Origin of the sequence: Endozoicomonas montiporae CL-33 (assembly GCF_001583435.1) — a bacterium.
GTDB lineage: Bacteria > Pseudomonadota > Gammaproteobacteria > Pseudomonadales > Endozoicomonadaceae > Endozoicomonas_A > Endozoicomonas_A montiporae.
The window spans coordinates 5,333,215-5,388,214 of record NZ_CP013251.1; the positions used below are offsets into that span (position 1 = coordinate 5,333,215).

Genomic DNA, 55,000 nt, shown 5'->3' on the forward strand with positions numbered 1-55,000 from the left:
GTAATTAGGAATTAATCACGTCCAGGTGAAGAGTCCTTCCTATATATAAAGTAGGAAAGACTCTTCACCCTATCAGGCTCGATGAAAGTCGAATGAAATCACATCAGCAATCGCTTTTTTCCCAAGCATCAGCATTAAAAGTCGATCAATGCCTATCGCAACCCCTGCACAATCCGGAAGCCCATGTTCAAGAGCCGTCACCAGGTTCTGATCGAAAGGGTAAACAGGGTAATTCTGAGCCAATCGCTTCTCCTGTTCTTTTATAAAGCGCTCTTTCTGTTCCGTAGCATCAGTCAGCTCATGATAACCATTCGCCAGTTCAACACCATTTACAAAGAGCTCAAACCGGGCAGCTACCTTATACCCTTCTTTATTTGTGTGGACTCGGGCTAACGCTGACATACTGGCTGGGTAGTCATAAACGTATACGCCTGCGAGGGTTTCAGAAGACTCTTTACCGAGATCAGGCTCGATGACAGAAGAAAACAGAAGATCCAGGCAGTCGTTTCTGTCCAGTTTATCTAAATGAGCATCTACATACTGATGCACAAGCCTGTTCAGGTCGCTCAATGTTGCAGTATGAGGGTTTATATCAAGGTATTGCTGAAATACTTTCCCATAACTGATGCGGCTGACTTCTACGAATGACGAGACAGAACCCAATAACGCTGTCATATCATCCATCAGACCCTGTTGATCCATCCCAACCCGATAATATTCCAGCATCGTGAATTCCGGGTTGTGTCGCCCACCAGCTTCACCGTTACGAAATACCCGTCCCAAAGAGTAAATGTTACCACTGCCTGCAGCTAATAGCCGCTTCATGGCAAATTCTGGTGAAGTATGCAGATAACACTTTCTTGGTAAGCCTTCTCCCAAAGGCTGGTACTGAACCTGAAAGCTATCAATAAACACATCAACAGTCGCGGCTCCAGAGAGCATGGGAGTCTCAACTTCCAGAACGGCCTGTTCGTCAAAGTACTGTCGGATACCTTTAAGAAGTGTTGCTCTCTTGCGCAGCGTCATTAAAGAAGCTGAAGGTTGCCAGTTATCACCGGTCATCAACTTTCTGCTCCCGTTTTGAAATCGTTCATAGAGTTCATTTCTATACTGAAAAGGCAATTGATTGTAACAAGGAAGTTAATATGAAGTTGTTTAAAGCACTATCTGCCGGTTTGGCAATCTGTTTGATGTCTGGGCCAGCCATTGCCAGGCCCACTCCAGCACCAGCGTGCTCAATTCCAGACGGAGTTTATGAATTAAACGGTTCACTGCCTTCAGCCTCAAATTATACTGTGCTGATTTTTATACAAAACGCATCCACCAGAATGCTGTTCAAAGATAAAATTGGTAATAATGATTACATTGTGGCCCCAAAGGGCAGAGTTCATGGCAAAAAAGGCATGAGACGAGGTCATGGGAAAGGTAAAAAGGGTCATCATCGCAAGCATCGACATGGAAGGCCGGTCTTGTGCCAAGGACACCAAATAAAGGTTAATTTTGGCCCTCAATCCAGAAAAGCAATGGTATCACCAGCACAATTATCTGGGAGTATTGAGCTCACACATACGAATAGCCAGTTGTCCGGATCAGTTACTCTTAACGGCAATTTGAATGGTGTAAACGCTATCCAGCTAAACAGACAGAATCGTTGATTCTATTTTAAATACCCCTGTCCTGACATAAGCTCGCTGATATTAAGCCTATCCCAGGGCAGGGCTACACAGTGTTACTTCACTCGACCCACATACTCGCCAGTACGGGTATCAATCTTCAGCACTTCACCTTCAACAATAAACAGTGGCACTTTAACGGTTGCACCGGTAGACAGCTTGGCAGGCTTGGAGCCGCCCTGAGCCGTATCACCTTTCAGACCAGGGTCGGTTTCTACCACTTCCAGCTCAACGAAGTTAGGTGCAGAGACAGACAATGGTGAGCCATTGTAAAGCGTTACACTGTATACTTCCTGCTCTTTCAGCCAGTCGATGGTATCACCCACTGCAGCCTGACTGGCAGCGTGCTGTTCGTAAGAACCATCGGTCATCATGAAGTGCCAGAACTCACCGTCGGTGTAGAGGTACTCCATGTCGTAGTCCATTACGTCAGCCGCTTCGATGCTTTCGCCAGACTTGAAGGTACGTTCCCATACCCGGTTAGTCATCAGGTTACGGAACTTAACGCGGTTAAAGGCCTGACCTTTACCGGGTTTCACAAACTCGTTCTCGATCATGACACATGGGTCACCTTCGAGCATTACTTTAAGACCTGAACGAAACTCGTTGGTACTATAACTAGCCATCAGTCGCTACCAGTGAATGCAAAAACCTCTATGATAACCCGTTCCGCACCCGGTGTGCATACCGGCAACCAACAGACTCGTTCTGAAAGCTGGCAAATGCAGTTAGCGAACTGTGTTACCCGGCCAGAAGCGCTGCTGGAAATTCTGGGTCTGGCACCAACCCTGTTACCTGCAGCCCTTGATGCCAGCAAGACCTTCGCCATGCGGATTCCCCGTTCATTTATAGCACGTATGGAATACGGCAACCCGAACGATCCATTGTTAAGACAGGTTCTGCCCGTGGGGCAGGAACTCACTGATGTCGCAGGTTTTGGTCTTGACCCTCTTGGCGAGAAGGATAAAAACCCGACTGAAGGCATCATTCATAAGTACCGTGGGCGTTTACTGCTGATCACCAGCGGTGCCTGTGCTGTGAATTGTCGATTTTGCTTCCGCCGTCATTTTCCGTATCAGGATAACCAGCTAAGTGGCCAGCATCTTCAAAGAGCCCTGGACTATATAAAAAGTGACAGTTCTATTCGGGAAGTGATTCTATCCGGTGGCGATCCACTGGCAGCCAGCGACCGCCGTCTGCAGCAACTAACATCCGATCTGGCTGGTATTTCCCATGTAAAAACACTGCGAATACATTCCCGCCTGCCGGTTGTCCTGCCTGACCGGGTCTCTGATGATATGTTGCACTGGCTCCGTTCGACGCGATTAAAAACCGTCGTTGTACTGCACTGTAACCATGCCAACGAAATTGATGACAGTGTAAAAGCCGCTATTAATCGCCTGAAAATGGCTGGAGCAACCCTTCTGAATCAGGCTGTTTTATTAAAAGGTATCAACGATAGTGTTGATGCTCAGGTTACGCTGAGCGAAAAGCTCTTTGATGCGGGAGTATTACCCTACTATTTGCATGTGCTTGATAAAGTGCAGGGCGCTGCCCATTTCGACATTTCCGAGGAAAGCGCCCAAATTCTGATACGTGGCATGATGGAGGAATGCGCTGGCTACCTTGTCCCAAAGCTGGTTCGGGATATCCCCGGAAAAGCCAGCAAGACGATCATCCCGGTGAGTTGATAAAGCAACGACCTTAAATATCAACGACTATCTGGATATCGTTGATTCAGTGGCTATTAATGTGCCAGTGCCACTTTTATTGACCTTACTATCAGCAAAGGTGACGAAAATTGCATTACCGGCTGTTGCCTGTTTATGATGAATAAATACCTGAAAGAATTCAGGCCGAAAATATCAGGATCATTGTCATGGACACGCAGATTGAAGGGACTCAGCTGCAGGTACCTGAACGCAACCTGAAGGCACTGACTTTTTGTAGTGCGGACGCACAATCATTAAATCAATGGCTTCAGGCATTGCCGAAAACCAACCTGCCCGATTGTGCCAAAAAGCTGGGTTTTGCCCTCAAAGAGCTTGCAAAACTCAATATGCCGTCAAAAGAGCTGTACAAGCTGGTCGAACTGGTCAGGCCCGTAATTTATTTCATCTCTCAGCAGATAAATCGCAATGAACTGACTGAAGGCATTGTTCACACCGAGCAACAGCTCTCCCTGCTGGGAAAGTGCCAACAACTGCATGTATTGCTGTTCACCTGTTATAAAGCAGTCGTCGATATCCATCTCAAAAGAGACGAAGATACTGCACTGATGGCCGCCCCCCTTCACAGGGCGGTTGCAGAAAGTCACAGTCTATTGCTGCTAACACAGGAACATTACCGGAGTGTGCCCGAAACGGTCTGGCTGGATACTCACAAGTTAATCTATATTGCCGAACATCACGAATTGCTGGAGTGCAGTATTGATGATGCTCTGACAGCCAAAGCTCGTGAACTAACCATTATTGATCAGTACAAGCGGATGTTATTGCTTAGCCACTGTCGTTCAAACCAACTGCATCAGGCAGAAATCCGACAAGTGAATAAAGCTCTCTGTTTATGGGCCCCTCACGGTAAGCTTATTGATCAGCCTGACCAGAACTGCTGGTTTATGGTCAATACACTGTCCGATGAAGGTTTACACCCAACATTAACCGAGACCAGTAATGAGCACCCTGGACTGAAAGGGCTGGATACTCGAATCCTGAGTGCTCATCTGAAAAAAATCGCCCGCTCCATTGAGGAAAATAAACCCACGTCACTATCTAAAAAGCTGGTTCAGCACCTTGCTTCAGCCTGGGGAGCCCCCATACAAAGGCAGCATATACGCCACGAAGGATCAGAAAACTGTTCGTTTGCTTACGGCAGCACGGCTTCACACTACTATTTGTCGGGCAAGCAGCCGTTTGATGACCTGGTCAAAAAACATTCCGACTCTCACAAAGCGGGCAAGAGTGGTTTTATGCCGGATAAAGGCGATGTCTGGGAAGACGCACATGACGTTGAGCAGGACAACAAGCCTTCTGAAGATAAGGGATCTCTTGACTTTAAGGCGGCACCTGTCAGTGGGCCGCTTTACCCTTCTTTTTCTGGAAAAATAATGAATACCAGTGCAGGAGGCTACTGCCTGCAGGTAAGAGCCAATACTGAGTTAACACTGGTTCCCGGTGAGCTCATTGCCGTACAGGAAGGAAAACAGGCAAACTGGATACTGGCAAGTGCTCGCTGGGTTCATGCCATAAACGACAATAGCATTATGCTTGGCGCCCAGCTATTAAGCGCTAATACGAAGCCCTGCGCCATTACACCGCTCAAGAAAACCCGTGATGCCAGCCACTACCAAAGGGCTTTCCTGCTGCCAGCTATTCCTGCCCTTAACAACCAACCGACCCTGATCACCCCGAGAATTCCTTTTACAGCAGGAATGAAGTTTATACTTCTGGAGGGAGGTAAAATCAGAAAAGGTCAATTACAAGAGTGCGTAGAATCTACACCAAGCTATAGTCAGTATCAGTTTCGATTTCTGGAAAGTTCGCTGTAAGGTGAAAGAGTGTTCAGGCAGTCTCTATTGTTTAAATTAACCTGTCTTTTGTTTGCAGCAATAAGTGCTGGCTGCAGTACCACTGAAAAAGTAATGGACTCATGGCGTGGGCATCATATTGAAGAGGTCGTTGCAAACTGGGGAGCCCCGAGTTCAAGCCTGAAACTGACTGATGGAAGAAGTATCTACAGCTGGGTCTCTAACTGGGGTTCAGCCTACCTGCTCAATACCTGCCGACAGTCTTTTACAACCGATCGCAATAATATCATTCAGAACTGGCGCTTTACCGGCTGCCCACAATGGCAGACGCTTTCTGTGAAAGATGTCTCGGAATTTTTCCCGCAAAAGAACTAGAACTGTGTAAGCATTGCCCATTATTATTGGCTAAAAACAGCTCCAGAATAAAAACAATGCCGCACCCGAGCCAAGAAATAAGCACATTTTCCCTGATCACTTTGCATGACAGCCCCGAAAAAACCGAACACTGGGTAAAAAAATTTCGAAACCACGGAATGGCGGTGCGAGCATGCAATATTCAGACACCTGAAGAACTTGAAGAGGCACTCAAACAGGATAGCTGGTCACTCTGCCTGACAGAAGAGTCCGTATCATCGCTGACCGCTGAGCAATTACTGCAAACCTTGTCGAGGCATCACACAGATCTACCCGTCATTGTCCTTCTACCAGAGCAAGCCAAAAAAAGTGCCGACGACTGGCTAAAGCTCGGAGCTAAAGACGCTATCTCCTACTGTTCACCAGAGCATGTCGTACAGGCAGCGATTCGTGAACTCAAAGCACTGGCTGACAGAGGCGCATTGAGAACTCATCAACAAACTCTTAAAGAAACCGAACAAAGGTGTGAACAGTTACTGAAACATACCAGTCTTGCCATTGCCTACGTTCACGAAGGAGCCCACGTTCATGCCAATGAAGCGTATCTGAACATTTTTGGGTATTCGAATAACGACGATCTGGCAGGAGAGTTTCTCATTGACCTGATATCAGAAGTGGAAAAAGACGACATTAAAATTGCATTAAAAAAACTCAAGCTGCCTGAAGCGGATACGAGCTTACAAAGTACCTTTCAAGGAAGGTTGAAACGCAGTAACGGTGAAACGTTTGAAGCGAACATGGTGCTTTCCAATGCCATCTTTGATGACGAGTCCTGCCTTCAGGTCATTATACACCCGGTCCAATCAGGCAAGACTCGAGAAACTCAGGTCATTAGTCAGACTGATATGTTGCAACGGCTTTCAGAACAGCCAAAAGGGCATTCACTGGTAAAGCTTCACCTCGATAACTATGATGATATTCGTGCCGAATTCCATGCAGCCGGAGCATTAGCAGTACAAAAAGAAATGACCGAGCTCATCGCAAAACATTTGCCAGACAGTCAGGTAGCGCACTACGCCGACGAAGTATTTTTAGCAACCAGTAGCGCAAACTCTTCAGAATCTTTTCAGCAACTCTGCAAAACAATCAACAGCCACCTGGTCAGTGCCGGTGAGCAAAGCCTTCATACCTCTGTCAGCATTGGCTATTCCATAAACAGGCAGGAAGTGTCAGCCAGCCAGTGGTTTAAAGAGGCTGAAACAGCCTGCAGCATAAGCCGTCAGGAAGGAGGCAACCGGGCAACACGATATTCCAGGCAATCTGTCATCAAAGCCCGAGCCAACAAGGGAGATAAAGAAGCTATCATCCGTCAGGCTCTTGCCAAGGATTATTTCAAGCTAATGTATCAACCGATTGTTAGCTTGACGGGAGACGGTGCTGAAAGCTACGAAGTATTGATTCGGCTAAAAAATCCGGACGGTGAGGATATACCAGCAGCAGAATTTATAACCACAGCGGAAGAGTGCGGCTTGACCAGAGACATCGATCTCTGGGTTCTTCAACATGCATTGCAAGCTCTGGCAGAAAACCATCAGTTTGGTGCAGATACCCGATTAATGATCCACATCAGCGCAGCTTCTGTCTGTAATAACAGTTTTTCGGAGCAACTGTCTGGCCTCGTCAAACAAGCCGGCATAAAGGGAGAATCGCTGATATTACAGATAGCCGAACAGGAAGCTCACCAATACCTTTTGCAGATACAGGCTATGAAAAAACAGCTTCAGCCTGTGGGCTGCAAACTGTGCATTGCCCGTTACACAGGTGATAACAAAACACTAAAGGCTTTGAAATATCTGAAACCTGACATGGTAAAACTGGACGGGCAATTTGCACGACAGCTGGAGCGTAACAGGCAGGAAAAGCTAATTGAAACCATTACCCCCCTGAGTCCGCTTGTCTCCGGAATTATTATGCCCCAGGTAGAAAGCTCAAAATCACTGGCGCAGCTATGGCACCTGGGGGTGCATTATATTCAAGGTAATTACTTACATTCACCAATGAGTGAAATGACCTTTGAATTTAATGCTTAATACTCAAATAGTTGGAAGTTGCTATCGGTTGAGAGACTCCAGATCTTTTTCACTAAAGCCCAGCAGATAAAGAATGCTGTCCAGTCCCAAGGTAGAAATTGACTGTCGTGCATTCTTCTGTACCAGAGGCTTGGCACGAAAAGCAATGCCCAGACCCGCTACACTGAGCATTGGCAGATCATTGGCCCCGTCGCCGACAGCAATGACCTGTTCCAACTCAACACCTTCTTTTACCGCGATATGCTTTAACAGACTGGCTTTTCGTTCACCGTTTACAATCTCGCCTTTCACCTCGCCAGTCACTTTTCCATCTTTAATGTCCAGCTCATTGGCATACACATAGTCGATGCCAAGCTGCTCCTGCAGATACCGGGCAAAGTAAGTAAAACCACCGGATAATATCGCCGTTCGGTAACCCAGAGCTTTCAGACTGCTCATCAGTCTCTCGGCACCTTCGGTCATGGGCAGCTGTTCGGCAATACTCTTCAGCACCGATTCATCCAGCCCTTTCAGCATAGCCAGACGTTCATGAAAGCTGGCATTGAAATCAAGCTCTCCCCGCATCGCCCGCTCTGTAATTTCTGCCACTTTCTCTCCGGCTCCGGCAGCTTCTGCCAGCAGGTCAATCACTTCTGCTTCAATCAGGGTAGAGTCCATATCAAACACAACCAGGCGCCGGTTGCGACGAAAGACATTGTCTTCCTGAAAAGCAACATCCACATCCAGCTCCGATGAAATATGCAAAAAGTCTGAACGTAGCTTTGCCAGATCCGGTGACGTACCCCGAACAGAAAACTGAAGGCAGGAGGACAGGCTGCCCTGCTCTTCCTGTTTGAGTGAGCGGCGCCCTGAAAGCCGACGAATGTCGTCAATGTTCAAACCGTGATCTGCGGTAATGCTGGACACTCTGGCAATCTGTTCTGCAGATAAATGCCGGGCCAGTAAGGTCAGAATATACCGCTTCTTTCCCTGCTCACTCACCCAGTGTTCATAATCATCACCAGAAACAGGCTGATAGTTGAACTGCAGGCTGTGCTCATGAAAGTGGAACATCAATTCCTTGATGACCGGCGCAGATGCCTTTCCCTCAGGCAGGCGAACCAGAATCCCCCAGGTTAATGTGTCATGAATCACCGATTGGCCAATATCCAGAATTTCCAGACCATACTCAGCCATGATGGATGTAATGGACGATGTCAGTCCGGGCTTATCCTGCCCTGTGACATTGATCAGCAGTATTTCGCTCACTTTTTATCCGGCTATTTTAATTCTCAGGCCGCTATTGTAACCCACTCAGCGCCAACCCGATAAGTTCAAGTCTTTCAGTTAGCGACCGGTGTGTATCAACAGAATTCCTGCCCGTTGGCCGGTAAATTGAAATTCATCACTTTATTCTTACTGATAGCCTGTCATCATAAGAAGCATATCCGTCTTTATTCTCAGGAGATTCGGCTTTGCGCTCGCCGATAGTATTCATTAAACGCATGACTGATCGACTGTATTCACTGTCGATACGGAACCAGCTACTGTGCATTTTCAGCCTGTTTTTTATTGCTGTGGTTGGTACCAGTGGCTTGATTATCCGCTCTGAAATGCACTCTGCCAGCCAGCATCAGTCAGACACCATAGGCGTATTGTTAAGCCAGCAAACAGCCAGTGCTGCTACCGACATGCTGGTCACCGGCGATCGTTTGAGTCTTAGTGTGCTTCTCAATCAACTGGTACAAACGCCTTATGTTGCCAGAGCAGCCATTTACAGTATTGATAATCGAAAAATCGCCAGTTCCGAAAGTGAAGACTCAACCGTCGTTTCCGGACAAACCTACTCATCCCCTATCCACTACCAGGATGTTATTGCCGGTTATGTCCGTCTACAACTGGATGAAGCTCTGCTCACCAAAAATGCTCGCGATGCTTTAGTTGTGATCACCGCTGTGAGTCTTATTCTGCTGGTTGCCGCGCTGATCTTCCTGCAAATATATGCCACAACGCTGAGCACTAAGCTTGAGCTGGTTCTGCGACAGTTAAGAGGTTTGCTGCAAACGCCACTGGTCAACACTGGCAAATCCGGTAATGAGCTGACGCTGCTGACACACTTCGTAGAGCAACAGCTCACAGAAAAGTTGGCCAGCAAAGAGCATGAAGACCAGGAGTCCGAAGAAGAACAGGATGAAACGTCCGTCGTCGTCTGTATACGTAATAAAAACCTGCCCCGATTGCGTCAGCTCATCTCCCATCAGGATATGATGGACATACTGCACACTCACACCGATGCTATAGAGCAGGCGGCCAGCATTTATAATGGCGAAATCAGCTATACCCCGGAAGGCAATACTTATCTGCGCTTTTCCAGCCTTGAAAGCCGCAACTTTGCCCAGGACGCTCTTAACTGCAGCTTGCTTATAGAATCGGTCAGTCGGGTCATTGCCGAAAATGCCATCGCTAAAATTCAGATGGGCATCGGGCTGTGCGTCAGCGACGACATTCCAGACTTTCCCGGTGATGAATCACCCAATGAAGTGGACAGTGCCGCCGGAAACGCACTAATGCTCGCCAGCCTGCCGGGACAGGATGGTTTGCATATGCTGAAAGAGCAGTTAAGCTGGTTGCCGACCGAACTGGCAGAGTTCAGTGTCTCTGAGCATGCAGAAGACATTGTTCAGATAACTGATGTTGCAGAAGCCCAGAGAAATCAGATTAACCAACAGGCTTACAACCTGAGCAGGGAATTGGAAAGAGAATAAGAATGAACCGATCCGTTATCGAGTTATTGCAGTCGCATCGTTCAATTCGCAAATTTACCGACCAGCCAATTGAAGACTCATTATTAAGGCAACTGATTGCTGTAGGACAAAGTGCAGCGACGTCCAGCAACCTTCAGGGAGTCAGCGTTGTCCGCGTCCGCAACCCTCAAACCCGTACCATCATGGCAGAACTGGCAGGCGGCCAGCCCTATGTAGCCTCCGCTGCCGAGTTTCTGGTGTTCTGCGCTGACCTCAATCGCTCAGCCGTCTGTTGTGAAAAAGAAGGTAAGCAATTGGCAGATGGCATGACTGAACACTTCATGATCGCCACTATTGATGTTGCTTTGTTTGCCCAGAACGTTGTGGTCGCTGCCGAATCTGAAGGTTTGGGAATCTGCTACATTGGCGGTATCCGCAACAATCCTGAAAAGATCAGTGAACTGATCAATCTGCCTGATAACGTTTATCCTGTCTTTGGTCTGTGCCTGGGCTATCCGGATCAAGATCCGGAGCTGAAGCCGCGCCTACCCGTGGATATGGTGCTTATGGAAGAAGAGTATCAGCCTGTGGATGAACAGTTATTAGCGCAATACGATGAAGTCATGCGGGATTATTACCACCAGCGCACCAAAGGTAAGCTGGATCGGGTATGGAGTCAGGACATGTCGGCACTGCTCGGAAAAGAGTCCCGGCCGCATATGAAAGCCTTTCTTGCCAGCAAAGGTTTTAAACTGCGCTAGGAGGCTGACCGAGAATAGCGCCCGTAGCGAGGATGGCAGAAAATTGAGGATGAAAAAGCGGTTTTGTAAGGAGAATAGCGAGCTATTTGACGAACAAAAGCGATTTTTCAGACCAATTTGCTGTCACCGCAGTAGGGCAGTCTATTCTCGGTCGGCCTCCTAGAGCACTCGTCACTGATAGCTCTCATAGGTGGCATGCCCATGAGAGCTATAAACGACTTTGCTTGCTAAAGCCTCATCTCAATACCACGATCTGCCATATAAAGCTTGGCTTCGGGGATAGAATACTCACCAAAATGAAAAATACTCGCCGCCAGTACCGCATCGGCCTTTCCTTTCTGAATACCGTCCACCAGATGATCCAGGTTGCCAGCTCCGCCTGAAGCAATCACCGGAATAGACAAGGCTTCGGAAATAGCCCGGGTAACCCCCAGATCATAACCGTTCTTTACACCGTCCTGATCCATACTGGTCAGAAGGATTTCACCCGCTCCCAACCGCTCCATATTGACCGCCCACTCAACAGCATCCAGCCCTGTTGGCTTACGACCACCGTGAGTAAAAATTTCCCATCGATCCGTTTCGCCGGAAAGGCTGACTTTTTTGGCATCAATCGCTACCACAATACACTGTGAACCAAAGCGATCCGCTGCCTCCTGAACAAAGTCAGGATTAAAGACAGCTGCCGTATTAATACTCACTTTATCTGCGCCGGCGTTCAGCATGGTGCGAATATCTTCCACCTTGCGAATACCACCTCCGACAGTCAGGGGAATAAACACTTCACTGGCCATCCGTTCAACCGTGTGAACCGTAGTATCACGATCTTCATGGCTGGCAGTAATGTCCAGAAAAGTAATTTCATCAGCGCCTTCGTCATTGTAACGGCGAGCCACTTCCACCGGGTCTCCGGCATCCCGGATATCCACAAACTGGACGCCTTTCACCACACGACCATTTTCAACATCAAGACAGGGAATTATTCTTTTTGCTAAACCCATACACAGCCTTCAGTTTTAATTCACAAACCGTACACAGAACGGATATTGGTAATAATTCCCGCCACTGGCTTTAAGACCAGCGCGAATCATCAGTATCAACGCAAGAATGACAACAACGGGGACAAGGGGAAGGAAAAACAAACCCACCAGCATCATTTGCAGGGCAAACCATATTGCAGCGAGCAACGTCAGGGAAATCTGGAAGTTGAGGGCTTCTCTGGCATGATGATCAATATAGACAGACTCATTGCGTTTGGTCAGCCAGATCAGCAACGGCACCACGATATTCATGCCCGGAATCAGAAAACCCAGCAAGGGTAAAAGGTGCGCGAGCATGGCTATATTTTTTTCATCACGACCCGGAGGCGGGTCCTGGTCCCTCATGGGAGGCCACTCATCCATTACTTAACTCTTATCGCTTAACGTCTGTTTCACCGTTCAATGTGTTGCCCGATCGCTTCTTCAGGGAGACCACTGCAAAAAGTTTTCCAGCAATCTGAGCCCGTTAGCCGCGCTTTTTTCTGGATGAAACTGCACAGCAAAAACAGTGCCTTTTGCCAGAGCCACGTCGAAATTAACACCATAATCACAACGACCAACAGCCACCTCATCATCAACCGCATGGGCGTGATAGCTGTGGACAAAATAAAACCGGGCATTTTTCTCAATGCCCTGCCACAACGCATGGGGCTGATGCTGATCCACCATGCTCCAACCCATATGGGGCACTTTCAGTTTATTACCGGCAGCATCTTTCAAGTTGCGCCCAAAGAACTTCACATTCCCTGACATCAACCCGAGGCACTCAACGCCGCCATTTTCTTCACTGTGGTTCAGCATGACCTGCATACCCACACAAATACCCAACAATGGTCGTTCAGAGGCCACCACCTGCCTGACTACATCATCAACGCCTCTGCGTCTGATTTCAGCCATACAATCCCTGATGGCACCTACGCCGGGCAAGACAACGCGATCAGCCTGCAGAATGGTTTCAGGATCACAGGTAACAACGACCCGGGTGTTGCGATCTGCAACATGCTCCAGAGCCTTACTGGCGGAATGAAGGTTGCCCATTCCATAATCAATGACAGCCACTGTTTTCATAGTTTACAGCGAGCCCTTGGTCGAAGGCATCTGACCGGTCATGCGCGGATCAAATTCCAGTGCCATGCGCAGGGCACGACCAAATGCTTTGAATACCGTTTCAATCTGGTGGTGCGCATTACGGCCACGAAGGTTGTCGATGTGAAGCGTCACATTGGCGTGATTCACAAAGCCCTGAAAGAACTCATAGAACAGATCAACATCAAACTGACCGATGCGGGCCCGGGTAAAATCAACATTGAACTCAAGACCGGGACGACCGGAAAAATCGATAACCACTCTGGACAAAGCTTCATCCAGCGGCACATAAGAATGCCCGTAGCGGGTAATACCTTTTTTATCACCTATCGCTTTGCTGAATGCCTGACCAAGGGTAATGCCTACATCTTCAACCGTGTGGTGATCGTCGATGTGGTTATCACCTGCAGCTTTTATATCAAGATCGATCAGGCCATGACGGGCAATCTGATCCATCATGTGTTCCAGAAAAGAGACACCTGTATCAAACTGACCTTTGCCGGTTCCATCAAGATTGATATCAACCCTGATCTTGGTTTCCAGCGTATTGCGCTCTACACTGGCTTTGCGCTCTGACATTAAAAACTCCGGTTCCTGTTATTTATTGCTTATGTATTTTTGCAGGGCTGAACGTTGTTATTTTTCTATGACTTATTTAAATAAGCTGTTACAGACTCCTCGCGGAGGAGAGGCCATTATAGGCATTAACCCCTTCACCGAAAACAGGTAGCCAAGACTATCTTGACCGGATTATCACTCGCTTCTCACATTTTCATACAAACCGCCCTTCAGTTTGCTCAACAGGTCATCCACTTTGCTACGTTTCACCTGAACCAGCCTGCCAGTCAACGGACGCTCGCGATCATTGGTCCAGTGTCTGGACCAGAAATCGGTGGTATCAATACACTGCTCGGGAAAATTTGTCAGATTGAACTGCTTTGCCTGTTCAATGCAACCGGTTAAAAACTCATCCACTTCTGACATAAGAATTGGAAACATGCCTGCTGGCTGGTGTCTGGAGGCTTTTTGAGTGATATAGATCCAGAATTCACCTTTTGTCGGTATCATCTGCCCCGTCATTGAGGAAATCGCTTTACGATCAACACGGGTTCGACACATTCTATGTTCGGTTCTGTCGTAGCTGTTAATTAACCCCGGCCCCGCTTCCACCAGAATGCCGTTCAGCAGTTTACCGGCTTCAGGTGCAGCACCTATTGTCGTGTATTTGCCTTCTTCTTTTATACGGGTCATCCAGCCACGCTGATAACCACTGACCCATACAGGAAGCTGACTGTCGTACTTCTTTTTCATATTTTTTTCCCGGATGTTTTCGTGCATATTTCGCCCGTAAACCACCACATACTGGGGCTGCTTTTCATCCAGTACAGGAAAACAGTCGGTATCCAGAGCTTTCGTCTCAGGAGTAAATAAAAAACTTCCAGCCACCAGCAAGCTGACCAGCATAGTAGTGACAGTCGCGCCCGGAACCTTCCTGAGAGCCCTCATGATAAAATCCTCACTAAAGAACCTTAGACATAATAGCTGTTTAAATTGCGGCCATGAGGTGTTGGCCTTTCATAAAGTGAGGCTCGTTTTTCGGAAGCGGTACTTCTGAAAGTATTCACTACATCTTGTGTGTTATAAATAATTCACACACAACTCTTGCATTAACCATACAAATCTGTTCTGTTAAGAGTAATGAATCAGAAGGATCTGGCTCATGTCCGGTCGAGTGCTGTTTACCTGTAAACCACTCAGCCTTTCTGTCGTGGCTGCGCTTGCTACTTTCTCTGCTTCTTTGGCAGACGCACTTCTATTGCCTCCGAAACCTCTCGCCCTGAGTTCTTCCTGGGACTGCAAATCGAATGTGAACAATGACTGGCTGTGTCGGAGAGATGCTTCCAGCGAATATAATCAGCCCCTTGAAAAAGTGTCCAGACAGAGAACTTATCAGCCAACACAGGCTCGTGGTTATTCTGAGCCCGAACCCTCCGGCAGCCTTTATCCTCCTCGTCAGGAATACAATCCGGCTTTCCCTTCTTCACCTGACGACAGTTTCCGTAATACGCCTCAGCAGACGCCTTATCCATCGGCACCGGTTTATCCTGAGTCTTCGCCCGAACCATTCCGTGAGCCTTCTATCAACAGGCAGCCACCAGAGCAACGTCTTCCCTCAACGCGCGCTCAGCCTGTAAACGTTGTAACTACAGAGCATCAAAGCTTTAAGCGTCTGCTGAATGCTCCCCATGGCAGCTTTGTACTGCAATGGCTGGCAGCGCACACAGCAAAACCTCTCAGGGAGCTACAGAATTACTATCCGGTTCTGCAAGATGCCGCCATTGTTCAATACCGTCGAAATGGTAAAGTCTGGTATGTTCTTCTGGATGGCCCTTTCACGGATCGAAATACCGCCAATCGAGCGCTTAAGGCAGCCCCACGTTCCGGCATGATTAAAGAGCTGTACCCGTGGACCCGCTCTGTCGCGAGTATTCAGAAACTGGACCTTGTGCGTCCGGACATTCATCAACCGGTTAAAGAGCAACCCGTGGTTGCGGATCAGTTCAGCATGCCTGTGGGTTCGCCCCAGCCTGCAGAAACCATGTTTGCCAGCATTGCGCCAGCCTATCCAAACATGGAACAAGGCAGGAAAGAGCCTTATAGCTATCAGGATTATAATTCGGTGACCGCTCCTGAGCCTTTCGATTACAACACCCACTCATTCCAGCAGCTGATGCAGAAGCCTGACTCACCGAAAGGCTACAAACACCAGACGCCAAATCCGCATTCCGGACGAATGACCCGACAACAAAGCGTGCCAGAAAAAGTGTTGGATGCCCCGCCCGGGAGTTATACCATTCAGTGGCTGGCCAGTAGCAGAAAAGAAACTCTCGAACGCGCCAGACAGCGTTATGCCTATCTTGAAGATGCCCAGGTCATACAATATCGAAAGCGTGGTCGAAACTGGTATATTCTTGCCAGCCCCGCCTATGACAATCCGACACTGGCAAAACGTGCACTCGAACAACCGGCTTATGCCCGAATAGCCACACGGCTGTACCCCAGAATTCGTTCCGTCGATAGCCTGCGACAGCTGGTTGCACTGGGAAAACCGGTTCGGCAAAACCCGCCTGCCAGAACTGTCCAACATGCGGCACAACCAAAAAGGCTGCCTGTCGCCCACAAACAACCTGAAAGCAGCCCTTCAGTCAGCCTTCTGAAAGATTCAGAAGGTAGCTATACCATTCAATGGTTTGCTGCCAATAAGCCCGATTCCATAGAAAAAATGAAGCAACGCTTCCCCGAGCTGGCTAGTGCCGTCACCGTTCATTACCGCCGTAACCAGAAAGACTGGTATGTACTGCTACAGGGTCAGTTCGGCAGCAGTGGTGAAGCTTTATCGGTCATAAAATCACCTGTTATGCAGGATGCCGTCAGAGTTCTGCACCCCTGGACCCGCCCTCTGACCTCTCTTAAAAAGCTGGGAGTCCGGGAAACCTGAACACCTCAGCTTTTGCAAACCCTGTCCCGAACGCTGCCAGATCAGTAAACTGTGAGAATAACGATTTTATAACAACCCAAAACCCATCGACCGAGGCAAACCATGACCCGCATTACCAAGTTTTTTGTCTTTGTGGTGGCTGGACTGGCCTTAATAACCATTATCGCCGCCCTTGTCCTTCCAAAAGTCATCGACCCTAACAATTACCGGGATAAAATCAGCCAGCTGGTCTTCGACAACACAGGACTGACTCTCAGTATTGATGGACCAATAGGCTGGTCTGTTTTCCCATGGTTGGGATTAACATTGCAGGATGTCAACGTTAAAGGCGCCACTGACAAACCCTTCGCCGAACTGGGTAAGGCTGAAGTCAGTGTTAAGCTGTTACCTTTGCTGAGTCAGACAGTCGAAATGCAGACAGCCACTCTGGTCGGTCTGAAGCTAAACCTGATCAAGGACAAAGACGGTAAGGGCAACTGGGAAACCAACCACAAACCTTCCGCAACAGCCACCTCTGCAGAAGCTTCAACAGTAGCTTCAACAGAAGCTTCCACAACATCAGACAAATCCGGCAATAAGCAACCTCTGCAAATCGATATTGCCAATGTCATTGCTGATGATCTGGTCGTCCGGTATCAGGATCTTGCCACTGGAAAAACCTACACCATTGATCAGGCGAGTCTGAAAACCGGTGCCATTCGTAATCAGGAACCCTTTGATTTCGAACTGCTGGCACGTATCAGCAGCAACGAACCCGCATTAGCCTTCCAGACTGGCCTGAGTGGCAACTTCAGTTTTGATCTGCAAAACGGACAATACACCCTGAAGAACTATAAGCTCAGTGCCAAACCCGATGTGGCTCAAGGCGAAAGCGTTAATTTGGTAGGTAATATTAATTATCAACAAAAGCCCATGCAGATTGATGGCTCAATGGATGTCACTGAATTTAACCCAGCCAGACTGCTAAACCAGATCAAGGTCGAATTACCACCCATGGCTGACCCAAAGGCTCTCAACAAGCTGTCGTTTAACAGTCAGTTCACAACCGACGGCAAACATTTTGATGCCAACACCCTGAAACTCAATCTGGACAGTTTCCACATAGATGGCAACTTCAAAGTGGCTGACCTGGACACTCAGGCTATGACCTTCCAGTTCTCTGGCAACGACCTGAATCTGGACAACTACCTGCCACCTCCAACCGATGAGACAGCAAAACCCAGCGAAGCGTCAGGCAGCCAGAAACCGGCTCCAGCCTCCACAAATGAAGTTCCGCTGATTCCGGAAGATGCTTTGCGCCCTCTGGATATTAAAGGTTCCCTTAAACTGAACTCACTGATCGTCGCCAAGCTGAAGTTTGAAAACCCCAGCGTTCAGCTCCGTGCTGCCAATGGTCGTCAGGAAGTCAAAATCAACTCGGCCTTCTATAAAGGCACCATTGATCTGGACACCAGGCTGGACGTACGCCAGAAGGGAAATCCGAAAGTCACCACAGTAGCAGGGCTTAAAGGTATTAACCTGCAGTCACTGGCCGAACCGGTTCCCGCTTTATCATCCGTAGAAGGCAACCTGAACGCCGATGTCAACGTTGCGACTCACGGTTTGCTGCAAAGTACTCTGACTAAAAACCTTAGTGGCAAAGTCGGTTTTGGTATTGGTAACGGTGCCTTCACCGGCGCTAACTTCGACAAACTGGTGTGTGAAGGTATTGCTCAAATTCGGAATAAGGAACTGCAGAAAAAAGACTGGGGAGAGTCCACACAGTTTAAAAACCTCAGTGGCAGTTTTGATATTCGCAATGGGGTTGCCAGTAACGATAACCTGACCGCTGCCCTTTCGAACCTGAATCTGAAGGGAGACGGTAAAGTTAACCTGATACAACAAACCATGGACTACCATATCGGCTTGAATATCAGTGGCGCTACCGCACCGGACAGCGACCCGGCCTGTCAGGTCAACAAAGACTATGCCGGTGTGACCTGGCCTGTGCGTTGTCGGGGCAAACTGGGCAAGCCGGAATGCGGTCTGGATACCGAACGACTGGCCGATACCATTGCCGGGCTGGCTAAACAGGAAGTACAGCACCGTATTGAAAAAGAGATCGAGAAAAAATTAGACGGTCCCCTGAAAGATGCCCTGAAAGGTTTCTTCAAATAACAGGCTTATTCCACTTTAGTCCGGGCAGTTAATTGCCCGGACTGTCTCTATTTCACTGCCACCAAGCCGACAACATCAGATAACATTCTCCTGTGCTGCCATGGCTACTATGAACATTGATAAAATCCTTCAATTGCTTGCTGATAAAAAAGGCTCTGAATGTTTTTTTACCGTTGGCATTCCACCCAATCTCAAAATCGGCAAATCAATCCACAATGTGGGTAGTACCGTACTGACCAGTGAGCAGGCTAATCAGAGTATTCGAGCTTTTATGGGAGAAGAACGCTTTGAGCAGTTTGCCAAAAACAAAGAGTGTAATTACGGTTACAACCTGAAAGACGTCGGACGATTCAGAATCAGTGCCTTTTTCCAGAAGTCCGAGCCGGGCATGGTCATCCTATGATGGACCCCATAAACTGGACAGGTAGCTAAGTTAAGTTTTCTGGCTGTAAGATGACCCTGCAGGAGGGAATCATGACAGCAAAAAGAAAACGACATAAGCCCGAATTTAAGGCACAGGTAGCACTCGAAGCCTACAAGGGCGAAAAGACCATAAACCAGCTGGCAAGCGAACACGAAGTTGCAGCCGTTCAGGTTAGCCAGTGGAAGCGACAGCTACTCCAGGGGGTTCCAGAAGTCTTCGGCAGGGCACGGCCAGAGGTAGATCCAGATGTGCTCACTGCCCCCCTGTATCAGGAGATCGGACGGCTTAAAATGGAGCTGGACTGGTTGAAAAAAAAATCTGGCAATGTCCATTGATGACAAACGGAGATGCATAGACCCGGATCACTCGAAGATCAGCATTCAGCGCCAATGTGAACTGGTTGGGTTAAGCAGGTCAAGCTGGTATTACCAAGCTTCTCCAGCTTTGGAAAGCCCTGAGAATCTGAATCTGATGAGGCTCATTGATGAGCAGTATACACGTACACCGTTTTACGGCAGTCGTAAGATAACTGCATGGCTGAATGAGCAGGGCTTTCCGGTCAACAGGAAGCGTATACAGCGACTTATGAGGCTGATGGGCATACAGGCTGTCGGACCAAAACCGGGCACAAGCCTGAGAAACAAAGAGCATAAGGTTTACCCGTACTTGTTGAACGGCGTTGATATTGTGAGACCCAATCAGGTCTGGAGTACTGATATTACGTACTGCCCGATGCCTCAGGGGTTTATGTATCTGGTTGCCATTATTGACTGGTACAGCCGTTACGTGGTCAGCTGGGAGCTGTCGAACACACTGGATGCAGACTTCTGTATTCATGCGCTGGGTCGAGCTTTGGAACAAGGTGAACCTGATATATTCAACACTGACCAAGGGTGTCAGTTTACCAGTAATGATTTTCTGGCACCTCTTCAGGAACGGGAAATACGTATCAGCATGGACGGGAAAGGGCGAGCACTGGATAACATTTTTGTCGAGAGGCTGTGGCGCTCCGTCAAACATGAATGGCTGTACACGCATGAATTTCAGACTGTTCCAGAGCTTTATACTGGGCTGGATGAATACTTTGAGTTTTACAACACTGAACGATTACACCAGTCGTTGAGTTATAAAACGCCTAAGGCAATTCACTTTGCATGAGGGCTTTGGACCACTGCCAGGACTTAACTTAAATTTGTTGGTTTACTGTCTTGACAGTGGGGTCCACCATATCCGCAGGCTTAGCTCTTACATTCCTACACCTGAAGAGCTTTCCATTCCACCACAGGTAGCAGAAACGGTGCTGCAGGAACGAGGGCTTATTCTGATTACCGGAGCGGCAGGAGCCGGTAAGTCTACTTCCATGGCCTCTCTGGTTGATCATCGTAACCAAAATAGCAAAGGTCATATCATCACTATCGAAGATCCGGTGGAATACATTCACGACCATAAAAACTGTATTGTTACCCAGCGTGATGTCGGGCTGGACACAGAAAGCTACGAAGCCGGCCTGTTTAACGCCTTGCGGCAGGCACCCAACCTGGTGGTAGTCGGTGAAATTCGCTCGCCTGGTGTTATGCGACATACCGTTGAGTTTGTTGAAACCGGGCATTTATGCATTGCAACAATGCACGCCAATAACACCTATCAGGCTCTGGAACGCATCATCCACTTTTTTCCGCCGGAGCAGCATTCTGAAATTCTTATGGATCTGTCACTCAGCCTGAAAATGGTTGTGGGACAACAACTGGTCGAAGGCAAACAGGAAGGTTCGGTAGTACCAGTGCATGAAATTCTGATCAATACCCCGCGGGTCGCCGATCTGATCAAGGGCGGTAGTATCGACGAACTGAATGAAACCGTTACAAAAGGAAAAAGCCTGGGTATGCAGACCTTTGACCAGGCTCTCTACGATCTGGTCAAAGCTGGAAAGATCACTCAGGAACGCGCCCTGCTGCACGCAACATCACCGAATAACCTGCGTCTGATGTTGAAAATGGATGAGCAGCCCTCCACCAACCTCGGCTCAGGCGATAACCTGAGCCTGATGGGAGGCGATTGATCTCCATTTAAAAAACGACTAACGATCGGCAAACTGCAAATCTGCCAACCTGCGATAAAGCCCCGAGCTTTCCAGCAGCTCTTCATGGGTACCTACTGCAACCACCCGCCCTTTATCCATCACAGCAATGCGATCCACATGAGTAATGGTTGCCAGCCGGTGAGCAATTATCAATGTTGTCCGGTCTTTCATCAGACGATCAAGCGCCTGCTTCACCAGATGCTCACTCTGGGCATCAAGCGCACTGGTTGCTTCGTCCAGCAACAGAATTTTGGGGTTACGTAAAATCGCCCGGGCAATCGCCAGCCTCTGGTGCTGGCCTCCGGACAGTTTCACGCCCTGTTCTCCCAGAGTACTGCTGTATCCTTCGGGCAGCTGCTGAATAAACTCGTCGGCATAAGCCGCCTTTGCCGCAGCAATAACCTGTTCATCCGTGGCATCGGGACGACCATAACGCAGGTTCTCCCACACCGTCGAACTGAACAGAACCGGCTGTTGAGGCACCAGAGCAAACTGGCTGCGCAGCACTGAAGGATCCATTGACTGAATATTCACAGCATCCAGAGCAATCACGCCGGATTCGATATCCCGAAATCTCAGCAACAAGTCAAACAACGTTGATTTACCGCCGCCCGACGGCCCCACAATGGCCACTCTTTCGCCGGGTTGAATGTCAAGACTCAATCCATGAATTGCCAGAACATCGGGACGGGATGGGTAAAGGTAATTGGCCTGATTGAGCGTTAATCGCCCTGTAATACCAGAGCCACAAGAGCATGTGACTTACCTCATTGTTGTTATTTCGTTGTTATTTCGTTGTTATTTCGTTGTTATTTCGTTGTTATTTCTTCCGTCGTAGAGGCAGGTTAATTACAAAAAGATATTTATGAAAGAGTTTTAAATTCTAATAACTCTATTTGGAATGGTATTTAATTCGTCAACAGTACTGTGAATGGGTAGCAATATTTAGTCAATTTCTGGCATTTCAAGAACGTTATACTATAACAGTTCACTGCATCAGCCTTTGTGCTCCAACAACAACTTCACAGAGAGCAATTCGCAGTGAATAACAGGTGTATCACTAAAACAACCCTCTCTTTAGCCGTCTTTCTGGGCTCCCTGTCAAACTCTTATGCCGTCAATCTGGATCCTGATTTCAGTCTGATACTGGATGGTCATTACAAATCCGAGAAAAGTGCTCTCAGCGAAACGGACAAAGGCTTTGGCCTTGGTCATGTAGAACTGAGTGTCAGCTCCCCCATTGATGACCTCTTCTTTGGGAAATTAACAGCGGTTCTTCATACCCATGACAGCAAAACCGAAGTCGAAGCTGAAGAAGCTTTTATACAGACACTGGCTCTGCCCGGTGGATTTTCAATCAGGGCTGGCCGGTTTCTATCGGACTTTGGTTACCTTAACAGTCAACATACTCACGCAGACTCATTTACAGAGCGCCCGGCTGTTTACCGTGCTCTGTTAGGCTCTCACTATTTTGACGACGGTGTTCGTATTAATTACCTGATGCCGACTGACTTCTACTGGGACATTGGTGCCGAGGCATTCAGTGGCAAGAAGATGCGGGCAGACAACATCAAAGATCCGCAGGAAGTGGGGGTGTACAACGTTTTTACCAAGATAGGCGCAGATTTTAACCATGAGCACAGCTGGCAGATTGGCTTTAACTACATGCGTAACGAGAACGGTGTCAGGCCATGGAATCATACGGTAGAGACGCACTCGCACCATCATGACCATGAGCCAAGCCATGACCATCATGATGAGCATCATCATAACCACGGCCATCACAAGCATCACGATGAAAATCATCATCATGACCATAAACATCAGCACGACCACCATGATGAAAAACACGATGATCATGCTCACAAGCATCAACAGAAAGTTCATCAACATGCTGCAGGCAGTCACTCCCAACATAGTCATAGTCATAGCCATAGCCATAGCCATAGCCATAGCCATAGCCATAGCCACGACCATCACCACTGTCACAAAGCAGCCTATACAGGTAAAGACCTCTATGGTGTAGAAGCTGTCTGGAAATGGGCTCCGGAAGGCAATTACAAATACCGTAATCTCAGCTTGTCTGCCGAATACCTTCAGGCAAGAAATATTTCAAAAAACAAAACCATCAAAAGCAATGATGACAAACACGATGGCTGGTATCTCAGCAGCGTCTATCAGTTTGCCCCGCAATGGGCGACAGGTGTTCGTTATGGCGAGTTTAACGGTTTAAAGCTTGAAGAAGATCATCACCATAAAAACTCCCTGCAGGAAACAGAACTGATGCTGTCCTGGAGTCACAGCCACTTTTCAACCATACGCCTGCAATGGACGCACCAGAAAGGTAAAGGTCTGGAACACATCAACGACAACATCATCACATTGCAATATGTAATGTCTTTAGGGGCTCACGATGCACACCAGTTTTAATGTAGTCAGCCAGCGTGTTCTGGCTATCGGGCTCCTTGTGGCTTCGGGCTTTTTTCCCGAAGCCAGAGCACTGAATATTCTCACCTGCGAGCCTGAATGGAAGGCTCTGGCTCAGCAGATAGCACCCCACAGTAAAGTCTACAGTGCGACCTCGGCTTTGCAGGATCCTCATCACATAGAGGCCAGACCAGGGCTCATTGCTAAAATGCGCAAAGCCGATCTGGTTATCTGTTCCGGGGCAGATCTGGAAGTGGGCTGGCTACCTTTACTGCAAATGAAATCGGCCAATACCAAAGTGCAGAAAGGTAAAGATGGCATGTTCTACGCTGCCGAACAGATAGACACCATTGGGAAAGTCAAAAACGTTAACCCGACCATGGGCGATGTTCACCCGGAAGGAAATCCTCATTTCCATCTTGACCCTTATCGGTTGCTCACGGTGGCCAATGCTCTGGCAAAGCGTATGGTAAAAATCGACCCAGACAATGCGCAGTTATACAAAAAGAACATCAGTCAGTTTGATGAACAGTGGCAGAAAAACATCCGTAAGTGGGAGCAGGAAGCACAACCACTAAAAGGCATACAGGTAGTGGCTTATCACACCAGCTTTGAGTATCTGTTTCAGTGGCTGGGCATTTCCATGGTAGGCGATCTGGAGCCCAAGCCGGGTTTACCACCTTCCGGCAAACATCTGTCCAGACTACTCAAACTGGCTAAAGATAAGAAAATAGATGCTGTCGTTTATGCCTCTTATCAGGACAAAAGCGGTGCCGAGTGGCTAAGCAAAAAGATTGGCGTACCCGCCATTAAACTACCCATGTCGATTAATGGCAGCGACAACAGTCAGTCACTGGCAAAGCTTTACGATGATCTGATTAATAAACTACTGAAGGCCGTTAAACGCAATGGTTGATATCAGTCTCGTCACCATTTTGCTGCCAGCATTCTGCGGCGGCGCTCTGGTGCTGATCAGCCACCTGATTCTCGGGCGACAGGTGCTGAACAGGGGTATTGTGTTTATGGATCTGGCTGTAGCTCAAATCGCAGCAATGGGATCCATTTTTGCCCACCTTATGAGCGAAATACTGGGAGTATCTGAAAGCCCTTCGCAGGAAGCGTTTATGAACGCACTGGAAACCGCTATGCCGTTTATTTTCTCGGTATCCGGCGCGTGTCTTATTTCCAGGCTGTCCAGCCGAACGTCTATTGAGCTGGAAGCAATGATCGGATGTATCTACATATTGGCAGCGGCTTGCATCCTGCTGGTACTGTCGAGCGACCCCCATGGTGCAGAACATATGTCCGACACCCTTGGCGGCAAAATACTGTGGATACAATGGTCAAGCCTGGTGACGCCCGGTCTGGCAACGCTCGCTCTGCTGGCAGGCCTGTTGCTAAAACCCCAGCTGCTGACCACCAACCTGTTTTACCCGATATTTGCCATTCTGATTACTCTGTCTGTAGAGCTGGCTGGTGTTTATCTGGTGTTCAGTACGTTGATCATGCCTGCACTGGCGGTGTCGGGAATGACGGGGAAGAAATCCTGGATAACAGGTTATGGTCTTGGAGTTGCCGGGATAGGAGCAGGCCTTGTGTTATCCAGTCTGCTCGACTATCCGGGAGGGCCATCCATTGTTCTGACAATGGCGATGGCATGCATGATGTTCAGGTGGCTCGTTAGAGCCCCAGCAACCGTGTCACCGTGAAGAAGTAAATCAACATACCGGTAATGTCTACAACCGATGCCAGAACCGGGCTGACCAGCACCGCAGGGTCCAGCCGGAAAGCTCTGGCAATCAGAGGCAGGACGCCACCCAGTGTTGTAGACATCACCACCTGAAGGGAAATTGCCAGACCAATAGCAAACGCCACCATATTCAGAGATATACCATCCGGCAGAGCACTACCACCGCTGAACATCACAACACGAGCGCCAATGACCAGCGCCAGTACCATGGAAATAAAACAAGCTACCCGGAACTCTTTCCAGACCACCTTTAACCAGTCATTCATGCCAATATCGCCAGTGGCAAGGGCGCGCACAACCAGTGTTGCAGCCTGCGAACCGGTGTTACCACCTGCCGCAGCAATAACCGGCATATAAACCGCCAGCAGAACCAGTGAACTCAGGGCATCCTCATAACGGGCAATAATCAGACCCGAAACAATACCCATGAGTGCCAGACCTACAATCCAGCCAATACGCTCACGCACGTGAGACATAACACTGTTATCAAGGTATTCACCGGCAGGTTCAACTTCACTGCTGATCAGACCCAGTCCCATGCTGATCTGTCGGGCGCGGATTTCATGTTCCGAGTCTTCCAGCAACTCAAGAATGTCCTGAACTTCACGCAAAGGACACTCAGCCAGAACACTGTTCGCCTGACTGAGCGTTAAACCAATAATAAACTCAGCCTTTTCCTCCAGACTGAGTGACCGCATAAAAGACAAAGCCTGTGCGGTATCAAATTCACTTTCACTTACAAGGTGCAGATTAGTAACAGCCATATCAGCAACCGCCATGGTACTTCTCCAGTAACAATTCCAGGCGCAATAATTACGTCGATCGTTTTTTTAACTACTTTTGCTGAGTGTGTAAGAAGTGATATTTCGGAAAGGATTAAACCAGCAGGACCGAAACTCGAACGGTTTCGGCAAACAGACACAGAAAACCGTCAGAGTGTTACATCACAACTTACCTTTCTACTCGGGGGTTGGTCGGTTTCCATTAAAGTTCCATAGGTTATAAGTAAGCGGCGGGGAGCATACATTTAGTTATTATTAGTGGCAATAGCGTTTTGTGCTCAGCCTTTTATTACAGACTCCAATTGACTTAAAACTGCTCATTCAGGTTGGAAGCCCCGTCCCTGTAACGCCATAATGCTCCTATAAATTCCAATACACAACTGTAATGACGCACACCGATAAAACATTTAGCAGTCAGGTCCTGAAATGGTTTGACCAACACGGTCGAAAGCATCTTCCGTGGCAAAAAAACACCACTTCTTACCGGGTCTGGATCAGTGAAATCATGCTGCAGCAGACTCAGGTGACCACTGTCATTCCCTATTTCGAAAAATTTATGGCGAGCTTCCCGACGGTTGCCGACCTTGCCAGTGCAACAGAAGATGATGTGCTGCATCACTGGAGTGGACTCGGCTATTACAGCAGAGCCCGCAACCTGCACAAGGCAGCCAAAATGGTGATGGAAAACCATGCAGGTGCATTTCCCCGGTCTGTAGAGCTGCTGGAGCAATTACCCGGCATTGGTCGTTCAACTGCCGGAGCCATTGCTTCAATCAGCATGGGTATCCGGGCTCCGATTCTGGACGGCAATGTTAAACGTGTGCTGGCTCGATACAGAGCTGTAGAAGGCTGGCCCGGACAATCAGCTGTTACGAAAGAACTGTGGACGATTGCAGAAACGTACACTCCTGACGAACGGGGAGCGGATTACACACAGGCAATGATGGATCTTGGTGCCATGGTCTGCACCCGCAGCAAACCATCATGCCTGCTCTGTCCTTTGCAGACAACCTGCATCGCCCACCAGCTGGGTGAAGAAACCCGCTTCCCCGGATCAAAACCAAAAAAAGACAAGCCGGAACGGGCAGTTAAAATGCTGATGGTGATTAACCAGAACGGAGAAGTGTTGCTGGAAAAACGCCCACCCACAGGCATATGGGGAGGATTATGGGGCTTTCCCGAGATTCAGCCCGATGAGAATCTGTCAGACAAAGCCCTGAAACTGACCGGCATCACACTGGATGAGTTCGAAGAATGGAACAGTTTCCGTCATACTTTCAGCCACTACCATCTGGATATAACACCGGTAAAAACCTTTGCCGACAGTTCCCGGCTGCACGCCTGCCAAGTTCAGGATGATGAACACTGGCACTGGTTTCAACCCGATAACCCTTCCCAGCTCGGGTTGGCAGCACCGGTCACCAGACTACTAAAAAAAATAAAGCAAAGCCTTTAAGAGGTCTGTTCATCATGGCGATTCTGGATCAGCTCAGATTTAACAACTGCTTTTCGCAACTGCCCGAAGCGTTTTATACACGTCAGAACGCCACACCATTGAATAACCCCGAGCTGGTCTGCATCAGCCAGCCTGCTGCGGAAATGATAGAGCTTGATACCAGTACGAACAGTCTCGACCGACTATGCAAAATCACATCCGGACAGGACTCCTCACCATCATTCGCACCGCTGGCAATGATTTATTCCGGTCACCAGTTTGGTTCCTACAATCCTCAACTGGGCGACGGCAGAGGTTTATTACTGGGCGAGGTTGAAACATCCCACCAAGGTAAATGGGATCTACACCTGAAAGGTTCGGGCACGACGCCGTATTCACGATTTGGTGACGGAAGAGCTGTATTGCGTTCATGCATCAGGGAGTTTTTATGCTCTGAAGCCATGCATCATCTGGGAATCCCCACCACCAGGGCTTTGTGTGTGACCACCAGCGATACGCCTGTCTACCGGGAAACCGAAGAAAAGGGCTCAACTCTGTTGCGACTGGCCAGAACCCATATCCGCTTCGGGCACTTCGAGTACTTTTATTACACCAAACAGCATGACCTCCTGAAGGTGTTAGCCGATTTTGCCATTGAACAGTACTTTCCAGAACTGATGAACGACACCGATAAGTACCTGCTGATGTTTCAGGAAATCATCCGCAAAACAGCGCAAATGGTGGCTCACTGGCAGGCGGCCGGGTTTGCCCACGGTGTTATGAACACCGATAACATGAGCATTCTGGGTGAAACCTTTGATTATGGCCCGTTTGGTTTTCAGGATGATTTTGACTGGAATTATATCTGTAATCATTCCGATCATTACGGCCGATACGCTTTCAGCCAACAACCGGATATCAGCTACTGGAACTGTGGCCGACTGGCTCAGGCTTTACTACCACTGATTGACAACACCGACGCCTTGCAAAGTATTATCGATCAATACCCCCAGCTGTATTCCAGTCATTACACAGAACTGATGACCCAAAAACTCGGGCTAACCATGGTCGAGGACGAAGACCCGGAGCTGGTTAAAAACCTTCTGCAACTTCTTCAGGATGAACATTGTGACTACACCCTGTTTTTCAGGGCATTGTGTTCTTTTGCCCCTAATGAATCACTTCCTGACTACCTTCAATCCCTGAAACAGGCACCCTTGGAAAGCTGGCTAAGTGCCTATGCCGAGCGATTGAAGCGAAACCTGACGGACGACAAGACCCGAAAACAGTTAATGCAACAGGTAAACCCAAAGTTTATTCTCAGAAACTATCTGGCACAGCAAACCATCGAACAGGCTGAGCAGGGCAATTACCAGCCTATAGCAGACCTGATGCAGGTGCTGGAATCCCCATACGATGAACATGCAGAATATGAACATTTTGCATCACTCCCACCTGACTGGGGCAAAAAACTGGAAATCAGCTGCTCGTCCTGACTTATCTGTGGATTGGCGTTAAGATGAGCCCACCTTTAACCAACCTATTCAGGAAACAACATGGGTCGTACTGTTCAATGCGTAAAGCTGAAAAAAGAAGCTGAAGGTCTTGCTGTTCCACCTCTGCCAGGCCCCAAAGGTCAGTGGGTTTACGAGAATGTTTCCGAACAGGCATGGACCGAGTGGCAAATCCACCAGACCCGCCTGATCAATGAAAAGCGCCTGAACCTGCTGGAACCTGAAGCGCGTCAGTACCTGACCGAACAGATGGATAAGTATTTTGCCGACGAAGACGTGGATGCCGCTGAAGGGTATATGCCTGAGAGTAAATAACCTGAATCAGGTTCATTTCAAAAGGCTTCTGCACAGGTTGAATTTTGAACTATTCCTGTAAGCTTCTGTCTAATCTGGTTAAACCAATAACAGAGGCTTCAGGTATGAACAAAACAATTTCACAACTCTTTGCGGTTGTTCTCTCGTTTGCATCCAGTGTCACTTTTGCCAACAAAGACAATCTCTGTGATCTGCCAGAAGGCACGATGACCAAGAAGTGGATCATCGTCGATGATAAAAGTTCCCAGACTACCGAACGCTATGACATCAAGCTGGATGTCGAAAAGGGGAAGGCGCCTGTGGGCAATGTGGTCATCTATGACCTGCTCATGAACAAGGATACTACTCTTGAATCTGTGCCCAAGGCTAATTTTCACTTCACCCTCTCTGGCTGCACCCCTTCAAACCCTGTTTTCACCGTAAACAGCACCGGACTCACGAGCGTCGGTGGCTATCTCAGAATTCATGACGTCAACAAAACCATGGGCGAAGTGACTCTGACGGGCGCTATTCAAACCTACAGTGATGACCTTCTGGGTATGATGTCCCAATGGGCAACAGAAACACTATGGGATGCGCTGGGTTATGACAACATTCCTGAAGTGGATATCCGCAGACGCCCGGTTCGCCTTAAGTAACCATCTATATCCATTGGATTTCAAGATGCTACTAGGCGACAAGTGAGTGAAGCCCCGTGAGCCTACGAGTAGTAGGTGATCGGGGTGAGCGAGCGCTGACAACAACGTATCATCTTGAAAGGCGATGGGTATAATTGAAACTACAGAGAGCTGCATCCTGCTCTGCCTCACCATATAATGGCTCTCTGATAGTTTTCATCGGTCGAATATTGAATGAGCATTAAAGACATCCCTCTGTCCAACAACCAGAAAAAAAGGTTGCTGGCCTGCGTTAAGGATCAATCCATTTTCTTTCAGGACGAAAACGGTGACATTGTCGTTGATACCCAAGCCTACAAAGCCCTGAAAGAAAGCCTTCAACAAGCCCCTATCGAAGAGCTGCTGAAGCTGGACGATCTGGAAACCCTCGCTGACTACGTCGTGTTTCAGTAACGCGCACATTCTGTACAATTTTTGTTTGAGAGGACGGCAGTTCAAGACAGGTCATCCTCTTAAGCAGTAGTAATTGTACTAACGCCCTAAAAAGAAAGAAGAAAATCCTTACTCCCGACTTGACTAAAGCAGGGGAAATCCGTTTAATACGCCTCGCACACACACTTATGTTTTAAAGTTGTGAAACGCCTGGGTAGCTCAGTTGGTAGAGCAGCGGATTGAAAATCCGCGTGTCGGCAGTTCGATTCTGTCCCTAGGCACCATTTCTTTTTTTTATGAAATGGTCGTGCCACTTTTTTGAAGTGAAAAATTTAGCCTGGGTAGCTCAGTTGGTAGAGCAGCGGATTGAAAATCCGCGTGTCGGCAGTTCGATTCTGTCCCTAGGCACCATATATATAAAGGCCTCGAAGGATTTTTCCTCCGAGGCTTTTTTTGTTCTACGGGCGTATGACGGGCAAAAATCTTTACTCCAGTCACATTAAATAACCTCCTTTACTGAATTCCAAATTGAAGCTCAGGCTCGCTACTTTATGGAACCTGCAAACTCCCAGACCGTAAGCAAGCCTTCCACGGTCTACTTCCTCCAGCTGAACATACCAGTTAGGATTACACCTCCAAAACTGGCATCATGAACCTTTTGATACGTTGTAGGCTTCCGACAGCTAAATGAAAGAAAACGAGATTAAAATACACCTTATAGACTATCTCTTAGACAATCAGACTGATGAGGAAATAATTATTGGTAGTGAAGTGCGTTTTTTCTTCGGTTCGAGACGTGCAGATATAGTAGCGTTAACTAAAAGCTCAGCGATAGCTTTCGAAATAAAGGGAGAGTCCGATAGCACTGAGAGACTTGCATACCAGATAGACAGCTATAAAAAATATTTCGACAGCTGTTACATCGTATGTGAACCATCCAATTTGAAGGCTATTCGACAAGCCTCACCAAATTCTATTGGCATTTTGGTTGTCAACCAAAGTGGAATTAGATTGATTCGTAAACCCTATCACCACAAAAGACTAGATAAGAAACTATTGCTTGATACTGTGAGCATACAGATACTTAAGAGTTTGGGTTCACAGCTTACTGGACTTACCAAAGGGGAAATTTGCGATACTTTGGCAAAAAGCATGCCTCTCGATACAGCACGAGGCATTTCTCGTGAGAATCTTTACACAAAGTTGAAACCCAATTTTGATACCTTCAGCAAAGAGAGGGGGCAAGCCATAAACTCAGATGATCTATGGATTTTATCCCGCATGCCCCCTTCAAAACTAAGCAAGTGAACGCATCTCCACTTTTTTGGTTACGTAATAGTTGATTCGAACCGCAATCCAAAAAGAAGGACTTCTTCCTGAATGCTTTCCGTCTGTAGCAAGCTTTATCTCTTCATCAGCCCAAGTCCCCAAAGGTGAGTATCGTCCATCAAGAACCATGTTCTGTGCACAACGTTGATAACTACCATCATGACGTCGGTAACGCTTGTAAATGAATTTATCTTCCAAGCATATATCTATCCGAGGAACGAATGTCCCACCTTTGATTTCTATCTGCTGTGTGTTTATCGATGCATAATCGCCGTAGCCAATATCCACTTTTCTAGACAAATTTTGGTATAGCTTCTCCTCCAGAATATCAAACTCTCCCTCATGATCCTTACCCAATGCAGCAGGGCTTTTGGGAAAAGACGTTGCCAGCATAACGACCTTCTGAACGCCTTTTATGCTAACAATTTTCCGGTAAGACTCCTCAATAGCATCACTAACCTGATCCTGGGATATATCACGGATAAAGTTTGCATCTAAGAACACAATTAGTTGACCTGTTTCACTCAGACTCCGGTGTTAACTCCGCTTTAATATGACCTTCTTCCACCGGTTTGAGATGACCCGTTTTCAGCAATACTTTTGACCCGCTTTCAACGGTTAAGTTCACTGTGTTTTCAGGTTTATTTCTTGGCAGAAGTGCCTTTCAGTAATCCAGCTTTGCGCTTCTCTTTCAGGCGGTAACTCTCACCTTTGATATTGAGAGTTGTCGCATGATGCAGTAGCCGATCCAAGATCGCAGTGGCTATGGCTTGATCGCCAAAGATCTCGCCCCAGTCGACAAAGCTCTTATTCGAGGTCAGGATGATACTTGCCTTTTCGTAACGGCGAGTCACGAGTCGGAAGAAAAGGCTGGCTTCATCCTGATCCATAGGAAGGTAGCCAATTTCATCCAGTACCAGCAGCTTTGGGTACATCAGTTGCTGCATCTGTCTTTCAAGCCGGTTCTCCTGCAACGCTTTTTTCAGCGTAGTCATCAGCTTGTCGAGGCTCATGAACATAACCCGATGTCCGGCTTCTGCTGCCTTAACAGCCAGAGCTATTGCCAGATGTGTTTTACCAACACCTGGCGGTCCGAGTAATACGACATTTTCAGCACGATCAACAAAACCAAGACCGGAGAGTTCCCGAACCACTTTTCGGTCAACGGTCGGCTGAAAGCTGTAGTCAAACTGCTCTAATGTTTTTAGCCATGGTAACCGGGCTTGCTTTAGACGACTCTCAAGCCCTTTCTGGTGACGGCCAGCCCACTCAGTAGAAAGCACTTCTACCAGGAACTCCCGGTAATTCAGGTCTTTCTTGCTGGCTTGCTCACACAGGGTATCAAGGTTGTCAGCCAGGTGGTCAAGCTTAAGGCGATTGACCAGTGTCGTTAACTGTTCCATCACACCACCTCCTCATAATGGCTGAGGTCACGGGTTTCAACCTTGATCTCGTCATACAGGGCACGGTGGTGGGTGGCGTCGAGTACCCAGCGGTTCTTTGCGTCAACCAGCAGATGGCTGGCAACGAGGGTATCGTCCGGGCCATAAACCCGTAGCTGCCGGTCAAGTCCCATGCGGATACTGACTTGCTGACCAACCAAAGTACTGGGAACACTGTAGCGATTCGTCTTAAAATTAATGTAACCATCAACCGGCACACGTCGTGTTTCCCGGTAGCTGGTGTCATAACGAATATCCGGTAGCTTTTGAAGGTGCGGCTGTTCTTTAGCAAAGCGGTCAGCCACTTTTTCTTTCAGAGTGTCATGATGGCGTTCATCTGCTACGTTGGTCAGCCAGTCTCCCAGTTGCTGGTTCAAGTGCTCAAGGCTTTCAAAGCTGCGATAGCGCTGGAAGAAGTTTTCTTTTACGTAGCGCACCATACGCTCGGTTTTTCCCTTGGTCTGTGCTCTGTAGGGTTTGCAGGCTTTAGGCTGAAACTCGTAGTGTCGAGACAACAACAGAAAACCTTCATTAAACTTCACCTGTCCGTTACCAGGATGCTCCAGAACTGCAGCCTTCTGGTTATCAACCAGTACCTGCGCACTTGAACCCCCGAACCACTCGAACGCCCGGATCAGGCTTTCATAAGTGTGTTCCGCATCATTGCTGTAAGCAGCAAAGGCATAGAAGCGGCGTGAGTAGCCCAGAACATTAACGGAGACATAAACTTTGCGAAGCTCACCTCCAACTTCGATCTGCAGTTCTCCCCAGTCGTGCTGCAACTGGTGACCGGGAGCCGTTTCATAACGGGTGGTCGCCTTGCTTTCACGCAGGGTGCGTTTAGGGTGGATATAGTCCCGTAAAATGGTGATGCCACCGGCATATCCCTGCCCTTTGATTTCGGCAAATATGACCTCGGCATTCCAGACATTCTCAGCCAGTAACGCGTCAATGACGGATTTGAAATCATCAAGCTTACTCTGGCGAACACCGGATTTGCGTCTGGGTGGTGGCCCTTGCCTTTGCAGGGCTCTCTTGACGGTACTGACAGAGCAACCTCTCTGGCAGGCAATGTCCTCAAGATAGCAGCCTTTGTCTCTGGCTTGCTTTATCATAAGGTAGTCCTCTCGGTTGATCATGGCTCCTTTTCCTGAGTGCTGATAACACTATGGGATTCGGCCATGAAGTGGTAAATCGAGAGGTCATTTCAAACCGGTGATTTGGGGTCATTTATTGGCGGAGGTAACACCGGGCTATTGGAGCAACATAGTGCTCAATATCATCTAGATCAAAAGGCAACCTTACAGCCAATACCTGAAAATCAACTACTGCGCTACGCACAAAGCTTTCGACTTCCTCAAAATCTTCATCATCATACAAATGCACCATTGGTATGATATTTAAGTTCTTATGTATATTGAGAAAGCCAAGCCAGTAGCTATACCCTCTAGACTCATCAAGTAGCTGCTCTATTTGGGGGTTTATGTATTTTTCATCGGTACACAGATCTAGAACGAAAGGCCGATCTTGCTGAATTTCAGCAATTTTTTTCATCCTCTTAAATATATCGCCGTCAGGTGCTCTTGACGATTTTCGAGACTTGGTAAGCTCATATACAGGCAATATCTTATCCTTCACAGAGGAACTCAATTGCTCTAATCCCTTCAGCTCAGCATCTCTAGTTTTTACGACAGGGGAATAAATTAAATCTTGAATAGGTTTCACACATTATGCCCCGTATAACCAAGTTGCTTAGCACGAATCCTCACCGCTAGCGAAGACACATGAAAATAATCTGCGATATCTTCAACCTTACTCGATGTATACTCAATATATTTTCTGAAGGACTCCTCTGGTAAAAGCAATTCTGCGGCAAATCGATTAGCAGCCACTTCCATAGGGTTACTTTCACCATTTCGGAAAAAAACGGTATCAGAAAATTCATCCTGATTAGCACTATCATTTATAAAATGACCAAGCTCATGCGCTATTGTAAATCTCTGACGATTCGGATGGTGTAACGAATTTACCTTCATAACCCATTCACCAGTTTTTTTATTTTTTTTCAGGCTCCCTGAGTCATCACCATCCATTGGCTCAAAGATCATCTTGATCCCTAACAATTGAGCAAGAGAAGATATATCCAACGGTTCCGTTCTAATCTTGTTTTTTGCTGCAAAATTAAGCAAATCACCAGCATTCTCCAGCTCACTATAATCTCTTGGAGCTTCTACTGGTTTGACTGCCGTTTTCCGTTTTATAAAAGCCATACTACTCTTCTCCATCTTCCATCTTTAAATGCAGCTCCCCTCCAGACTCCTCTTCCCTATCAAGAACTGCGAGCCTAGCAACTACATGACGCAAAGATTTTTTAAGTTCAACGTTCTCTTCTGTTAAATCTGTTACTTTCTGTATGAGACCTTCTACGCTATCTGCCAGTGTTCCAATGTTTGAAAATTTGTCCTCAAGGTCAATTTCTACAGGCTCTAGACAATCTTTAATATTCTTCGAAACTTTTTCATGGAAGTCTTGCGTCCTTAGCTCTCGTGAAATTTCATCTCTCATTGTGCTTCTGGCAATATTCCTTGCAGTATCTTCAGAAGAGTGTTTTACAACCAAATAGGCTGCAACACCAAGTACACCAATAAGGGCAATTAAAATCGTAATGATTGATTGATAGAAACTACTTTCAAAAGACCAAAAGTCCTTCAAACTAACTATCGTTCCATCTCTGACCAACTGGCCTATCATATATAGTGCCTGTCAGAAAACCTCTGAAAAATGGCAGTCGTTCCTGGCCGACAGAAGTTGATAACGGCTGGATTTCAGTTACCAGACGAACAAAGGATGTTTTTTGTACTGCGCTGCTCAAAATACAACCTGATTCGACTATCTACGAGCACAGTAATCTCTCATGCTTGGCATGATCAAAAGTAAACTGACGGGAGCCTGACTGAAAGGCTACTGACGATCTCTGGTCAGCAGAATTTTACCCAACCGCTTCAGGTTGCTGGCGACAACAGCCAGTGCGACATACCGCTCAAAGCCTTCTATCCCTTTATCCGGGCATTTGTCGAGACCATTCGCTTCCAGTGCGTTGATATCGGATTCAACGGCTGAGTGCTTCCTTCTTGCCCGGATAAATTCCGGGTGGCATTCCCGTTTTTTGTCATTGGCTGACAGCCTGCCTTTCTTGGGGAGAACCGGGCGTTCCAGAAGAACTTCCAACTTTTCAAGATTGCCCGGACTCCAGAAGCCTTTGTCGTAGCTCACCTGGCTTAATGTCGGGAACCGCTTTTTGGCAGCCTCGGCCATAGGTACTGTAACCTGGTCGTCTGTTTGTTTTTGCATGACCTGATGATGCAAAGTAAAACCGAACTGATCCTGCAACACGCAGACCCGTAACCCCAGTTCAACCGGAGTTCCGGCTTTGCCTTTGCTGATCCATTCTGTATGAGGCTCAAAGATTGAGAACACCTTCTCATTATGGGGAATCTGCTCATGTTCTATCACCCGTCGGTAAATCAGGTTTATCTGGTGACGACTGTGGGCTATGTGATATTTGAGGTTTTCCAGCCTTGGCTCATCCGGTTGCTTTTTCACCAGCAAGGACAAGGTCGTTTCAGCTCTGCGGACAATTGAAAGGCTGTACTTTATGTACTCGAGATGAGCCATCTCAATATCGTGCTGCCGCTGCTGCTGTTTCAGTTCACAGGTCGCACTGGAATGCTTCAGGTTTCGAGCCTTGTTGTAGCGCTTGCGATGCTGATCTTTGAGGTATTTGCGCTGACGCCAGCCCGGAAGCTGGTACTGATTGGCAAGAGCTGACGCAAACTCAATACTCTTACGGCAAGCGTCGCTCAGAAGGCTGATATCCGTGGGGAAATGGACATCGGTTTTGACTACGAACGAATCGGTACGGCCATGTAGCGGCTCATCTTTTTTTTAACCAGCTGGTGACCTGCATCCACCGTGACCTGGTTAATCTGATCCAGTATCTCCGGTGTGAAGAGGCTGATGTTGTCCTGTAATGTTTGTATGTGGTAGGTGTGGGTACAATAGGGACCATGCCCGAGCATTTTCCGTAATGTCCCATGTTCATTAGCCAACTCTTGCAGGCGGTCGTAGTCACAATTAGTGACAAGGCGCAGAGTGCCAAAGACCAGAATGTTCCAGAGGTCCATACCAGGACGACCATTGTGCCGACTGGCAGGAATTATGTTCTCAAGCACCTGAAAAACCCTGTGTCGCAGATCAGGTGTTATCCAGATATGTTGCAGCCCCGGAGCAGGCGGGGAATGTCGTCTCTGGACTTGGGATTAAACGTGATGGCGGAGATATCAACTTCGCCCAACTGCATTTGTGGGTTGATGGTTTGGCGCATAAATGTGGAAACAGCCTGTTTTGGAAAATCTTCGAGTACTATATGGGGCTACAGGCTGCTGTTTTCAAGTGTTTGTGGGTTTTCGGACAGGCACTATATAAGGCATAGGGTTCCGTAATTTGCGGTTCCGTGCTCAATACATACTTGTCCACTAAACTACTAAATGACGAAAAATTTGGCCCTGATATCCACTGGAAAATCACGAGCCAGAAGAACAGTGTACAGATGCTGGTACAAACAATCGTCCAGCGTATGGTACGCCTATACTCACAGGCCTTGGTGCACGATCCACCCTCTACATTTCCTGTATTGTCATCCATTGTCGTTTTCTTGGGTCAGTTACTTATTACTATTGGACTACATCATAGCGTCTGCGCTGAGTGAATCACACATACGCACAACCACCTACATAACCGTATCAATCGATAAAAACAAATACATATTATTTCTTTGGTTACGACTAAGGAGATAGCTATGCAAATCATAACCAGCCCTCACAGGCTCAATAGCCTTTCACTGTCCACTAAAATTCATCACAACCTGCACCGCATCGTCGTTGATGAACTCAAAGACCAATATGAGGGTGAACTGTCCGCTATATGGAATGAACTCGACACTATTCTGGTCGTTCTGGATCAGCGTGAACGTATCGAGTCCTGTCCCTCCATTAACTTCTCAGCTCACTTACTGCGCTTCTTATCCTGAAATAGTCGAAAGCCTTTCTGATGGCTGGGTACTGCTTCTGGGTATCTACAGTAGTGAAAGCGGCGGAACGTATATCGCTCTTCAGGGGAATGACTGCACCCCAGACTGCAAGGGGGTAATTGCGCAATGTAAACACACACAGACTGATGAAAATAACTGATTAACCTGTACAAACTCCGCTACAAACTTCAGCGCTTTTTTCGTTGTGTACTTTTCTATTTCTGAAGCTGATATCATGCCGGTGTTTATAAACTGAGCAATGTGCATGAACCGTCGTAAAAAAGGTAACCAGATACTCAAGGCCAAAGCCAAAAGAGCCAAAGCCAAACTGGCTCCTAAAAAGAACAAGCCCAAATACATCAGCAAAGCGGATCGAGCCAGATTAGAAGCCGAGTCCAGCGAGGCTCTCTCAACAAAATCTCAGATGAACGATCAAGTCACTAATTAACATTCATAGCCCTGAAGCCAGTACTTCAGGGCTGCTCATTTTTAGTTTCGGTTGACGGGATCCACTTTAGCTTTCAGGCAAAGATTTAACAAACCTGCAGGGAACGCCTACTGCAACACAATTAGCAGGAATGTCCTTTGTTACTACGCTGCCAGAACCGATAACGGTATTGTCGCCAATAGTGACTCCCGGGTTAACAGTTACACTAGCACCCAGCCAGACATTGTTACCAATAGTAATAGGTTTGCTGAACTCCAGACCAGCGACCCGGCCTTCTACATTGAGAGGGTGACCCGGTGCGCTTAGGGTAACGTTCGGGCCAAACATCACATTGTCGCCAATGTTTACCAACGAACAGTCCAGAATAACGCAGTTATGGTTGGCATAGAAATTCTTACCAAGATGAATGTTGTAGCCAAAATCACACTGGAAGTTTGGCTCAATCACAGCGTCGGTAACAGTGCCTAACAACTCTTTCAGCAGAATGTTCTTTTGTTCAAAGTCATCAGGTTCCAACAGGTTGTACTGGTGGCACAATTTTTTGGCAGCAATACGTTCGCGGGTCAACTCTTCATCAAAGGTCAGATAATCTAACCCTGCCAGCATTTTCTCTTTTTCCGTCATGATCTGGTTACTCCATTTTCTATAGAAAGGATTCGACTATTTGATCATGAAGTTATTCAGACATCTGTACGGGAAAGTGACAAGCCAGAATGTAATAGATGAAAATAAAGCTCGTAAACATCACTGAGACCGAAAAAGAACCGATAAATTAAGGAATAGGTGACGCCCATGAAGCTGATTAATATAATTCCCTTCATGGTTTATCAGCTTCGCCCCTATCAAAAAGACGCCGTTAAAAGCGTTATCCGCCACTTCCGTTCTTCAGACGATCCTGCTTTGATTGTCCTGCCAACTGGTGCCGGTAAAAGTCTTGTTATCAGTGAACTGGGGCGTATTGCCAGAGGCAGGGTTCTTGTACTCGCGCATGTAAAAGAACTGGTTGAACAGAACCACGCTAAATACGAAAGTTATGACCTGAAGGCATCCATTTTTAGTGCAGGCCTTGGGCGCAAAGATGCAGACGAACAGGTTGTCTTTGGCAGTGTGCAGTCTGTGGTTCGTAATCTTGAGCAGTTTAACGACAATGGGTTTACGCTGCTCGTTATTGATGAATGTCACCGGGTTTCACTGGAAAAAAATTCCAGTTATCACAAAGTCATAGATCATTTGCGCAGCCTTAATCCAAAGTTAAAAATTCTTGGGTTAACGGCAACACCCTACCGACTGGGCATTGGCTGGTTATATCAGTATCAACACAGCCAGAATAAAGACAAAAAAGGTACGATTCGCACCACCGACAAACGCTTTTTTAAAGACTGTATTTTTGAGTTGCCATTGTCTTATATGATCAAAAACCAGTTTCTTACACCCGCAACGATGATCGATGCCCCTGTGGTCTTTTACGACTTCAGTCAGCTTTCCCGTGACCCGTTTGGTCGATACAGCGAACAGGAACTGAACTCATTGCTGCAAGGCAAAGGACGTGCGACCCAACAGATTATCAGGCAAGTCATAAAAGAAGCCACTGATCGCAAAGGCGCTATGATTTTCGCTTCAACCGTAGACCATGCCCGGGAAATTCAGGGTTATCTGCCTGAAGGTCAAGCGGCACTGGTTATTGGTAATACGCCGGGAAAAGAGCGCGATGCCATTATCCATGCCTTTAAAGAGCAAAAGTTGAAATATCTGGTGAATGTATCGGTTCTCACCACCGGCTTCGATGCCCCCCATGTGGACCTGATTGCAATTTTAAGGCCGACAGAGTCGGTTAGCCTTTATCAGCAGATCGTCGGAAGGGGCTTACGACTGGCACCAAATAAACAAGACTGTCTGGTCATTGATTTTGCCGGAAACCGTTACAACCTGTTCAGCCCGGAAATTGGTAGCCCTAAACCCGATTCAAAAAGTGTTCCGGTCACCGTTCCCTGCCCTGCCTGTGGGCACGAAAACAGTTTCTGGGGTGTTGTGGATAACGATGGCGATCTGGTTGAACACTACGGGCGGCGCTGTCAGGGGTATCTGGAACAGGAAGGCGAGAAAGAACAGTGTGACTTCCGTTATCGTTTTAAAGAGTGTGACCAGTGCGGTGCTGAGAACGATATCGCTGCCCGAAAATGCCATGAATGCCAGAAACCAATGGTTGATCCGGACCAGAAGCTGAAAGAAGCCCTGAACCTGAAAAACTGCATGGTCATTCGTTGCTCAGGTATGACCATTGAAGCCGATGAAAACCGACAGGGAAAGGCTCGTATAAAAGTCACTTATTTCGACGAAGACGGCGCTGATGTGAAAGAGTATTTCCAACTGGAAACACCTGCTCAACAGGGCGCTTTTTATCATAACTTTGGCAAGCATGCCCTGATTAACCGGGCCGAGCCGTTTCGGGCTGATTCTATTAGCAAAATAATCAACAATCACAAAAAATTCAGAAAACCGGACTTTGTGATCGCTCAGAAAGAAAAACACTACTGGCGTATTCTGGAAAAGCTGTTTGACTATCAGGGAGCTTACCGAAAAGCAGATTCCGCAGAGTGATTTTCAGCCAACCCTTCGATTTATTAGAACAATGTCATCTAATTTTTGCGATATTTAAAATATTTATTATCAAGTAACCTTTGCTGACCATCGCTGTAAAGAACTGATGCAAGGGGCAGACATGGGTATATGGAAAAATACAACCACCCATTACGGTCTGGTCAGCATACTGATTCACTGGGTCAGTGCCTTCACAGTCTTTAGCCTTTTTGGTGTAGGACTGTATATGATGTCACTGTCTTACTATGACCCTCTTTACCAATCGCTGCCCTGGTGGCATAAAAGCATCGGGCTGACCCTGTTTGCTACCACGCTTTTCAGGCTCTTATGGAAAATAATCTATCCACAGCCTGCCCCTCTACCAGAACACAACCTGTTAACAGTCAGGCTGGCTGTGTCTGTACATCATCTGATTTATCTTCTGCTGTTTGCGATTATGATCAGTGGCTATCTGATCAGTACTGCAGATGGCAGACCAGTGTCGTTCTTTGGCTGGTTCGAAATCCCTGCTTTGGTTTCAGGCATCAGTGGTCAGGAGGATATTGCCGGAGAAGTTCATTTTTACCTGGCCTGGGCTCTGGTTATACTGGCATCACTGCATGGACTGGCAGCTATTAAGCATCACCTGATTGACCGGGACCGGACTCTGACAAGAATGCTTAAACCTCGCTAAAAAACCTTAATAATAACAATAAGAGTGACGCCTATGACCCGTTTAGAAAAGTTCTTTGCTATCGTCGCCTTTAGTGCATCAATTTTTGGCCTGAGTGTTTCAGCCAGTGCCAATAACTATGTGATTGATACCAAAGGTGCCCACGCATTTATTAATTTCAAGATCAGCCATCTTGGTTATAGCTGGGTGCATGGTAATTTCACCGATTTCAGTGGCTCATTCAATTTTGACCCAACAAAGCCTGAGTCCTCCAGTATCAAGGTCGATATCAACACCGACTCAATCAACAGTAGCCATGCTGAACGGGACAAACATTTGAGAGGTAAAAAGTTTCTCAATGTCAGCCAGTTTCCTAAAGCTTCCTTTGTCAGCACCAAAATAGAAAGTAGTGATGGAAACAGTGCCAGAATTTATGGTGACTTCACTCTGAAAGGTGTGACCAAAAATATCGTCATTGAAGCCGTCAAAGTAGGTGAAGGCAAAGACCCATGGGGCGGTTACCGGGCTGGATTTTCAGGAACCACCAAGCTGTCTATGGCCGATTATGGCATGGACCTAGGCCCAGCCGCTGCCGATATTTACATCACTCTGGAAGTAGAGGGAATCAGACAATAGTCGCTTCTCCTCCCAGCTTTATGCAGCGATGGGAGGTGTATCTTCTTCAGCAGTATTAAGGTTTGGTACGGTTTCATCCTGATATTCCAGCGCATCAAACCACTCTTCTGTTTCGGTTATGTCCTGCAACTCCTCTTCTAAAAGGGTGACGGCTTCCTGAATCAGCTTTTCTGACTTGCCACTCTCTAAGGCTGAATCCTGTGGTTTCACTTTGCTGGCAGGTTTATCTTTTAATGCGAAGCCTTGGGTCTAATTCCCCGCAGCTTGCTGCGAACTACTCAAGAGCTAACTTGATACCCCGGAGCTTGCTCCGGGGTAGTTCATTGCCACCTTAAGAGACTTTGCAAGAACCCTTTCTCCTGAGGATTCCAATATACCTGTCAGATAGCGTTCAATGCTCTTCCCGAGTTTATCCGGATCATGATCGAAGAGCGCCTTAACAAGGCTAAGAATAATTTTTCCACGAAACCGAGCAGTGTTTTTATCATTGAACTTTACTGGGTCAATACCTTTTTTTGACCAGGCTGACCACACCTCGTGAGCTTTATCTACATCACTTTCCAGCTTTATCAGCGTCATGATATCTGCCGGTACAGGAACCCCTGCAGCCTGCATTAGCTTTGCAATTCTGGAAGGTTTCTTAATCATGTACTCCATAAGCTCTGCTGCCGACTTAACGGGATCAGAAAGATAATCCATACCTGCCTGAACTTCATCACAAGCCAATTTCAGCGGAGTACTGATATACCAAGGTGCCTTTCGTATCGCAACCGATACCGGATTAACAGGATCAAATGTGGTAGCCACTGTTTTCAAAGATGAAGAAAGATAGTTTTTGACTTGATCAACCTGACTAGCAACGGATCTACTCTTGATCGCTTCGCTTCTGCCGTTTCTGAGCATTTCCAATGTTTCATAAAGATTACTGGCTGTTGCTGCGCAGACTCTACGCCCAATGGTTTTGGTTTGGAACAGTGCTTCTATGGTCCGGTCTCTTTGAACGGGTTGCCTTTCGTTATTATTCGTATAGTTCAAACTCATTGCTTTCATTAGATACATAACGAGCCCCCTGTGACTGATTCCATGTATTGTGAATGCTACACAGCAGGCTGCAGGTTGTGACTAACCACCCTGTCAGTAAGCCTGACAAAAGGCTCGTAAAACTACACATCTCTATTGATAAAGCCTTAATTTCACAACGGCAAGCTCTTACAGTAAAAGCAATAAAACCCAGTCATCATGGCAGGATACAAAAGTGGAGGTTGTTATGCTGGCGTCTTTCGAACAGTTTTTGATCGGCTCTCCGGATTGGCTGGTTCTCCTGACACTGATCAGCGCTATCCTGCCTTTAACGATTCTTCCAGTTACCGTACTGGGATTATTTAGCGCTAAATCCTGCAACAAGCCCCGTGCCTACCTGCGCCTGATGTACCTGATGCTGCCATGGATTCCTTTCGCAGCTCTGGCTGGTGCATTTATTATGAGCCTTTCCAATCTGCTGCTGGGTATGGTGATAGGACTTATTTTTGTTGTGGTTCGTCTTTATTTTGTATTTATGAACTCAGCCAGCAATGGCCTCAATGCAGCAGCGGCTGCATCTTAACAGCCACTGATAACAGAGTTTCAGAAAGAGTGCTTATTGGGCGCTCTTTTTTCTGGATTCCCTGACATAAAGATCCGAAAAGTTCTTACCCGCCAGTTGTTCTGACACGAACAGTACCGTTCCTGTCCAGTGCCTGATCCAGGCTGTTGTAGTCAAATAGTAATACTGACCATGCTGCTTGTAGTAAACCTTGTTAACTTTATTTTCTAACGGGTCATCAAGGACAATCTCAAGCGTTTCAACCGTGGATGCATTCTGGAAAAACAAGCCTGCAGGATGAATGCTGTCATTCAACATGTCACCCTCAATATAGGCATGTTTTATATGCGTCTTGGCATCTTTCATGACGATATTCAGAAGCTCCTGCCCCGGCATCTGACTGTTAAATACAAAAGCAGACGCATCGGTGGCATACGCAGCCAGCTGAGCAATGGCTCCCCCCTGCGATGCTCCCGTTGTTTCTATACGATAACCCTTTGGAAAATACATCTGCCTCAAGTCATGTGCCAGATCCATGCCATTCATCATGGCTTCCGAAGATTTTCCAAATGACAGAGATACGGCTGAAGACAAACTATAGATATCAGAGAAATCCGTGCCTGCAATCGCAAGTACAACGGTCTTTTTTACATCATTAATAAAAATTCGAGCCCTGAAGCCAGACTCTTCGTTATAAATCCGTTTCAGATCACCACCCTGAAAGTATTTAAACCATTTTTGCGGAAGGTCTTCCTTCTCTGCATTAACGTATCCATTGGCAGCCAGATAATCAAAACGCTCTTTTATCGCACTGTACTTTTTAGGCTTTTGATTTTTACTGTCTTGTATTTTGGCCACTTCGGCAAAATAACTCATCATTGCATAAGGAAGGCGGTCCTGCGGATTTTCCCAGTCGGGATAAACCTTTTGAACTTCGTAACTGACAACGGCTGATGTTTCAACAAACTGCTCTGAATAGGCCGTAACGCCAAAACAGGCAATAGCCAGAAATAATAGTAGTGACCTGAACGTAGATTTCATTAGACTTCTCCCTCCCTTAGTTTTTCTATGTATCGTTGCTAATTAATTTACATTTAGAGAGAGCTATCGCTATTTAGTTCTGATTACTTATGACTATTTGGATATTAAAGTAACTTCCTATATTCCATAAAGGTGAATTATTTATCAGAAAGACCCTGAAAATATTTCAGGGCTCCGCTCAAAAATACGATTAAATCAGCATTCAGGCGTCATATCATTGATCCATCTTCTCACCAGATCCACGCCTTCAGTATGAATAAGGGAGCGTCCCAACTCAGGCATCATGACCGCCGGATCCTTGCCGTTCATTCGATAGAGCAGAATAGACTCACCACCCGAGCCAGGCTTGATAGCCACATGATGATTCCCACTTCCCCTGCCCGCAGCGATGGGCCGTTTACACAAACCAAGGCTAGTGTCATAAGGTGTATCAAGAGTCAGAAAAAGGCCGCTGGTGTTTCCGGCACCTTTGGTGTTATGGCAATGGCTGCAATTGGCATCCAGATAGCTACGAGCCTGATGCTCCTGCGTTTCTCCGTTACGTGCGACCGGCCATAAAGCATTTCTTGGCAAAACATCAGGCGCAATATCGCCAGTCAGCAACCCCTGCTCTGACCAATATTCCAACTGATTACGCGAACGATCAGCATACTCAAAGTCCCTGTTAAGATGCCTGACCTTTGGGCCAAGAGGCTGAATGTCTTTCTTATAAGACTCTGGCACATGACATCCTCCACACTGATTAGCATCCGGCACAATGTAGGGAAAGCCCTCTTTTGAGCCATCCTTATGAACCAGCGTGAGCATTTTACTGTCCCCCGCCCATTCAAGAATTGCCTCCGTTTGAGCGTATGATGGACCCCATAAACTGGACAGGTAGCTAAGTTAAGTTTTCTGGCTGTAAGATGACCCTGCAGGAGGGAATCATGACAGCAAAAAGAAAACGACATAAGCCCGAATTTAAGGCACAGGTAGCACTCGAAGCCTACAAGGGCGAAAAGACCATAAACCAGCTGGCAAGCGAACACGAAGTTGCAGCCGTTCAGGTTAGCCAGTGGAAGCGACAGCTACTCCAGGGGGTTCCAGAAGTCTTCGGCAGGGCACGGCCAGAGGTAGATCCAGATGCGCTCACTGCCCCCCTGTATCAGGAGATCGGACGGCTTAAAATGGAGCTGGACTGGTTGAAAAAAAAATCTGGCAATGTCCATTGATGACAAACGGAGATGCATAGACCCGGATCACTCGAAGATCAGCATTCAGCGCCAATGTGAACTGGTTGGGTTAAGCAGGTCAAGCTGGTATTACCAAGCTTCTCCAGCTTTGGAAAGCCCTGAGAATCTGAATCTGATGAGGCTCATTGATGAGCAGTATACACGTACTATGGTGGACCCCACTGTCAAGACAGTAAACCAACAAATTTAAGTTAAGTCCTGGCAGTGGTCCAAAGCCCTCATGCAAAGTGAATTGCCTTAGGCGTTTTATAACTCAACGACTGGTGTAATCGTTCAGTGTTGTAAAACTCAAAGTATTCATCCAGCCCAGTATAAAGCTCTGGAACAGTCTGAAATTCATGCGTGTACAGCCATTCATGTTTGACGGAGCGCCACAGCCTCTCGACAAAAATGTTATCCAGTGCTCGCCCTTTCCCGTCCATGCTGATACGTATTTCCCGTTCCTGAAGAGGTGCCAGAAAATCATTACTGGTAAACTGACACCCTTGGTCAGTGTTGAATATATCAGGTTCACCTTGTTCCAAAGCTCGACCCAGCGCATGAATACAGAAGTCTGCATCCAGTGTGTTCGACAGCTCCCAGCTGACCACGTAACGGCTGTACCAGTCAATAATGGCAACCAGATACATAAACCCCTGAGGCATCGGGCAGTACGTAATATCAGTACTCCAGACCTGATTGGGTCTCACAATATCAACGCCGTTCAACAAGTACGGGTAAACCTTATGCTCTTTGTTTCTCAGGCTTGTGCCCGGTTTTGGTCCGACAGCCTGTATGCCCATCAGCCTCATAAGTCGCTGTATACGCTTCCTGTTGACCGGAAAGCCCTGCTCATTCAGCCATGCAGTTATCTTACGACTGCCGTAAAACGGTGTACGTGTATACTGCTCATCAATGAGCCTCATCAGATTCAGATTCTCAGGGCTTTCCAAAGCTGGAGAAGCTTGGTAATACCAGCTTGACCTGCTTAACCCAACCAGTTCACATTGGCGCTGAATGCTGATCTTCGAGTGATCCGGGTCTATGCATCTCCGTTTGTCATCAATGGACATTGCCAGATTTTTTTTTCAACCAGTCCAGCTCCATTTTAAGCCGTCCGATCTCCTGATACAGGGGGGCAGTGAGCGCATCTGGATCTACCTCTGGCCGTGCCCTGCCGAAGACTTCTGGAACCCCCTGGAGTAGCTGTCGCTTCCACTGGCTAACCTGAACGGCTGCAACTTCGTGTTCGCTTGCCAGCTGGTTTATGGTCTTTTCGCCCTTGTAGGCTTCGAGTGCTACCTGTGCCTTAAATTCGGGCTTATGTCGTTTTCTTTTTGCTGTCATGATTCCCTCCTGCAGGGTCATCTTACAGCCAGAAAACTTAACTTAGCTACCTGTCCAGTTTATGGGGTCCATCATATACACCGTTTTACGGCAGTCGTAAGATAACTGCATGGCTGAATGAGCAGGGCTTTCCGGTCAACAGGAAGCGTATACAGCGACTTATGAGGCTGATGGGCATACAGGCTGTCGGACCAAAACCGGGCACAAGCCTGAGAAACAAAGAGCATAAGGTTTACCCGTACTTGTTGAACGGCGTTGATATTGTGAGACCCAATCAGGTCTGGAGTACTGATATTACGTACTGCCCGATGCCTCAGGGGTTTATGTATCTGGTTGCCATTATTGACTGGTACAGCCGTTACGTGGTCAGCTGGGAGCTGTCGAACACACTGGATGCAGACTTCTGTATTCATGCGCTGGGTCGAGCTTTGGAACAAGGTGAACCTGATATATTCAACACTGACCAAGGGTGTCAGTTTACCAGTAATGATTTTCTGGCACCTCTTCAGGAACGGGAAATACGTATCAGCATGGACGGGAAAGGGCGAGCACTGGATAACATTTTTGTCGAGAGGCTGTGGCGCTCCGTCAAACATGAATGGCTGTACACGCATGAATTTCAGACTGTTCCAGAGCTTTATACTGGGCTGGATGAATACTTTGAGTTTTACAACACTGAACGATTACACCAGTCGTTGAGTTATAAAACGCCTAAGGCAATTCACTTTGCATGAGGGCTTTGGACCACTGCCAGGACTTAACTTAAATTTGTTGGTTTACTGTCTTGACAGTGGGGTCCACCATATCCGTAAAGGGTTTCGTAGTGCTTTAGCACTTTCCCCTTATAGCTCCATTTTTGCTGGTTAAGGACAATAGGTTCGTTGTTGGGTGGTTCAAACAACTTTAATAATTCTTGAGTGCCAAGTACTCCTGCCTCATTCAACGCTCGCTGCAATCCATCTTCAAGACTCAGCATGTTGTTAGATTCAATGGGTACTTCAATTTGCAGTACGATAGTTTTTGACTGACGGGCAATGACGGATGCAGGCATGATGGCAGGATTTAGCGATAATAAGTTGTCTTCATAATAGTCGCTTAAAATGCGTACTTTTGTTTCAATCAGTCAGAGAGAGCACCCGAAAAAAGTGTCTGCTACAATTCGGCTCAATCTGAACGCAGATTAAAACAAAAATTCAAGAACGAGGCTTTCCATGTCACTATTGGACACTCTTAGAAAAGCACCTGAAACCATCGTGTTCACTGACGTCATAACCTTTATCAATGAGCACTACGACTTCTGAGTAACTCCCCATGAGCTCGCCGGTTGCTAAAACAACCCTAACCGACGGCGGTTTCAACCGGCGTTAATGTGAAGCCCATATCTTTAGCCTTCTGCTTCAGGGTTTTTAAAACTCTTTCTCTGTAACGCTGCTCAAAATATTCCTGACCTTCATCTACATACTGACTCCCATGTTTGAGCATACTGTAAACCAGCCTTGCCAGCTTATGTGCTGTTGCCGTAATCGCCTTTGGAGCACCAAGCTTGCTTCGCATTCTACGGTAATAGGCACCCAGGGCGCTTTTTGAGTTGGCCAGTGCATAAGCCGCCAACCTGAATGCTGTTGCGGCTGCGCCTGGCAAACGCTTGGTTTTCCGGTTCAGAACTTTACCACCGGATATTTTGGTTCCGGGACAGAGCCCTAACCAGGAGGCAAAATGTTTAGCGGAAGGCCATCGACTCATATCCAAACCGATTTCTGAAACAATCTTCAGAGCCGTATTTTCGTCGATGCCGTCGATATCAGTCAGATCGACACCACTCACCCGGTTGAGCTCTGAACGCACATCAAAGTCTGGAGCGCAACGGGACTTCCGTTTTTTTGAAGGCTTATCTGGCGTAGAAGGCTTTTGAGAGTCTTTATCATCTTTGCTGTCAAATGTGTTGAGCTTCTGTTCCAGAGCTTTGTCACAAGCCCTGATTTTTTCATCATAAGTATCGTAAAGTTCAACAGCTTGCCGCAGAGCAAATACATGCTCATCCCGATAATGCCCCTTCAGGGATTTGGCGATTTCTTCCTCGGATTTTTTGCAGTGCTTGTCACGATATCTGGCCAGCTCCACAGGATTCCGCTGCCCATTCAGTATGGCGCGGATAATAGTCATACCGGTTTTTCCGGTAATATCAGTCACCACATTATCCAGTAACAGATTCATCTGTCGAAGTGCCTTTTGCATATGCTGGATGTGGGAAGCACGGTAGCCAACAAGAGTGTCACGTTGTCGTCTATAGGATCGCAATGAACAAACCTGTTCATCCGGGCGGAACGCGCCATTGAGCAATCCGTAAGTATGTAACTGCAAAAGCCATTGGCAGTCCAGAACGTCAGACTTACGTCCGGCAACATTCTTTACATGTCGTGCATTGACCAGTTTTACATCAAGCCCCCGGGATTCCAGTATTTCAAACGCAGGTATCCAGTAAATCCCGGTTGACTCCATCACAACGGTGGTAATGCCAAGCTTTACGAGCCAGTCAGCCATAGCTTCAAGGTCTGCGGTAAAACAGCCAAATGAACGCACCGGTTGTTCATCTAACTCTTCTGGCACTGCAACAAAGTGTGACTCTGACCCGATATCAATACCGGCGGCAAAGAGATTGATTTTCTCCAGATGTCCAGCAATACGCTTTTTGACTCTGTCAGAATGGGAACGGTTGGATTTGCTGCGGCGAGACATGGTTTACCCTCTATACTTCTGTGCGAAGGCATATCCGGATATGGGGCTGTCGATGATTCGCATTCTTCCGAACGAGATCGCATATTGCGTCATCAGTGATGTTGTCGCCAGCTCCCCGACCACGCTTTCAAACGGGCAAAAGGCACCAGTGTGTTTACGGTCTCTGGTCCGGATATGTCTTCCTTTCTATCATAGGCATGTAGACAGTAGTTGGGAGAAAAGTTACTCATAGATGTTCAGCCGGGGGCCCGGCTTGGAGCGCTCTCAACTCCATAGCCTCAGTGTAAAGGAAACACTTGCCCTTTTCGGCGATCACTACAGGACAGACGTCTTGAAAAAACCGGACGGAACAGATCACGGAAATATACGAATGTTTATGAAACAAGGCTGGAGCGGTATTACTTTTGATCGCTTTCCATTGAAGGAAAAAAACAACTGAGTACGTGTACTTTTTTTATTAGTCACCTAAAAGGTTAAAACCACCGGCTTTAGCCGGTCAGCTTTAGCTGTGATAGTTTGTTGCCTCACACTCGGAGTGGAAGTAAGGCAATGGACTACAGATACGGCAGTCATACCAGCTAATCCCGCACAACATACGCCTTAAGTCGTATTAAAACTGATTGGTCGTACAGATAATTGATGAGCGCATAAAAACTGCCTCACGCTTTTCGTGCTCCTTTTCCAGTTTGTTTACCCTGAAACCCCGGCTACGATGATCGCTATGATGTGTCGAACTGGATCTTTCTTGCAGCAGTACCGTGAATGATCGCTTGGAACATCTCCTCCCAACTCTCAATCAGCCAGGAAAGAAAGTAACGCAGAATCAATTTCCAGAGATAGGTGCGTGTTCCACGCGCCCTTAGTTTCAGGGCTTTCTGGAAGACCGGGCAACATAGTTGCTGTATTTGATCCACCAGGAAAGCCAGGAAGGTCAGGTAAGCCAGATTGGTTGCCAGGTGCTGCTCACCGTGACCATAGTTGTGTTCAAATTCGTAGCCTTGGTTCTTCAGGGTATTGAAGGTTTCATTTTCTATGTGCCAACGACATCTTCCTCCTTCGGCTGTGGGGAGTACAGTTTCTTCGGTTAACGGGATGTCGGTTATCCAGCCCCAGGTGTGCCGTTTGCCTTTCTTGTCTGTTTCGACGTAATCAAGCACATTGACGATTTCAACCGGTTCAGTCTTGTTCAGGGGAACCCCATTGGCATAACGGCACCAGTGTTTGGCACCGTTGCCGTCAGTCATCTCAAATCGTTTGACATCGCCCTTCTGATCCAGCGCATCCATAGCCTCAATCATCGAAGTGTGATTGCCATCTTTGGCAACAATGATGTAGTGCCACCCATAACTTCTTATTAGTCGAACTGTCGGGCCATCAGCGTAGAGACCGTCCAGCACAATAACCAGCTTCAATTGTGGGTGATCTCGCTTGATGTCTGAAAGGAGACGTTTGAGGGCATTTTTTTCACAGTCATTCTTGGTTGTGCCATCTTGGTGAACAATGGGCTCGGGGGCCAGAGGCAATACGGTTTCTCTGTCAGGATGGACAATGCAGGCGGCCAGCATCTGGTGATAGTAAGCTTCATTGGCCTTACCTTCATTTTTTATACAGCACTCCTGACAGCGGCACTTGCCGGAGTAGTAAAGCCCTGTCCCATCAATGGCTAACAGGTAATGATCCTTCAGGCCGACGCAAGAAAAGCGGAAGCCCTTGAGCCCTCCACCCCGCTGTACTTCATTGAACAGCAGCTTGAAAGGTTCTCTCATTGCCCCTGGATCTACAGGATCAAGGGTGGAGCGCATGTAAGTGTCACAGGGTATCCTGCCTTGAACCCGGTATAGATGCTTCAAGTTGAACTTGAGTTCTTCGGTTTCCCGCTCACGGTCAAACTCCAGCAAGGATGGGTACTTGAGGTGCATCATAGCGAAAGCCGACATCAAGGTGTCCAGCAATGAAATCTTGTCTTTACGGCGGTTTGGGCGGTGGTCTGGAATGCTGTCGAAGCTGTCGTAGATCATCTGGATCATGCTGTCGAGGCACAGATGCTTTCGTGGTTTATGATCAGGCATGGCTCTGAATAACTGATTACGGTCGTCTATCCCCCAAAATTAGACGCAAAAGTCTGCGAATGCTTCAATTTTCTACGCTGCTGAATCCCTTGTGATTACTGGTTGTAATTGAAAGTGCGGGATTAGCTGCAGTCATACAGTATTCAAAATTCAGTATCATTTTGTGTTTGTCACCAAGTACCGTTACCAAATTCTTGGTGGTGACATTGGCTACAGGGCAAGGGAGCTGATTAGGGAAACTTGCAAAGCTTTTGAACTTGATATTCTCAAAGGCGTAATCAGTAAAGACCATGTACATCTTTTGCTCTCTGCCCCACCAAATATGGCACCAAGTGAAATCATGAGGCGGATAAAGGGGCGAACTTCGACCAAGCTTTTTGAGAGCTTTCCTGATCTCAGAAAAAGGTATTGGGGGCGACATTTCTGGGCAAGAGGGTATTTTTGCGTCACTTCCGGAGAAGTGACAGAGAATATGATCAAAGAGTATCTGGAGCATCATTTTGAGCCAAGAGCAGATGATAACTTCAGGACTGAGGATTAGCTTCAACGCGTCTTTGACGCGTATCTGGACTTTCAGTCCGTAATACTAACCCACCGGCTTTAGCCGGTGGTTGTTGAGTTTCCGTACATAGCAAAAAACCTGACAGATTTCTCTATCGGGCTTCTCTAATTAGTGCCTGGCGATGACCTACTCTTTTATGCCCTTCAGGGTACACATGGGCTCGTTCCATAGAGGGCCCACACTACCATCGACGACGTTTTGTTCTTTGTTCTTTTCTCTCCACATAGCAAAAACCCTGACAGATTTCTCTATCAGGGTTTTCTAATGAGTGCCTGGCGATGACCTACTCTCGCATGGGGAATCCCCACACTACCATCGGCGATGCATCGTTTCACTTCCGAGTTCGGGATGGGATCGGGTGGTTCCAACGCTCTATGGTCACCAGGCAAAACTGGTTGAAGTTAGCTGTTCAGCTAGCTTCCGGAATCCAAAATCTGACCTCCAAGGATGGAGGAAATGCTGAACAACGTCTGGAACGTTGTCAGTAAAATAAGCTTTATTCTTGCTTTTACACTCTCTAGGTGCATTGGCACCAAATCGCTTTGGCGTTATATGGTCAAGCCTCTCGAGTCATTAGTACTGGTTAGCTCAACGCCTCACAACGCTTACACACCCAGCCTATCAACGTCGTAGTCTTCAACGTCTCTTATGTGGCCTCGAAGGCCAAGGGAAGTCTCATCTTGAAGGGGGCTTCCCGCTTAGATGCTTTCAGCGGTTATCCCGTCCGAACTTAGCTACCGGGCAATGCGTCTGGCGACACAACCCGAACACCAGTGGTTCGTCCACTCCGGTCCTCTCGTACTAGGAGCAGCTCTCCTCAAACTTCCAACGTCCACGGCAGATAGGGACCGAACTGTCTCACGACGTTCTAAACCCAGCTCGCGTACCACTTTAAATGGCGAACAGCCATACCCTTGGGACCGGCTTCAGCCCCAGGATGTGATGAGCCGACATCGAGGTGCCAAACACCGCCGTCGATGTGAACTCTTGGGCGGTATCAGCCTGTTATCCCCGGAGTACCTTTTATCCGTTGAGCGATGGCCCTTCCATTCAGAACCACCGGATCACTAAGACCTACTTTCGTACCTGCTCGACATGTACGTCTCGCAGTCAAGCTGGCTTGTGCCTTTACACTAACCGCACGATGTCCGACCGTGCTTAGCCAACCTTCGTGCTCCTCCGTTACTCTTTGGGAGGAGACCGCCCCAGTCAAACTACCCACCACACAATGTCCCCGATCCCGATAAGGGACCCGGGTTAGAACCTCAATATTGCCAGGGTGGTATTTCAAGGTTGGCTCCATGCAGACTGGCGTCCACACTTCAAAGCCTCCCACCTATCCTACACAAGCAACATCAAGATCCACTGTGAAGCTGTAGTAAAGGTTCACGGGGTCTTTCCGTCTAGCCGCGGATACACTGCATCTTAACAGCGATTTCAATTTCACTGAGTCTTGGGTGGAGACAGCGTGGCCATCGTTACGCCATTCGTGCAGGTCGGAACTTACCCGACAAGGAATTTCGCTACCTTAGGACCGTTATAGTTACGGCCGCCGTTTACCGGGGCTTCGATC

Annotated in this window: 56 protein-coding genes, 2 tRNA genes, 2 rRNA genes and 2 pseudogenes (1 of these 62 cut by a window edge); 34 read left to right on the top strand and 28 right to left on the bottom strand. The window is 47.5% G+C overall.

The window, feature by feature from the left end; translation table 11 throughout:
• Positions 1-72 precede the first annotated feature (72 nt).
• Positions 73-1,062 carry an EF-P lysine aminoacylase EpmA gene (epmA, locus tag EZMO1_RS24660; protein WP_034877680.1) on the bottom strand — a complete coding sequence of 330 codons (990 nt, stop codon included), beginning with the start codon at positions 1,060-1,062 and terminating at the stop codon, positions 73-75.
• Between the two features lie 83 nt (positions 1,063-1,145).
• Here epmA and EZMO1_RS24665 point away from each other — a divergent pair, with 83 nt between their 5' ends.
• Positions 1,146-1,655 carry a hypothetical protein gene (locus EZMO1_RS24665; protein ID WP_034877679.1) on the top strand — a complete coding sequence of 170 codons (510 nt, stop codon included), beginning with the start codon at positions 1,146-1,148 and terminating at the stop codon, positions 1,653-1,655.
• Between the two features lie 74 nt (positions 1,656-1,729).
• Here EZMO1_RS24665 and efp read toward each other — a convergent pair whose 3' ends face one another.
• Entirely contained in the window at positions 1,730-2,299 is a 570-nt protein-coding gene (gene efp / locus EZMO1_RS24670; protein ID WP_034877678.1) for an elongation factor P, read from the bottom strand.
• A gap of 30 nt (positions 2,300-2,329) precedes the next feature.
• Between efp and epmB the strand changes: the two genes are divergently transcribed.
• The 4 genes from epmB to EZMO1_RS24690 all read left to right on the top strand — a co-directional run bounded on the left by epmB (position 2,330) and on the right by EZMO1_RS24690 (position 7,643).
• Positions 2,330-3,364, top strand: a complete 1,035-nt coding sequence (gene epmB, locus EZMO1_RS24675; protein ID WP_051790217.1) for an EF-P beta-lysylation protein EpmB — start codon at positions 2,330-2,332, stop codon at positions 3,362-3,364.
• Between the two features lie 188 nt (positions 3,365-3,552).
• Positions 3,553-5,220, top strand: a complete 1,668-nt coding sequence (locus tag EZMO1_RS24680; RefSeq protein WP_034877677.1) for a hypothetical protein — start codon at positions 3,553-3,555, stop codon at positions 5,218-5,220.
• 93 nt (positions 5,221-5,313) lie between these two features.
• Complete coding sequence (locus tag EZMO1_RS26395) at positions 5,314-5,574, top strand: hypothetical protein (protein WP_145912728.1); 261 nt, start codon at positions 5,314-5,316, stop codon at positions 5,572-5,574.
• Between the two features lie 158 nt (positions 5,575-5,732).
• Positions 5,733-7,643, top strand: a complete 1,911-nt coding sequence (locus tag EZMO1_RS24690; RefSeq protein ID WP_222842167.1) for a bifunctional diguanylate cyclase/phosphodiesterase — start codon at positions 5,733-5,735, stop codon at positions 7,641-7,643.
• A 21-nt stretch (positions 7,644-7,664) separates the two neighbouring features.
• Here the strand turns inward: EZMO1_RS24690 and serB are convergent, their stop codons facing one another.
• Positions 7,665-8,891, bottom strand: coding sequence for a phosphoserine phosphatase SerB (gene serB, locus EZMO1_RS24695; protein WP_034877674.1), 1,227 nt, complete (start codon positions 8,889-8,891; stop codon positions 7,665-7,667).
• 206 nt (positions 8,892-9,097) lie between these two features.
• Between serB and EZMO1_RS24700 the strand changes: the two genes are divergently transcribed.
• Together EZMO1_RS24700 and nfsA are read left to right on the top strand one after the other, a co-directional pair.
• Positions 9,098-10,387 (top strand): AhpA/YtjB family protein, encoded by a 1,290-nt coding sequence (locus tag EZMO1_RS24700; RefSeq protein ID WP_034877673.1) that lies wholly within the window; start codon positions 9,098-9,100, stop codon positions 10,385-10,387.
• Positions 10,388-10,389: 2 nt separating this feature from the next.
• Positions 10,390-11,127, top strand: a complete 738-nt coding sequence (gene nfsA / locus EZMO1_RS24705) for an oxygen-insensitive NADPH nitroreductase (RefSeq protein WP_034877672.1) — start codon at positions 10,390-10,392, stop codon at positions 11,125-11,127.
• A gap of 227 nt (positions 11,128-11,354) precedes the next feature.
• On the opposite strand, the gene hisF is transcribed toward nfsA, so the two are convergent.
• From hisF to EZMO1_RS24730, 5 genes are all read right to left on the bottom strand, one after another.
• A complete protein-coding gene (gene hisF / locus EZMO1_RS24710) occupies positions 11,355-12,128 on the bottom strand; it encodes an imidazole glycerol phosphate synthase subunit HisF (protein ID WP_034877671.1) in 774 nt (257 codons plus the stop codon).
• Between the two features lie 15 nt (positions 12,129-12,143).
• On the bottom strand, positions 12,144-12,512 hold the full coding sequence (locus tag EZMO1_RS24715; protein WP_034878585.1) for a DUF4870 domain-containing protein: 369 nt from the start codon (positions 12,510-12,512) through the stop codon (positions 12,144-12,146).
• 78 nt (positions 12,513-12,590) lie between these two features.
• Positions 12,591-13,235: an imidazole glycerol phosphate synthase subunit HisH gene (gene hisH, locus EZMO1_RS24720; RefSeq protein WP_034877670.1), complete on the bottom strand. Its 645-nt coding sequence runs from the start codon at positions 13,233-13,235 to the stop codon at positions 12,591-12,593.
• Positions 13,236-13,238: 3 nt separating this feature from the next.
• Positions 13,239-13,832, bottom strand: a complete 594-nt coding sequence (gene hisB, locus EZMO1_RS24725) for an imidazoleglycerol-phosphate dehydratase HisB (protein WP_034877669.1) — start codon at positions 13,830-13,832, stop codon at positions 13,239-13,241.
• Positions 13,833-14,006: 174 nt separating this feature from the next.
• The gene (locus EZMO1_RS24730) at positions 14,007-14,759 is read right to left on the bottom strand and encodes a hypothetical protein (RefSeq protein ID WP_145912729.1); all 753 of its coding nucleotides are present in this window, start codon (positions 14,757-14,759) and stop codon (positions 14,007-14,009) included.
• 214 nt (positions 14,760-14,973) lie between these two features.
• Here EZMO1_RS24730 and EZMO1_RS24735 point away from each other — a divergent pair, with 214 nt between their 5' ends.
• The 5 genes from EZMO1_RS24735 (at position 14,974) to EZMO1_RS24760 (ending at position 21,392) form a co-directional block, all read left to right on the top strand.
• Positions 14,974-16,752 (top strand): SPOR domain-containing protein, encoded by a 1,779-nt coding sequence (locus EZMO1_RS24735; protein ID WP_034877668.1) that lies wholly within the window; start codon positions 14,974-14,976, stop codon positions 16,750-16,752.
• A 102-nt stretch (positions 16,753-16,854) separates the two neighbouring features.
• On the top strand, positions 16,855-18,909 hold the full coding sequence (locus EZMO1_RS24740; RefSeq protein WP_034877667.1) for an AsmA family protein: 2,055 nt from the start codon (positions 16,855-16,857) through the stop codon (positions 18,907-18,909).
• 100 nt (positions 18,910-19,009) lie between these two features.
• Positions 19,010-19,312, top strand: a complete 303-nt coding sequence (locus tag EZMO1_RS24745; RefSeq protein WP_145912730.1) for a hypothetical protein — start codon at positions 19,010-19,012, stop codon at positions 19,310-19,312.
• Positions 19,313-19,383: 71 nt separating this feature from the next.
• A protein-coding gene (locus EZMO1_RS24755; protein ID WP_145912483.1) for an IS3 family transposase occupies positions 19,384-20,491 on the top strand; the annotation gives its coding sequence in 2 pieces (ribosomal slippage) (positions 19,384-19,652 and positions 19,651-20,491; 1,110 coding nt in all).
• Positions 20,492-20,528: 37 nt separating this feature from the next.
• Positions 20,529-21,392: an ATPase, T2SS/T4P/T4SS family gene (locus EZMO1_RS24760; protein WP_236632052.1), complete on the top strand. Its 864-nt coding sequence runs from the start codon at positions 20,529-20,531 to the stop codon at positions 21,390-21,392.
• 18 nt (positions 21,393-21,410) lie between these two features.
• On the opposite strand, the gene EZMO1_RS24765 is transcribed toward EZMO1_RS24760, so the two are convergent.
• Positions 21,411-22,076 (bottom strand): ABC transporter ATP-binding protein, encoded by a 666-nt coding sequence (locus EZMO1_RS24765; protein WP_051790205.1) that lies wholly within the window; start codon positions 22,074-22,076, stop codon positions 21,411-21,413.
• A gap of 378 nt (positions 22,077-22,454) precedes the next feature.
• Between EZMO1_RS24765 and EZMO1_RS24770 the strand changes: the two genes are divergently transcribed.
• Genes EZMO1_RS24770 through EZMO1_RS24780 form a run of 3 tightly spaced genes read left to right on the top strand, consistent with a single transcriptional unit; the run spans position 22,455 to position 25,549 of the window.
• Positions 22,455-23,843 (top strand): hypothetical protein, encoded by a 1,389-nt coding sequence (locus EZMO1_RS24770; RefSeq protein ID WP_034877665.1) that lies wholly within the window; start codon positions 22,455-22,457, stop codon positions 23,841-23,843.
• On the top strand, positions 23,827-24,756 hold the full coding sequence (locus EZMO1_RS24775) for a metal ABC transporter solute-binding protein, Zn/Mn family (protein WP_034877664.1): 930 nt from the start codon (positions 23,827-23,829) through the stop codon (positions 24,754-24,756). The genes EZMO1_RS24770 and EZMO1_RS24775 overlap by 17 nt, the downstream gene beginning before the upstream one ends.
• A complete protein-coding gene (locus tag EZMO1_RS24780; protein WP_034877659.1) occupies positions 24,749-25,549 on the top strand; it encodes a metal ABC transporter permease in 801 nt (266 codons plus the stop codon). Before EZMO1_RS24775 ends, EZMO1_RS24780 begins: the two co-directional genes overlap by 8 nt.
• Here the strand turns inward: EZMO1_RS24780 and EZMO1_RS24785 are convergent.
• Positions 25,521-26,369, bottom strand: a complete 849-nt coding sequence (locus EZMO1_RS24785; protein WP_086936445.1) for a magnesium transporter — start codon at positions 26,367-26,369, stop codon at positions 25,521-25,523. The genes EZMO1_RS24780 and EZMO1_RS24785 overlap by 29 nt on opposite strands.
• 388 nt (positions 26,370-26,757) lie before the next feature.
• Between EZMO1_RS24785 and mutY the strand changes: the two genes are divergently transcribed.
• The 8 genes from mutY (at position 26,758) to EZMO1_RS24825 (ending at position 31,993) form a co-directional block, all read left to right on the top strand.
• Positions 26,758-27,828, top strand: a complete 1,071-nt coding sequence (gene mutY / locus EZMO1_RS24790) for an A/G-specific adenine glycosylase (RefSeq protein ID WP_034877657.1) — start codon at positions 26,758-26,760, stop codon at positions 27,826-27,828.
• A 14-nt stretch (positions 27,829-27,842) separates the two neighbouring features.
• Positions 27,843-29,303: a protein adenylyltransferase SelO gene (locus EZMO1_RS24795; protein WP_034877655.1), complete on the top strand. Its 1,461-nt coding sequence runs from the start codon at positions 27,843-27,845 to the stop codon at positions 29,301-29,303.
• A gap of 60 nt (positions 29,304-29,363) precedes the next feature.
• On the top strand, positions 29,364-29,636 hold the full coding sequence (locus tag EZMO1_RS24800; protein ID WP_034877654.1) for an oxidative damage protection protein: 273 nt from the start codon (positions 29,364-29,366) through the stop codon (positions 29,634-29,636).
• Positions 29,637-29,740: 104 nt separating this feature from the next.
• Positions 29,741-30,274 carry a hypothetical protein gene (locus EZMO1_RS24805; protein WP_145912731.1) on the top strand — a complete coding sequence of 178 codons (534 nt, stop codon included), beginning with the start codon at positions 29,741-29,743 and terminating at the stop codon, positions 30,272-30,274.
• Positions 30,275-30,487: 213 nt separating this feature from the next.
• Complete coding sequence (locus EZMO1_RS24810; RefSeq protein ID WP_034877651.1) at positions 30,488-30,706, top strand: hypothetical protein; 219 nt, start codon at positions 30,488-30,490, stop codon at positions 30,704-30,706.
• A 187-nt stretch (positions 30,707-30,893) separates the two neighbouring features.
• Positions 30,894-30,969 (top strand) — tRNA-Phe (locus EZMO1_RS24815).
• A 51-nt stretch (positions 30,970-31,020) separates the two neighbouring features.
• Positions 31,021-31,096: transfer RNA gene (locus EZMO1_RS24820), tRNA-Phe, on the top strand.
• Between the two features lie 276 nt (positions 31,097-31,372).
• A complete protein-coding gene (locus EZMO1_RS24825) occupies positions 31,373-31,993 on the top strand; it encodes a sce7726 family protein (RefSeq protein ID WP_034877649.1) in 621 nt (206 codons plus the stop codon).
• On the opposite strand, the gene EZMO1_RS24830 is transcribed toward EZMO1_RS24825, so the two are convergent.
• From EZMO1_RS24830 to EZMO1_RS24860, 7 genes and pseudogenes are all read right to left on the bottom strand, one after another.
• Positions 31,982-32,518 (bottom strand): beta family protein, encoded by a 537-nt coding sequence (locus EZMO1_RS24830; protein WP_051790204.1) that lies wholly within the window; start codon positions 32,516-32,518, stop codon positions 31,982-31,984. The two genes, EZMO1_RS24825 and EZMO1_RS24830, sit on opposite strands and share 12 nt — an antisense overlap.
• A gap of 137 nt (positions 32,519-32,655) precedes the next feature.
• Positions 32,656-33,417 (bottom strand): IS21-like element helper ATPase IstB, encoded by a 762-nt coding sequence (istB, locus tag EZMO1_RS24835; RefSeq protein WP_034873160.1) that lies wholly within the window; start codon positions 33,415-33,417, stop codon positions 32,656-32,658.
• The gene (gene istA / locus EZMO1_RS24840) at positions 33,417-34,595 is read right to left on the bottom strand and encodes an IS21 family transposase (RefSeq protein WP_034874476.1); all 1,179 of its coding nucleotides are present in this window, start codon (positions 34,593-34,595) and stop codon (positions 33,417-33,419) included. Before istA ends, istB begins: the two co-directional genes overlap by 1 nt.
• Before the next feature lie 91 nt (positions 34,596-34,686).
• Entirely contained in the window at positions 34,687-35,181 is a 495-nt protein-coding gene (locus EZMO1_RS24845; RefSeq protein WP_051790199.1) for a beta family protein, read from the bottom strand.
• Positions 35,178-35,726, bottom strand: coding sequence for an ImmA/IrrE family metallo-endopeptidase (locus tag EZMO1_RS24850; RefSeq protein ID WP_034878574.1), 549 nt, complete (start codon positions 35,724-35,726; stop codon positions 35,178-35,180). The genes EZMO1_RS24845 and EZMO1_RS24850 overlap by 4 nt, the downstream gene beginning before the upstream one ends.
• A gap of 1 nt (position 35,727) precedes the next feature.
• Positions 35,728-36,207 carry a hypothetical protein gene (locus tag EZMO1_RS24855; RefSeq protein WP_034877647.1) on the bottom strand — a complete coding sequence of 160 codons (480 nt, stop codon included), beginning with the start codon at positions 36,205-36,207 and terminating at the stop codon, positions 35,728-35,730.
• Between the two features lie 210 nt (positions 36,208-36,417).
• Positions 36,418-37,840, bottom strand: a pseudogene (locus tag EZMO1_RS24860) (ISNCY family transposase).
• A gap of 474 nt (positions 37,841-38,314) precedes the next feature.
• On the opposite strand from EZMO1_RS24860, the gene EZMO1_RS24870 reads away from it, so the two are divergent.
• Together EZMO1_RS24870 and EZMO1_RS24875 are read left to right on the top strand one after the other, a co-directional pair.
• Positions 38,315-38,545 carry a hypothetical protein gene (locus EZMO1_RS24870; RefSeq protein ID WP_034877640.1) on the top strand — a complete coding sequence of 77 codons (231 nt, stop codon included), beginning with the start codon at positions 38,315-38,317 and terminating at the stop codon, positions 38,543-38,545.
• Between the two features lie 265 nt (positions 38,546-38,810).
• Positions 38,811-38,993, top strand: coding sequence for a DUF2986 domain-containing protein (locus EZMO1_RS24875; RefSeq protein ID WP_034877637.1), 183 nt, complete (start codon positions 38,811-38,813; stop codon positions 38,991-38,993).
• Positions 38,994-39,059: 66 nt separating this feature from the next.
• Here EZMO1_RS24875 and EZMO1_RS24880 read toward each other — a convergent pair whose 3' ends face one another.
• Entirely contained in the window at positions 39,060-39,617 is a 558-nt protein-coding gene (locus tag EZMO1_RS24880) for a sugar O-acetyltransferase (protein WP_086936447.1), read from the bottom strand.
• 168 nt (positions 39,618-39,785) lie between these two features.
• Between EZMO1_RS24880 and radD the strand changes: the two genes are divergently transcribed.
• The 3 genes from radD to EZMO1_RS24895 all read left to right on the top strand — a co-directional run bounded on the left by radD (position 39,786) and on the right by EZMO1_RS24895 (position 42,879).
• Complete coding sequence (gene radD, locus EZMO1_RS24885) at positions 39,786-41,591, top strand: DNA repair helicase RadD (protein ID WP_236632051.1); 1,806 nt, start codon at positions 39,786-39,788, stop codon at positions 41,589-41,591.
• A gap of 121 nt (positions 41,592-41,712) precedes the next feature.
• The gene (locus tag EZMO1_RS24890) at positions 41,713-42,264 is read left to right on the top strand and encodes a cytochrome b (protein WP_034877634.1); all 552 of its coding nucleotides are present in this window, start codon (positions 41,713-41,715) and stop codon (positions 42,262-42,264) included.
• Between the two features lie 33 nt (positions 42,265-42,297).
• Positions 42,298-42,879: a YceI family protein gene (locus EZMO1_RS24895; RefSeq protein WP_034877633.1), complete on the top strand. Its 582-nt coding sequence runs from the start codon at positions 42,298-42,300 to the stop codon at positions 42,877-42,879.
• An 18-nt stretch (positions 42,880-42,897) separates the two neighbouring features.
• Here EZMO1_RS24895 and EZMO1_RS24900 read toward each other — a convergent pair whose 3' ends face one another.
• Positions 42,898-43,089, bottom strand: a complete 192-nt coding sequence (locus EZMO1_RS24900) for a hypothetical protein (protein WP_034877631.1) — start codon at positions 43,087-43,089, stop codon at positions 42,898-42,900.
• Between the two features lie 75 nt (positions 43,090-43,164).
• Positions 43,165-43,938, bottom strand: coding sequence for a hypothetical protein (locus tag EZMO1_RS24905; protein WP_145912732.1), 774 nt, complete (start codon positions 43,936-43,938; stop codon positions 43,165-43,167).
• 208 nt (positions 43,939-44,146) lie between these two features.
• Here EZMO1_RS24905 and EZMO1_RS24910 point away from each other — a divergent pair, with 208 nt between their 5' ends.
• Positions 44,147-44,482, top strand: a complete 336-nt coding sequence (locus EZMO1_RS24910; protein WP_145912733.1) for a hypothetical protein — start codon at positions 44,147-44,149, stop codon at positions 44,480-44,482.
• A 33-nt stretch (positions 44,483-44,515) separates the two neighbouring features.
• On the opposite strand, the gene EZMO1_RS24915 is transcribed toward EZMO1_RS24910, so the two are convergent.
• Both EZMO1_RS24915 and EZMO1_RS24920 read right to left on the bottom strand, forming a co-directional pair.
• A complete protein-coding gene (locus tag EZMO1_RS24915) occupies positions 44,516-45,502 on the bottom strand; it encodes a Tle-like phospholipase domain-containing protein (RefSeq protein WP_034877627.1) in 987 nt (328 codons plus the stop codon).
• Between the two features lie 195 nt (positions 45,503-45,697).
• Positions 45,698-46,309: a hypothetical protein gene (locus tag EZMO1_RS24920; protein WP_051789297.1), complete on the bottom strand. Its 612-nt coding sequence runs from the start codon at positions 46,307-46,309 to the stop codon at positions 45,698-45,700.
• Between the two features lie 119 nt (positions 46,310-46,428).
• Here EZMO1_RS24920 and EZMO1_RS24925 point away from each other — a divergent pair, with 119 nt between their 5' ends.
• Positions 46,429-46,713: an IS3 family transposase gene (locus EZMO1_RS24925; RefSeq protein WP_051789527.1), complete on the top strand. Its 285-nt coding sequence runs from the start codon at positions 46,429-46,431 to the stop codon at positions 46,711-46,713.
• Positions 46,703-46,924: a hypothetical protein gene (locus tag EZMO1_RS24930; RefSeq protein WP_034876732.1), complete on the top strand. Its 222-nt coding sequence runs from the start codon at positions 46,703-46,705 to the stop codon at positions 46,922-46,924. Before EZMO1_RS24925 ends, EZMO1_RS24930 begins: the two co-directional genes overlap by 11 nt.
• 28 nt (positions 46,925-46,952) lie before the next feature.
• Here the strand turns inward: EZMO1_RS24930 and EZMO1_RS24935 are convergent.
• A protein-coding gene (locus EZMO1_RS24935; RefSeq protein WP_145912435.1) for an IS3 family transposase occupies positions 46,953-48,060 on the bottom strand; the annotation gives its coding sequence in 2 pieces (ribosomal slippage) (positions 46,953-47,793 and positions 47,792-48,060; 1,110 coding nt in all).
• 77 nt (positions 48,061-48,137) lie between these two features.
• Between EZMO1_RS24935 and EZMO1_RS24945 the strand changes: the two are divergent.
• Positions 48,138-48,794 (top strand): annotated as a pseudogene (locus EZMO1_RS24945) (IS3 family transposase); the annotation flags it as partial.
• Between the two features lie 23 nt (positions 48,795-48,817).
• On the opposite strand, the gene EZMO1_RS24950 reads toward EZMO1_RS24945, so the two are convergent.
• Positions 48,818-49,111, bottom strand: a complete 294-nt coding sequence (locus tag EZMO1_RS24950) for a hypothetical protein (RefSeq protein ID WP_061509745.1) — start codon at positions 49,109-49,111, stop codon at positions 48,818-48,820.
• Positions 49,112-49,398: 287 nt separating this feature from the next.
• Positions 49,399-50,796: an IS110 family RNA-guided transposase gene (locus EZMO1_RS24955; RefSeq protein ID WP_061509303.1), complete on the bottom strand. Its 1,398-nt coding sequence runs from the start codon at positions 50,794-50,796 to the stop codon at positions 49,399-49,401.
• A gap of 232 nt (positions 50,797-51,028) precedes the next feature.
• Here EZMO1_RS24955 and EZMO1_RS24960 point away from each other — a divergent pair, with 232 nt between their 5' ends.
• Positions 51,029-51,235 (top strand): HopJ type III effector protein, encoded by a 207-nt coding sequence (locus EZMO1_RS24960; protein WP_061509746.1) that lies wholly within the window; start codon positions 51,029-51,031, stop codon positions 51,233-51,235.
• Positions 51,236-51,515: 280 nt separating this feature from the next.
• Here EZMO1_RS24960 and EZMO1_RS24965 read toward each other — a convergent pair whose 3' ends face one another.
• Positions 51,516-52,865 carry a transposase gene (locus tag EZMO1_RS24965; protein ID WP_061509513.1) on the bottom strand — a complete coding sequence of 450 codons (1,350 nt, stop codon included), beginning with the start codon at positions 52,863-52,865 and terminating at the stop codon, positions 51,516-51,518.
• A gap of 121 nt (positions 52,866-52,986) precedes the next feature.
• On the opposite strand from EZMO1_RS24965, the gene tnpA reads away from it, so the two are divergent.
• Positions 52,987-53,406, top strand: a complete 420-nt coding sequence (gene tnpA, locus EZMO1_RS24970) for an IS200/IS605 family transposase (RefSeq protein ID WP_061509748.1) — start codon at positions 52,987-52,989, stop codon at positions 53,404-53,406.
• A gap of 291 nt (positions 53,407-53,697) precedes the next feature.
• On the opposite strand, the gene rrf is transcribed toward tnpA, so the two are convergent.
• Positions 53,698-53,813, bottom strand: a 5S ribosomal RNA gene (rrf, locus tag EZMO1_RS24975).
• A 166-nt stretch (positions 53,814-53,979) separates the two neighbouring features.
• A 23S ribosomal RNA gene (locus EZMO1_RS24980) occupies positions 53,980-55,000 on the bottom strand; it runs 1,921 nt beyond the window's last position.

What these genes read in the sequence shown, in the direction of transcription:
- epmA (WP_034877680.1), bottom strand. Translation starts at nt 1,062, where the DNA reads ATGACCGGTGATAACTGGCAACCTTCAGCTTCTTTAATGACGCTGCGC.
- EZMO1_RS24665 (WP_034877679.1), top strand. Translation starts at nt 1,146, where the DNA reads ATGAAGTTGTTTAAAGCACTATCTGCCGGTTTGGCAATCTGTTTGATG.
- efp (WP_034877678.1), bottom strand. Translation starts at nt 2,299, where the DNA reads ATGGCTAGTTATAGTACCAACGAGTTTCGTTCAGGTCTTAAAGTAATG.
- epmB (WP_051790217.1), top strand. Translation starts at nt 2,330, where the DNA reads ATGATAACCCGTTCCGCACCCGGTGTGCATACCGGCAACCAACAGACT.
- EZMO1_RS24680 (WP_034877677.1), top strand. Translation starts at nt 3,553, where the DNA reads ATGGACACGCAGATTGAAGGGACTCAGCTGCAGGTACCTGAACGCAAC.
- EZMO1_RS26395 (WP_145912728.1), top strand. Translation starts at nt 5,314, where the DNA reads ATGGACTCATGGCGTGGGCATCATATTGAAGAGGTCGTTGCAAACTGG.
- EZMO1_RS24690 (WP_222842167.1), top strand. Translation starts at nt 5,733, where the DNA reads ATGGCGGTGCGAGCATGCAATATTCAGACACCTGAAGAACTTGAAGAG.
- nfsA (WP_034877672.1), top strand. Translation starts at nt 10,390, where the DNA reads ATGAACCGATCCGTTATCGAGTTATTGCAGTCGCATCGTTCAATTCGC.
- hisF (WP_034877671.1), bottom strand. Translation starts at nt 12,128, where the DNA reads ATGGGTTTAGCAAAAAGAATAATTCCCTGTCTTGATGTTGAAAATGGT.
- EZMO1_RS24715 (WP_034878585.1), bottom strand. Translation starts at nt 12,512, where the DNA reads ATGAGGGACCAGGACCCGCCTCCGGGTCGTGATGAAAAAAATATAGCC.
- hisH (WP_034877670.1), bottom strand. Translation starts at nt 13,235, where the DNA reads ATGAAAACAGTGGCTGTCATTGATTATGGAATGGGCAACCTTCATTCC.
- hisB (WP_034877669.1), bottom strand. Translation starts at nt 13,832, where the DNA reads ATGTCAGAGCGCAAAGCCAGTGTAGAGCGCAATACGCTGGAAACCAAG.
- EZMO1_RS24730 (WP_145912729.1), bottom strand. Translation starts at nt 14,759, where the DNA reads ATGAGGGCTCTCAGGAAGGTTCCGGGCGCGACTGTCACTACTATGCTG.
- EZMO1_RS24735 (WP_034877668.1), top strand. Translation starts at nt 14,974, where the DNA reads ATGTCCGGTCGAGTGCTGTTTACCTGTAAACCACTCAGCCTTTCTGTC.
- EZMO1_RS24740 (WP_034877667.1), top strand. Translation starts at nt 16,855, where the DNA reads ATGACCCGCATTACCAAGTTTTTTGTCTTTGTGGTGGCTGGACTGGCC.
- EZMO1_RS24745 (WP_145912730.1), top strand. Translation starts at nt 19,010, where the DNA reads ATGGCTACTATGAACATTGATAAAATCCTTCAATTGCTTGCTGATAAA.
- EZMO1_RS24775 (WP_034877664.1), top strand. Translation starts at nt 23,827, where the DNA reads ATGCACACCAGTTTTAATGTAGTCAGCCAGCGTGTTCTGGCTATCGGG.
- EZMO1_RS24780 (WP_034877659.1), top strand. Translation starts at nt 24,749, where the DNA reads ATGGTTGATATCAGTCTCGTCACCATTTTGCTGCCAGCATTCTGCGGC.
- EZMO1_RS24785 (WP_086936445.1), bottom strand. Translation starts at nt 26,369, where the DNA reads ATGGCGGTTGCTGATATGGCTGTTACTAATCTGCACCTTGTAAGTGAA.
- mutY (WP_034877657.1), top strand. Translation starts at nt 26,758, where the DNA reads ATGACGCACACCGATAAAACATTTAGCAGTCAGGTCCTGAAATGGTTT.
- EZMO1_RS24795 (WP_034877655.1), top strand. Translation starts at nt 27,843, where the DNA reads ATGGCGATTCTGGATCAGCTCAGATTTAACAACTGCTTTTCGCAACTG.
- EZMO1_RS24800 (WP_034877654.1), top strand. Translation starts at nt 29,364, where the DNA reads ATGGGTCGTACTGTTCAATGCGTAAAGCTGAAAAAAGAAGCTGAAGGT.
- EZMO1_RS24805 (WP_145912731.1), top strand. Translation starts at nt 29,741, where the DNA reads ATGAACAAAACAATTTCACAACTCTTTGCGGTTGTTCTCTCGTTTGCA.
- EZMO1_RS24810 (WP_034877651.1), top strand. Translation starts at nt 30,488, where the DNA reads ATGAGCATTAAAGACATCCCTCTGTCCAACAACCAGAAAAAAAGGTTG.
- EZMO1_RS24825 (WP_034877649.1), top strand. Translation starts at nt 31,373, where the DNA reads ATGAAAGAAAACGAGATTAAAATACACCTTATAGACTATCTCTTAGAC.
- istB (WP_034873160.1), bottom strand. Translation starts at nt 33,417, where the DNA reads ATGGAACAGTTAACGACACTGGTCAATCGCCTTAAGCTTGACCACCTG.
- istA (WP_034874476.1), bottom strand. Translation starts at nt 34,595, where the DNA reads ATGATCAACCGAGAGGACTACCTTATGATAAAGCAAGCCAGAGACAAA.
- EZMO1_RS24850 (WP_034878574.1), bottom strand. Translation starts at nt 35,726, where the DNA reads ATGGCTTTTATAAAACGGAAAACGGCAGTCAAACCAGTAGAAGCTCCA.
- EZMO1_RS24855 (WP_034877647.1), bottom strand. Translation starts at nt 36,207, where the DNA reads ATGATAGGCCAGTTGGTCAGAGATGGAACGATAGTTAGTTTGAAGGAC.
- EZMO1_RS24870 (WP_034877640.1), top strand. Translation starts at nt 38,315, where the DNA reads ATGCAAATCATAACCAGCCCTCACAGGCTCAATAGCCTTTCACTGTCC.
- EZMO1_RS24875 (WP_034877637.1), top strand. Translation starts at nt 38,811, where the DNA reads ATGAACCGTCGTAAAAAAGGTAACCAGATACTCAAGGCCAAAGCCAAA.
- EZMO1_RS24880 (WP_086936447.1), bottom strand. Translation starts at nt 39,617, where the DNA reads ATGACGGAAAAAGAGAAAATGCTGGCAGGGTTAGATTATCTGACCTTT.
- radD (WP_236632051.1), top strand. Translation starts at nt 39,786, where the DNA reads ATGAAGCTGATTAATATAATTCCCTTCATGGTTTATCAGCTTCGCCCC.
- EZMO1_RS24890 (WP_034877634.1), top strand. Translation starts at nt 41,713, where the DNA reads ATGGGTATATGGAAAAATACAACCACCCATTACGGTCTGGTCAGCATA.
- EZMO1_RS24895 (WP_034877633.1), top strand. Translation starts at nt 42,298, where the DNA reads ATGACCCGTTTAGAAAAGTTCTTTGCTATCGTCGCCTTTAGTGCATCA.
- EZMO1_RS24905 (WP_145912732.1), bottom strand. Translation starts at nt 43,938, where the DNA reads ATGTATCTAATGAAAGCAATGAGTTTGAACTATACGAATAATAACGAA.
- EZMO1_RS24910 (WP_145912733.1), top strand. Translation starts at nt 44,147, where the DNA reads ATGCTGGCGTCTTTCGAACAGTTTTTGATCGGCTCTCCGGATTGGCTG.
- EZMO1_RS24915 (WP_034877627.1), bottom strand. Translation starts at nt 45,502, where the DNA reads ATGAAATCTACGTTCAGGTCACTACTATTATTTCTGGCTATTGCCTGT.
- EZMO1_RS24920 (WP_051789297.1), bottom strand. Translation starts at nt 46,309, where the DNA reads ATGCTCACGCTGGTTCATAAGGATGGCTCAAAAGAGGGCTTTCCCTAC.
- EZMO1_RS24925 (WP_051789527.1), top strand. Translation starts at nt 46,429, where the DNA reads ATGACAGCAAAAAGAAAACGACATAAGCCCGAATTTAAGGCACAGGTA.
- EZMO1_RS24930 (WP_034876732.1), top strand. Translation starts at nt 46,703, where the DNA reads ATGTCCATTGATGACAAACGGAGATGCATAGACCCGGATCACTCGAAG.
- EZMO1_RS24950 (WP_061509745.1), bottom strand. Translation starts at nt 49,111, where the DNA reads ATGCCTGCATCCGTCATTGCCCGTCAGTCAAAAACTATCGTACTGCAA.
- EZMO1_RS24955 (WP_061509303.1), bottom strand. Translation starts at nt 50,796, where the DNA reads ATGTCTCGCCGCAGCAAATCCAACCGTTCCCATTCTGACAGAGTCAAA.
- EZMO1_RS24960 (WP_061509746.1), top strand. Translation starts at nt 51,029, where the DNA reads ATGTTCAGCCGGGGGCCCGGCTTGGAGCGCTCTCAACTCCATAGCCTC.
- EZMO1_RS24965 (WP_061509513.1), bottom strand. Translation starts at nt 52,865, where the DNA reads ATGCCTGATCATAAACCACGAAAGCATCTGTGCCTCGACAGCATGATC.